48 protein-coding genes and 1 pseudogene (1 of these 49 running past the window's edge) are annotated in these 56,250 nt (G+C 72.3%); 14 read left to right on the plus strand and 35 right to left on the minus strand.

The window, feature by feature from the left end; genetic code table 11:
• Window positions 1–170: 170 nt before the first annotated feature.
• Window positions 171–2,888, minus strand: coding sequence for an aconitate hydratase AcnA (acnA, locus tag ACPT94_RS23965; RefSeq protein ID WP_360337975.1), 2,718 nt, complete (start codon window positions 2,886–2,888; stop codon window positions 171–173).
• Window positions 2,889–3,351: 463 nt separating this feature from the next.
• On the opposite strand from acnA, the gene ACPT94_RS23970 reads away from it, so the two are divergent.
• Complete coding sequence (locus tag ACPT94_RS23970; RefSeq protein ID WP_360337978.1) at window positions 3,352–3,552, plus strand: DUF4236 domain-containing protein; 201 nt, start codon at window positions 3,352–3,354, stop codon at window positions 3,550–3,552.
• Window positions 3,553–3,616: 64 nt separating this feature from the next.
• Window positions 3,617–5,146 carry a helix-turn-helix domain-containing protein gene (locus ACPT94_RS23975; protein ID WP_360337981.1) on the plus strand — a complete coding sequence of 510 codons (1,530 nt, stop codon included), beginning with the start codon at window positions 3,617–3,619 and terminating at the stop codon, window positions 5,144–5,146.
• A 221-nt stretch (window positions 5,147–5,367) separates the two neighbouring features.
• Here the strand turns inward: ACPT94_RS23975 and ACPT94_RS23980 are convergent, their stop codons facing one another.
• Window positions 5,368–6,633: a TIGR02679 family protein gene (locus ACPT94_RS23980; protein WP_425246789.1), complete on the minus strand. Its 1,266-nt coding sequence runs from the start codon at window positions 6,631–6,633 to the stop codon at window positions 5,368–5,370.
• 83 nt (window positions 6,634–6,716) lie between these two features.
• On the minus strand, window positions 6,717–6,911 hold the full coding sequence (locus tag ACPT94_RS23985; protein ID WP_360338216.1) for a hypothetical protein: 195 nt from the start codon (window positions 6,909–6,911) through the stop codon (window positions 6,717–6,719).
• A gap of 20 nt (window positions 6,912–6,931) precedes the next feature.
• Here ACPT94_RS23985 and ACPT94_RS23990 point away from each other — a divergent pair.
• Window positions 6,932–7,180, plus strand: a pseudogene (locus ACPT94_RS23990) (hypothetical protein); the annotation flags it as partial.
• A gap of 573 nt (window positions 7,181–7,753) precedes the next feature.
• Here ACPT94_RS23990 and ACPT94_RS23995 read toward each other — a convergent pair.
• Window positions 7,754–9,013, minus strand: a complete 1,260-nt coding sequence (locus ACPT94_RS23995; protein WP_425246790.1) for an NmrA family NAD(P)-binding protein — start codon at window positions 9,011–9,013, stop codon at window positions 7,754–7,756.
• Between the two features lie 153 nt (window positions 9,014–9,166).
• Here ACPT94_RS23995 and ACPT94_RS24000 point away from each other — a divergent pair, with 153 nt between their 5' ends.
• A complete protein-coding gene (locus ACPT94_RS24000) occupies window positions 9,167–9,748 on the plus strand; it encodes a DJ-1/PfpI family protein (protein ID WP_425246791.1) in 582 nt (193 codons plus the stop codon).
• Between the two features lie 363 nt (window positions 9,749–10,111).
• Here ACPT94_RS24000 and ACPT94_RS24005 read toward each other — a convergent pair whose 3' ends face one another.
• The 6 genes from ACPT94_RS24005 to ACPT94_RS24030 form a co-directional block, all read right to left on the minus strand.
• Window positions 10,112–10,936, minus strand: coding sequence for an ABC transporter ATP-binding protein (locus ACPT94_RS24005; RefSeq protein WP_425246792.1), 825 nt, complete (start codon window positions 10,934–10,936; stop codon window positions 10,112–10,114).
• Between the two features lie 4 nt (window positions 10,937–10,940).
• Entirely contained in the window at window positions 10,941–11,906 is a 966-nt protein-coding gene (locus tag ACPT94_RS24010) for a FecCD family ABC transporter permease (RefSeq protein ID WP_360337996.1), read from the minus strand.
• Between the two features lie 56 nt (window positions 11,907–11,962).
• A complete protein-coding gene (locus ACPT94_RS24015; RefSeq protein ID WP_360337999.1) occupies window positions 11,963–13,003 on the minus strand; it encodes an ABC transporter substrate-binding protein in 1,041 nt (346 codons plus the stop codon).
• A 257-nt stretch (window positions 13,004–13,260) separates the two neighbouring features.
• Window positions 13,261–13,866 carry a sigma-70 family RNA polymerase sigma factor gene (locus ACPT94_RS24020; protein ID WP_360338002.1) on the minus strand — a complete coding sequence of 202 codons (606 nt, stop codon included), beginning with the start codon at window positions 13,864–13,866 and terminating at the stop codon, window positions 13,261–13,263.
• Between the two features lie 226 nt (window positions 13,867–14,092).
• Window positions 14,093–14,797: a hypothetical protein gene (locus ACPT94_RS24025; protein WP_425246793.1), complete on the minus strand. Its 705-nt coding sequence runs from the start codon at window positions 14,795–14,797 to the stop codon at window positions 14,093–14,095.
• Between the two features lie 363 nt (window positions 14,798–15,160).
• Window positions 15,161–15,637 carry a DUF6299 family protein gene (locus tag ACPT94_RS24030; protein WP_425246794.1) on the minus strand — a complete coding sequence of 159 codons (477 nt, stop codon included), beginning with the start codon at window positions 15,635–15,637 and terminating at the stop codon, window positions 15,161–15,163.
• 229 nt (window positions 15,638–15,866) lie between these two features.
• Between ACPT94_RS24030 and ACPT94_RS24035 the strand changes: the two genes are divergently transcribed.
• The 3 genes from ACPT94_RS24035 (at window position 15,867) to ACPT94_RS24045 (ending at window position 17,702) form a co-directional block, all read left to right on the plus strand.
• Window positions 15,867–16,055 (plus strand): DUF5999 family protein, encoded by a 189-nt coding sequence (locus ACPT94_RS24035; protein ID WP_360338011.1) that lies wholly within the window; start codon window positions 15,867–15,869, stop codon window positions 16,053–16,055.
• Window positions 16,056–16,194: 139 nt separating this feature from the next.
• Window positions 16,195–16,467 (plus strand): acyl carrier protein, encoded by a 273-nt coding sequence (locus tag ACPT94_RS24040; RefSeq protein ID WP_360338014.1) that lies wholly within the window; start codon window positions 16,195–16,197, stop codon window positions 16,465–16,467.
• Window positions 16,464–17,702, plus strand: a complete 1,239-nt coding sequence (locus ACPT94_RS24045; protein ID WP_425246795.1) for a beta-ketoacyl-[acyl-carrier-protein] synthase family protein — start codon at window positions 16,464–16,466, stop codon at window positions 17,700–17,702. The genes ACPT94_RS24040 and ACPT94_RS24045 overlap by 4 nt, the downstream gene beginning before the upstream one ends.
• Window positions 17,703–17,714: 12 nt before the next feature.
• Here the strand turns inward: ACPT94_RS24045 and ACPT94_RS24050 are convergent, their stop codons facing one another.
• From ACPT94_RS24050 to ACPT94_RS24080, 7 genes are all read right to left on the minus strand, one after another.
• Complete coding sequence (locus ACPT94_RS24050; protein WP_425246796.1) at window positions 17,715–18,680, minus strand: NAD-dependent epimerase/dehydratase family protein; 966 nt, start codon at window positions 18,678–18,680, stop codon at window positions 17,715–17,717.
• A gap of 52 nt (window positions 18,681–18,732) precedes the next feature.
• Window positions 18,733–19,851 carry a GNAT family N-acetyltransferase gene (locus ACPT94_RS24055; RefSeq protein ID WP_360338023.1) on the minus strand — a complete coding sequence of 373 codons (1,119 nt, stop codon included), beginning with the start codon at window positions 19,849–19,851 and terminating at the stop codon, window positions 18,733–18,735.
• 42 nt (window positions 19,852–19,893) lie between these two features.
• Window positions 19,894–21,177 (minus strand): aminotransferase class I/II-fold pyridoxal phosphate-dependent enzyme, encoded by a 1,284-nt coding sequence (locus ACPT94_RS24060; protein ID WP_360338026.1) that lies wholly within the window; start codon window positions 21,175–21,177, stop codon window positions 19,894–19,896.
• Window positions 21,178–21,250: 73 nt separating this feature from the next.
• Window positions 21,251–22,501, minus strand: a complete 1,251-nt coding sequence (locus ACPT94_RS24065) for a wax ester/triacylglycerol synthase domain-containing protein (protein ID WP_425246797.1) — start codon at window positions 22,499–22,501, stop codon at window positions 21,251–21,253.
• Window positions 22,502–22,545: 44 nt separating this feature from the next.
• Window positions 22,546–23,811, minus strand: a complete 1,266-nt coding sequence (locus ACPT94_RS24070; RefSeq protein ID WP_360338032.1) for a glycosyltransferase — start codon at window positions 23,809–23,811, stop codon at window positions 22,546–22,548.
• A 445-nt stretch (window positions 23,812–24,256) separates the two neighbouring features.
• Complete coding sequence (locus ACPT94_RS24075) at window positions 24,257–24,655, minus strand: RidA family protein (protein WP_360338035.1); 399 nt, start codon at window positions 24,653–24,655, stop codon at window positions 24,257–24,259.
• Window positions 24,652–25,779, minus strand: a complete 1,128-nt coding sequence (locus ACPT94_RS24080) for an acyl-CoA dehydrogenase family protein (RefSeq protein ID WP_425246798.1) — start codon at window positions 25,777–25,779, stop codon at window positions 24,652–24,654. Before ACPT94_RS24080 ends, ACPT94_RS24075 begins: the two co-directional genes overlap by 4 nt.
• 183 nt (window positions 25,780–25,962) lie before the next feature.
• Between ACPT94_RS24080 and ACPT94_RS24085 the strand changes: the two genes are divergently transcribed.
• Both ACPT94_RS24085 and ACPT94_RS24090 read left to right on the plus strand, forming a co-directional pair.
• Window positions 25,963–27,567 carry an AMP-binding protein gene (locus ACPT94_RS24085; RefSeq protein WP_425246799.1) on the plus strand — a complete coding sequence of 535 codons (1,605 nt, stop codon included), beginning with the start codon at window positions 25,963–25,965 and terminating at the stop codon, window positions 27,565–27,567.
• Window positions 27,568–27,582: 15 nt separating this feature from the next.
• Window positions 27,583–28,410 (plus strand): PaaX family transcriptional regulator, encoded by an 828-nt coding sequence (locus ACPT94_RS24090; protein WP_425246800.1) that lies wholly within the window; start codon window positions 27,583–27,585, stop codon window positions 28,408–28,410.
• 4 nt (window positions 28,411–28,414) lie between these two features.
• On the opposite strand, the gene ACPT94_RS24095 is transcribed toward ACPT94_RS24090, so the two are convergent.
• Both ACPT94_RS24095 and ACPT94_RS24100 read right to left on the minus strand, forming a co-directional pair.
• On the minus strand, window positions 28,415–30,697 hold the full coding sequence (locus ACPT94_RS24095; protein ID WP_489686589.1) for a bifunctional salicylyl-CoA 5-hydroxylase/oxidoreductase: 2,283 nt from the start codon (window positions 30,695–30,697) through the stop codon (window positions 28,415–28,417).
• A 131-nt stretch (window positions 30,698–30,828) separates the two neighbouring features.
• The gene (locus ACPT94_RS24100) at window positions 30,829–31,656 is read right to left on the minus strand and encodes an enoyl-CoA hydratase family protein (RefSeq protein ID WP_360338050.1); all 828 of its coding nucleotides are present in this window, start codon (window positions 31,654–31,656) and stop codon (window positions 30,829–30,831) included.
• A gap of 321 nt (window positions 31,657–31,977) precedes the next feature.
• Between ACPT94_RS24100 and ACPT94_RS24105 the strand changes: the two genes are divergently transcribed.
• On the plus strand, window positions 31,978–32,439 hold the full coding sequence (locus tag ACPT94_RS24105; RefSeq protein ID WP_360338053.1) for an ATP-binding protein: 462 nt from the start codon (window positions 31,978–31,980) through the stop codon (window positions 32,437–32,439).
• A gap of 19 nt (window positions 32,440–32,458) precedes the next feature.
• Here the strand turns inward: ACPT94_RS24105 and argF are convergent, their stop codons facing one another.
• Both argF and ACPT94_RS24115 read right to left on the minus strand, forming a co-directional pair.
• A complete protein-coding gene (gene argF, locus ACPT94_RS24110; RefSeq protein ID WP_360338056.1) occupies window positions 32,459–33,466 on the minus strand; it encodes an ornithine carbamoyltransferase in 1,008 nt (335 codons plus the stop codon).
• Window positions 33,467–33,579: 113 nt separating this feature from the next.
• Window positions 33,580–34,803, minus strand: coding sequence for an arginine deiminase (locus ACPT94_RS24115; RefSeq protein ID WP_360338059.1), 1,224 nt, complete (start codon window positions 34,801–34,803; stop codon window positions 33,580–33,582).
• Between the two features lie 138 nt (window positions 34,804–34,941).
• Here ACPT94_RS24115 and ACPT94_RS24120 point away from each other — a divergent pair, with 138 nt between their 5' ends.
• Together ACPT94_RS24120 and ACPT94_RS24125 are read left to right on the plus strand one after the other, a co-directional pair.
• The gene (locus tag ACPT94_RS24120; RefSeq protein ID WP_360338207.1) at window positions 34,942–36,111 is read left to right on the plus strand and encodes an SPFH domain-containing protein; all 1,170 of its coding nucleotides are present in this window, start codon (window positions 34,942–34,944) and stop codon (window positions 36,109–36,111) included.
• Window positions 36,108–37,007, plus strand: a complete 900-nt coding sequence (locus ACPT94_RS24125) for an NAD(+)/NADH kinase (RefSeq protein ID WP_360338062.1) — start codon at window positions 36,108–36,110, stop codon at window positions 37,005–37,007. The genes ACPT94_RS24120 and ACPT94_RS24125 overlap by 4 nt, the downstream gene beginning before the upstream one ends.
• A gap of 222 nt (window positions 37,008–37,229) precedes the next feature.
• Here the strand turns inward: ACPT94_RS24125 and ACPT94_RS24130 are convergent, their stop codons facing one another.
• The 9 genes from ACPT94_RS24130 to ACPT94_RS24170 all read right to left on the minus strand — a co-directional run bounded on the left by ACPT94_RS24130 (window position 37,230) and on the right by ACPT94_RS24170 (window position 47,318).
• The gene (locus ACPT94_RS24130; RefSeq protein ID WP_425246802.1) at window positions 37,230–39,791 is read right to left on the minus strand and encodes a polynucleotide kinase-phosphatase; all 2,562 of its coding nucleotides are present in this window, start codon (window positions 39,789–39,791) and stop codon (window positions 37,230–37,232) included.
• Window positions 39,788–41,272, minus strand: a complete 1,485-nt coding sequence (locus tag ACPT94_RS24135) for a 3' terminal RNA ribose 2'-O-methyltransferase Hen1 (protein ID WP_425246803.1) — start codon at window positions 41,270–41,272, stop codon at window positions 39,788–39,790. Before ACPT94_RS24135 ends, ACPT94_RS24130 begins: the two co-directional genes overlap by 4 nt.
• A gap of 132 nt (window positions 41,273–41,404) precedes the next feature.
• Window positions 41,405–42,118, minus strand: a complete 714-nt coding sequence (locus tag ACPT94_RS24140) for a DUF4232 domain-containing protein (protein WP_425246804.1) — start codon at window positions 42,116–42,118, stop codon at window positions 41,405–41,407.
• 363 nt (window positions 42,119–42,481) lie between these two features.
• Window positions 42,482–43,405 (minus strand): LLM class F420-dependent oxidoreductase, encoded by a 924-nt coding sequence (locus ACPT94_RS24145; RefSeq protein WP_425246806.1) that lies wholly within the window; start codon window positions 43,403–43,405, stop codon window positions 42,482–42,484.
• Window positions 43,406–43,763: 358 nt separating this feature from the next.
• Window positions 43,764–44,225, minus strand: coding sequence for a DUF6099 family protein (locus ACPT94_RS24150; RefSeq protein ID WP_360338210.1), 462 nt, complete (start codon window positions 44,223–44,225; stop codon window positions 43,764–43,766).
• Window positions 44,226–44,431: 206 nt separating this feature from the next.
• A complete protein-coding gene (locus ACPT94_RS24155; protein WP_189939203.1) occupies window positions 44,432–44,758 on the minus strand; it encodes a nucleotide pyrophosphohydrolase in 327 nt (108 codons plus the stop codon).
• A complete protein-coding gene (locus tag ACPT94_RS24160) occupies window positions 44,755–45,951 on the minus strand; it encodes an AAA family ATPase (RefSeq protein WP_360338078.1) in 1,197 nt (398 codons plus the stop codon). The genes ACPT94_RS24155 and ACPT94_RS24160 overlap by 4 nt, the downstream gene beginning before the upstream one ends.
• 175 nt (window positions 45,952–46,126) lie before the next feature.
• Window positions 46,127–46,516 carry a cell division protein SepF gene (locus ACPT94_RS24165; RefSeq protein WP_360338081.1) on the minus strand — a complete coding sequence of 130 codons (390 nt, stop codon included), beginning with the start codon at window positions 46,514–46,516 and terminating at the stop codon, window positions 46,127–46,129.
• Between the two features lie 286 nt (window positions 46,517–46,802).
• On the minus strand, window positions 46,803–47,318 hold the full coding sequence (locus ACPT94_RS24170; RefSeq protein WP_360338084.1) for a YceI family protein: 516 nt from the start codon (window positions 47,316–47,318) through the stop codon (window positions 46,803–46,805).
• A 108-nt stretch (window positions 47,319–47,426) separates the two neighbouring features.
• On the opposite strand from ACPT94_RS24170, the gene ACPT94_RS24175 reads away from it, so the two are divergent.
• On the plus strand, window positions 47,427–47,972 hold the full coding sequence (locus ACPT94_RS24175) for a MarR family winged helix-turn-helix transcriptional regulator (protein ID WP_360338087.1): 546 nt from the start codon (window positions 47,427–47,429) through the stop codon (window positions 47,970–47,972).
• A 37-nt stretch (window positions 47,973–48,009) separates the two neighbouring features.
• Here ACPT94_RS24175 and ACPT94_RS24180 read toward each other — a convergent pair whose 3' ends face one another.
• Entirely contained in the window at window positions 48,010–49,494 is a 1,485-nt protein-coding gene (locus tag ACPT94_RS24180; protein ID WP_425246807.1) for an aldehyde dehydrogenase family protein, read from the minus strand.
• Between the two features lie 149 nt (window positions 49,495–49,643).
• Here ACPT94_RS24180 and ACPT94_RS24185 point away from each other — a divergent pair, with 149 nt between their 5' ends.
• Entirely contained in the window at window positions 49,644–50,405 is a 762-nt protein-coding gene (locus tag ACPT94_RS24185) for an SDR family NAD(P)-dependent oxidoreductase (RefSeq protein WP_360338093.1), read from the plus strand.
• A 16-nt stretch (window positions 50,406–50,421) separates the two neighbouring features.
• Here ACPT94_RS24185 and ACPT94_RS24190 read toward each other — a convergent pair whose 3' ends face one another.
• The 4 genes in view from ACPT94_RS24190 to ACPT94_RS24205 are tightly spaced (each overlapping or abutting the next) and all read right to left on the minus strand, a layout consistent with a single transcriptional unit that may run on beyond the window.
• Entirely contained in the window at window positions 50,422–51,861 is a 1,440-nt protein-coding gene (locus tag ACPT94_RS24190; protein WP_360338096.1) for a carotenoid oxygenase family protein, read from the minus strand.
• On the minus strand, window positions 51,858–53,099 hold the full coding sequence (locus ACPT94_RS24195; RefSeq protein ID WP_360338099.1) for a cytochrome P450: 1,242 nt from the start codon (window positions 53,097–53,099) through the stop codon (window positions 51,858–51,860). The genes ACPT94_RS24190 and ACPT94_RS24195 overlap by 4 nt, the downstream gene beginning before the upstream one ends.
• Entirely contained in the window at window positions 53,096–55,579 is a 2,484-nt protein-coding gene (locus ACPT94_RS24200; protein ID WP_425246808.1) for an SDR family NAD(P)-dependent oxidoreductase, read from the minus strand. The genes ACPT94_RS24195 and ACPT94_RS24200 overlap by 4 nt, the downstream gene beginning before the upstream one ends.
• A protein-coding gene (locus tag ACPT94_RS24205; protein WP_425246809.1) for a cytochrome P450 crosses the window boundary here: on the minus strand, window positions 55,576–56,250 show its final stretch. Its footprint extends 771 nt past the window's final position; only the last 675 of its 1,446 coding nucleotides appear in the window; its start codon lies beyond the right edge, outside the window — the gene reads right to left on this strand; it ends in the stop codon at window positions 55,576–55,578. Before ACPT94_RS24205 ends, ACPT94_RS24200 begins: the two co-directional genes overlap by 4 nt.

Raw genomic sequence — 56,250 nt, forward strand, 5'->3', positions numbered from 1 at the left:
GGGCGCGGGCGGGGGGGGGGGGGGGGGGGGGGGGCCGGCCGGGGGCGGCGGCCCCCCCCCCCCCCGCGCGTCTGCGCACGCCTGCGCACGGCCGCGCACGGCGAAGGGCCGCACCCCCGTCGCCGGGGATGCGGCCCTCGACTGCCCTGCGGGACCGCGTACCTGACCGCTTACTTGCGGATCAGGCTGCGCAGCACGTACTGCATGATGCCGCCGTTGCGGTAGTAGTCGGCCTCACCGGGGGTGTCGATGCGGACGACCGCGTCGAACTCGACGCCGGTGTCGGTGGTGACCTTCACCGTGCGCGGGGTGGTGCCGTTGTTGAGCTCCTCGACGCCGGTGATGGAGAAGGTCTCCTCGCCGGTCAGACCGAGGGACTCGGCGGTGGCGCCCTCCGGGAACTGCAGCGGCAGGACGCCCATGCCGATGAGGTTCGAGCGGTGGATGCGCTCGTACGACTCGGCGATGACGGCCTTGACGCCGAGGAGCGCGGTGCCCTTGGCCGCCCAGTCGCGGGACGAGCCGGAGCCGTACTCCTTGCCGGCCAGGACGACCAGCGGGATGCCCTGCTCGATGTAGTTGCGGGAGGCGTCGTAGATGAACGACACCGGGCCGCCGTCCTGCGTGAAGTCGCGGGTGTAGCCGCCCTCGGTGCCCGGCGCGATCTGGTTGCGCAGGCGGATGTTGGCGAACGTACCGCGGATCATGACCTCGTGGTTGCCGCGGCGGGAACCGTACGAGTTGAAGTCGCGGCGCTCGACGCCGTGCTCGGTGAGGTACTTGCCGGCCGGGGTGTCGGCCTTGATCGCGCCGGCCGGGGAGATGTGGTCGGTGGTGACCGAGTCGCCCAGCTTGGCGAGCACGCGGGCACCTGTGATGTCGGTGACCGGGGACGGCTCGTGGGCCATGCCCTCGAAGTACGGGGGCTTGCGGACGTACGTCGACTCCGGGTCCCACTCGAAGGTGTTGCCGGTCGGGATCGGCAGCGCCTGCCACTGGGCGTCGCCCGCGAAGACGTCGGAGTAGGACTTGTTGAACATGTCCTCGCCGATGGCGTTCGCCACGACGTCGTTGACCTCGGCCTCGGAGGGCCAGATGTCCTTCAGGTAGACCGGGTTGCCGTCCTGGTCGGTGCCCAGGGCGTCCTTGGTGATGTCCACCTTCATGGAGCCCGCGATGGCGTACGCGACGACCAGCGGCGGGGAGGCCAGGTAGTTCATCTTGACGTCGGGGTTGATCCGGCCCTCGAAGTTCCGGTTGCCGGAGAGGACCGAGGTGACCGCGAGGTCGTGGTCGTTGACGGCCTTGGAGACCTCCTCCGGCAGCGGGCCGGAGTTGCCGATGCAGGTGGTGCAGCCGTAGCCGACGAGGTTGAAGCCGACCTTGTCGAGGTACGGGGTCAGGCCCGCCTTGTCGAAGTAGTCGGTGACGACCTTCGAGCCCGGGGCGAGGGTGGTCTTGACCCACGGCTTGCGGGTCAGGCCCTTCTCCACGGCCTTCTTCGCGACGAGCGCGGCGGCGACCATGACGTACGGGTTGGAGGTGTTGGTGCAGGAGGTGATGGCCGCGACCGTCACCGCACCGTGGTCCAGCTCGTAGGTGGTGCCGTCGGGGGCGGTCACCGGGACCGGGTTCGACGGGGCGCCGTTGGGGGCGACGGCCGGGGCGTCGGAGGCCGGGAAGGACTCCTGGCCGGCCTCGTCCACGGAGTCGACGTAGTTGCGTACGTCCGTCTTGAACTGCTCGGCGGCGTTGGCGAGGACGATACGGTCCTGCGGGCGCTTCGGGCCGGCGATGGACGGGACGACCGTCGACAGGTCCAGCTCGAGCTTCTCGGAGAAGTCCGGCTCGGCCTTCGGGTCCAGCCAGAGGCCCTGCTCCTTGGCGTACGCCTCGACGAGCGCGAGCTGCTGCTCGGAGCGGCCGGTGAGCTTGAGGTAGTTGATCGTTTCGGCGTCGATCGGGAAGATCGCGGCGGTCGAGCCGAACTCCGGCGACATGTTGCCGATGGTGGCGCGGTTGGCCAGGGAGGTGGCGGCCACGCCCTCGCCGTAGAACTCGACGAACTTGCCGACGACACCGTGCTTGCGGAGCATCTCGGTGATGGTGAGCACGAGGTCGGTGGCGGTGGTGCCCGGCTTGAGCTCACCGGTCAGCTTGAAGCCGACGACGCGCGGGATGAGCATGGAGACCGGCTGGCCGAGCATCGCGGCCTCGGCCTCGATGCCGCCGACGCCCCAGCCCAGCACACCGAGGCCGTTGACCATGGTGGTGTGGGAGTCGGTGCCGACGAGGGTGTCGGGGTAGGCCTGCCCGTTGCGCACCATGACGGTCCGCGCGAGGTGCTCGATGTTCACCTGGTGGACGATGCCGGTGCCGGGCGGGACGACCTTGAACTCGTCGAAGGCGGTCTGGCCCCAGCGCAGGAACTGGTAGCGCTCCTTGTTGCGGCCGTACTCCAGCTCGACGTTCTGCGCGAAGGCGTCGTTGGTGCCGAACTTGTCGGCGATGACGGAGTGGTCGATGACCAGCTCGGCCGGGGCCAGCGGGTTGATCTTCGCCGGGTCGCCGCCGAGCTCCTTGACGGCCTCACGCATGGTGGCGAGGTCGACGACGCAGGGAACACCGGTGAAGTCCTGCATGATCACGCGGGCCGGCGTGAACTGGATCTCCTGGGAGGGCTGGGCCTGCGAGTCCCAGTTGCCGAGGGCGCGGATGTGGTCGGCGGTGATGTTCGCGCCGTCCTCCGTGCGGAGCAGGTTCTCCAGCAGGACCTTGAGGCTGTACGGCAGCCGGGCCGAGCCCTCCACCTTGTCCAGCCGGAAGATCTCGTACGACTCGTCGCCCACCTGCAGCGTGCTGCGGGCGTCGAAGCTGTTCGCCGACACGACAGTCTCCTTCATTGATGTGCGCGTACCACCGCATCCTGCCGCCACGCGAGCTTGGCCGATCCGCTAAGGTAAGGCTAAGTTAGGTAACCCTTACTGCCAGACCGATGATGCGTGCAGCTGCGGTGCGCCTCGGCAGATATCTCGATGTCGAGATAACTCTAGTACATGGGGGCTGGTTGGTCATGCCCCGGCCGCGGCAGGAGGGAGAAGTCACCCACGCTGGGGCCGCTCACACCGGCCGAGGCCGCGCGGCGCACCGCGCGGGCCGCGCGACCGCCGAGTGGGCCCGCGCCCGCGCGGGACGGCCGACGGTGGGTCACCACGCCTGGGGACGGGTGCCCTTGACTCCGGGGTCACGGCGAGCCCGCCGCCGCGCGCCGGCCATGGGGTGACCCAGGCGGGGTAGACGAGAGCGGACGGGACGTTCCCGGAGCACCAGCCGACCGAAGAAGGAGGCCCGATGCCCCTCACCTTCCGCAAGAGCTTCCGGATCCTGCCCGGAGTACGCCTGAACATCAACCGGCGCTCCTGGTCCATCACCACCGGCGGCGGCAGCCATGGGCCGCGGCACACCCACAGCAGCACCGGACGTCGTACGACATCGGTGGATTTGCCCGGACCTTTCGGATGGCGTCGTACGCGGAGTACCAGGCGCCGTTGACGGGCCATCACCCGAATGGACCCCCCAAGAGGTGCCATCTCATATCTGAGATAACCTCAGCCCCATGGCAGACGACTACCTCGTACGCATCGGCAGGCTCATCCGTGACGCCCGGCAGCACCGGGGCTGGACACAGGCGCAGCTGGCCGAGGCGCTCGGAACCAGCCAGAGTGCCGTCAACCGCATCGAGCGCGGCAACCAGAACATCAGCCTTGAGATGATCGCTCGAATCGGTGAAGCCCTGGACAGTGAGATCGTCTCGCTCGGCTACGCGGGGCCGATGCATCTGCGCGTCGTGGGCGGCCGGCGGCTGTCCGGCGCCATCGACGTGAAGACGAGCAAGAACGCGTGCGTGGCCCTGCTGTGCGCCTCGCTCCTCAACCAGGGGCGCACGGTGCTGCGCCGGGTCGCCCGCATCGAGGAGGTCTACCGTCTCCTGGAGGTGCTGAACTCGATCGGCGTACGCACGCGCTGGATCAACGGCGGCGTCGACCTGGAGATCGTGCCGCCGGCCGAGCTGGACATGGCGGCGATCGACGCCGAGGCCGCCGTCCGCACGCGGTCGATCATCATGTTCTTCGGGCCGCTGCTGCACCGCATGAACCACTTCAAGCTGCCGTACGCCGGCGGCTGCGACCTCGGGACGCGGACCATCGAGCCGCACATGATCGCGCTGCGCCGGTTCGGGCTGGACATCGCCGCGACGGAGGGGCAGTACCACGCCCAGGTCGACCGGACGGTCAGCCCGAGCCGCCCGATCGTGCTGACCGAGCGCGGGGACACCGTGACCGAGAACGCGCTGCTGGCCGCCGCCCGGCACGACGGCGTCACGGTCATCCGCAACGCCTCCTCCAACTACATGGTCCAGGACCTGTGCTTCTTCCTGGAGGCGCTCGGCGTCAAGGTCGACGGCATCGGCACCACCACCCTCACCGTGCACGGCGTGCCGCACATCGACGTCGACGTCGACTACTCCCCCTCCGAGGACCCGGTCGAGGCGATGAGTCTGCTGGCCGCCGCCGTCGTCACGGAGTCGCAGCTGACGGTGCGCCGGGTGCCGATCGAGTTCCTGGAGATCGAGCTGGCCGTGCTGGAGGAGATGGGCCTCGACCACGACCGCACCCCGGAGTACTTCGCCGACAACGGCCGGACCCGCCTGATCGACCTGACCGTGCGCCCCTCCAAGCTGGAGGCGCCGATCGACAAGATCCACCCGATGCCGTTCCCCGGCCTGAACATCGACAACGTGCCCTTCTTCGCGGCCATCGCGGCCGCCGCGCAGGGCAAGACCCTCATCCACGACTGGGTCTACGACAACCGCGCCATCTACCTCACCGACCTCAACCGCCTGGGCGGCCGCCTCCAGCTCCTCGACCCGCACCGCGTGCTGGTGGAGGGCCCGACCCGCTGGCGCGCCGCCGAGATGATGTGCCCGCCGGCCCTGCGGCCCGCGGTCGTCGTCCTGCTGGCGATGATGGCGGCGGAGGGCACGTCCGTACTGCGCAACGTGTACGTCATCAACCGGGGGTACGAGGACCTGGCCGAGCGGCTGAACTCGATCGGGGCGCAGATCGAGATCTTCCGGGACATCTGAAGGTTCTCATAGAAGCCACCACCGCGCCCCCTGACCTGCACGAGTGCAAGACGGGAGGGGGCGTACAGGCGCCCCTGGGACTTTTCTAGGACTCTGTCCGGGTGTGAAGGCTTTCGAGCGACACACACTCCACGCGACGCGTCGTCGGAAAGATGTCGCATGACGAGGGAGTGAGTTGGTACTCGTCGGACTCTGCGCCCGCCGCGCTCTCGAGATACGCCTCAGCGGGACCCCGTTCCAAGGTCGGTGAGCAAGTCGTCCAGCACCGTTTCCTCCTCGACCCGGACACCGCACTCGGCGAGAGCGGCGGCCAGGGCAGGGTCCCAGGGAGTTGCGGCGGGCGCGCCCGTCAACTCCGGGGCTTCGGCCACTGCGTTCACTGCTGCTCGGTAATCCGCCGCCGTGTAGCGCCACGGCCGCCAGGGGACGCTTCGCGCCAGGGCAGCGGCGATACGCACACCGCCCCAGTCGAAATCGCCGTGGTAGAGAAGGCGGGCTCCCCGCATGGACAGGTCGCGCAGCAAGGTGAGCGCGGCGGCCGACGGTTGCCCCTGGAGGCACACCATGGGCGGGCACTGCGGGCCGAGAGTGTCGGCGGCGGCGGACAGCACGGCCGGGTTCTCGCAGATGTGCACGGTTCCCGTCGTCGGAACGGAGGCAACCGGGGGGCGACCGGTGAGGGAGCGGAGTATCAGCACCGCCGGCTCCCCCGCGTCGGCCATCCAGTCGAGGGCCGGCGTACCGCGCAGGTTGAGGGTGAGGACGGTCGATGACAGGTCGTCCTTGAGCAGGCCCGCCGAGGCCCACGCCTCCCGCCGCCACTGCGCACCGGAGCCGTCGGGGAAGCCGGTGAGGCAACGGATGCCCGACAGGACGAGAGTGGCGAGCGGCGTCCCCTCGTCCAGGGCGTGGGCGCCCGAGAGGTTTTGTGCCGCGAACGTCGCCCGCGTTGTCGGGGGTGACGCGGGCAGCGCACGCAACACGCGCACGGCGGCCTCCACCAGGGGGCCCGCGGCCTCCGGTGTACGGGCGAGGCGCCGTACGAGACCGTCACCGCGGATCCGCTCGGCCCAGCGGGCCAGCTCGCCGTCGAGGATGCCGAGCGGAGCGTACGCCTCCTCCCAGGCCCGTTCCTCCCTGTTCCGTGTCTCGGCGTGCAGTACGACCGGGCCGGTGAGGGCGACGACGGCCGCCGCCAGTCCGTCGGGGCTGACCCCGGAGCGACGCAGGATCTCGTCCACGGTGGCGAGGCGAATGCTGAGGGAGCCGCTGGATCGTGGTACCCGTCCCAGCAGGCGTTCGGCGGCGCGCCGTCGGGACTCATCGGGGTCGGACAAGGTGACGGAGCCGGTGAGCGGCCGGCCGCTTGCCATGCGCTGCCGCACACGGTCCACGAACCAGGCGAGGCCGGGGTCGCCGAGCAGACGTCCGAGGCGCTCGGTATCGACGTCGGTCCGGGCTTCTGCCGACGGCGGCACGGCCGGCACCCCATCCACGGTGGCGGTCGGCGGTGTCGCGCGTCCGGCCGCCGTCCGGCCGCCGTCGCGGTCAGGCGGGGTCGCCGAAGGGGTCACGTCCACAGGGCCCCCTGTCCGCCGGAGCCGTCGACGACGGCCGTCCGCCCCGGCTCACCGGAAGGACTCACCGGTCCGTCGGCCCCCTCGCCGAAGTCGCCGACACCGGCAGCCGCCGCGAACGCGTCCGCCCGGGCATCGGGCTCCGTGCCGCGCCGCCGTTCGCTGCCGTTCCATTCCCACCGCGTCACCAGTACGGCGTCGATGTCGTGGCGTGAACGGGCCGTTCACGGTCGACACGCGTAAAGACGGCAAGAAGTTCGTGTATGTCGAGGCGCAGTCAACCAGCAGCCTTCAGACCGACCCAGAGCAGACGGCGCTCGCCGCCGCCCGCTATGGGATCCGTCGCACTCCGCGGCATCCCCCATCGATGTCATGGCTGTTCCCCCTCGTTCGTGCACAGCCCTGCGCCTGCCAGAAGGCTCCTGGCAGTGCCATCCAACCGAATCAGGGGGCATGATTTCTGGTGAATTCCACATCGAGTGGCACATAGGTACCCGGCCGCTCTCGCTGCTCCACTCGCATTCAAGCGCGCTGCTTCATCGCCTTCGCCGAGGTCACCCTGGAACGGCCCGACGTACTGGCCGACCTGCTGAACGCGGTCGCGTGAGCGTCCCGAGGTCGCCGTAGTCACCCCCCGAGGCTGTCCAAGCCGCCGGAGCTGAAGGCGATCGCACCGATGGTCACGTGGTCCGATCCGGACGACGGGCTGTGGACGCGCGGCGGTGCGATCGAGCTCGGCATCGCCGCGCCCTGGACCCTCATGATGGGTGCCGACGCGCTGGTGCGCAGGCGCAGCACCGACCCCGCCACGCTCGACGGCAGCCTCGGCAGGCTTCTGAAGAGCACCGGCCTGACGGCCGGCGTTCTTGTGCCGTGCCGGGTGCCGAGCGGTTACCCGCTCGTGGTGCCCGAAGCCGACAGGCGCCGCATCGATGCGGCGCCTGCTGGTCAGGGGTCAGAGGTGGGCGTTGTCCGTGAAGGTCCCGCAGGGAGCATGAGCGATACGGAGCACACCGTGGGGACGGTTCGGCTACAACTTTCCCGTCCTGAAGTCCGCGCTGCTCTTGAGGACCGCGGAGTCCATGGTCCAGTTCTCCGGCTGGACCCTCTCCCAGAGGCTTCCCTTGCCGAGTTCCCTGCCCAACTGATCCTCCCGGCGGAACCACTCCTCGGCGCTTCTGATCCTGTCGGGGTGAATTTCGTCGAGCAGGGCGTAGTCCCTGGTGATGATCCCGTGCTTCCACACGTTCCAGAAACCGGTGAAGTTGTCACGGAAACTCATGGTGCTCTTGTCGTCGGGGTCGGCGTTGTATCCGGCAGGGTGATCGGCGATCCCCGTCAGGTCCGGACTGTTCCAGTACGCGTCCAGATCGGTGTCGATGTACTGCGCCGGGTGCCCGGTGACCTTCTCGAATGCCGCGGCCATGTCGGCATAGGTCATGTGCTCGATGGCGACTTCGAGGTCCATGCCGTTGGCCCGTTCCGGGTGGTCGAAGAGCCAGCGGACGTAGAAACCGCAATCGTCCAGCGCCACGTGCGGGACGGCCCCTTCGCCGAGTGGGACTCGCCACGTGACGACACCGTCCTCGACGGTGGGCGTCATGGGCGTGAGCGGTGAGATCACCATCTCGATATAGGGACCCGAGGTGAAGACCGCCGCTCCCATCCGGTCCCTGTTCTTTTCGTTCTGGAACAGCACCCATTCGGCCATGCGGCCCTTGCCGTCATAGTGGCCGGTGCGAAACCTGGAGTCGTAGCCTGATTTCTTGAGGGCGTAGTCGAGGTTTCCGTAGACGAAGAACTTGATACCTTCTTCGATCGCTATCTCATAAGCGCGGATGGCCCAGTAGGTCTCCGTTTTCTCGCCGGTGTTGAACCCGTCGATGTTGACGAACACCCCGTCGCAGCCGCGAAATCCTTCGCGCAGTACGTCCTCATCGGCGAACGTCCCTTCCAGGATGGAGACGTTGCCGAGCGCGACGAGCGCCTGAGCTCGGGGGGAGGCGGCATCCCGGGTGAGGACCTTGACGGAGTACTTCTTGTCGGCGACAAGAGCGCGGACAACGGGCATCCCCTGAGCCCCTGTGCCGCCGATGACGAAGATGGAGGAGGTGGCATGAGTTGGCATGGCTTTGACTCCAGGTGAAAACCGATCGGTTTCCAATACGGTACACCGATCGGTTTCCAGGCGGCAACCGCCCAGACACGCGAAACCGTCCGACTCAATGGCCGTCGGTTGCTCGGGGGGGGCGCGCGGCATCGTGAACGGGACGGGTCCGAAGACCTCCATGCGCTTCCGTACGGCCGGACGGGAACTTTTCGACCGGGGTGGCGGACTCATAGAGCGAGTCGCCGGCCCTCACTGGCCGCCCTCTGTTCGCTCAAGACCATGTGCGGCGCCGCAGCATCCGTGGGCGCCGCCTCAGCCAAGGAGACACAGCTGATGTCGCTACGTGTTCAGATCCTCATGTACGACGGGGTGGAGGAGCAGGATGCCATCGGGCCGCGTGACGTGTTCGGGCACGCTGTACAGGCGGGCGGTCAGGTGGAGACGACGCTGGTGCGACCGTCGGCTCCTGGCGAGGTGACCTGCTTCTTCGGCACCAGGATCGTGGTGCCGGCCGCCTGGGAGCCCACCGATGCCGATGTGCTGATCGTGCCGGGCGGCGGCGATCACCTGATCAAGGACCCAGAGGTCCTGCGGAACCTTGTACGAGCCCAGCAGGCAGGAGTCACCGTCGCCGGTGTCTGCACCGGGGTCCTGGTGCTGTCCGCGGCGGGCCTGACCAACGGCCGTCCGTGCACGACGCACCACCTGGCCAAGGCCGATCTGGCCGCTCAGGGAGGCAGAGTGATGGACGCGCGCGTCGTCGACGACGGGAATCTGGTGACCGCGGGCGGTGTCACCAGCGGAATCGATCTGGCGCTCTGGCTGATCACCCGCGAGTGCGGAGCATCCGTCGCCCTCGGCGTCGAGTCCATCATGGAGTACGAGCAGCGCGGCGCCGTCTGGCGAAGCTCCTGATCACCGGCGCACAGACCGCCTCCGCAGAACTCGGCGTAGCGCAGGAGGGGGTGGACGCACCGACGGTTCGGGCTCACCGCCCGGGGTCCTGGTGAAGCCGGCGTCGTCGTCCTGGCGGTCTCCGGTCGCCGGGACCGGGCGGCGTAGGTGACCCTTCTCCGGCACGCCGGGGCCGTCTCCTCCCTGTGGAGGTGCCCCGCCGCCACAGGGCGACGTCCATGGACGCGGGCGGGTCGTCCTCGTCGCCGACCACGCGCTGGACCAGGGACCGCGCGCTGCGCCGAACCGGCCCGGTCCTCCATCCGGCGCGGAGCCCCGGAACCCTCTGCGGGTTCCGGGGCTTGGCCCAGGCGCACCCTCGGATCAGCGGTCGGCCGTCTCGGCGGGTCGGCTGTCGTCGTCCAGGGCGTCTTCGTCCGCGAGCGGTTGGGCCGCGTACGTGATCCGGATGATGCCGTCGGCGTGCCGTTCGGTGCGGGCGTGGACGCCGAAGACGTCGGCGAGGATCCGTGGGGTCAGTACCTCCAGGACCGGTCCCGCCGCCACCACGGTTCCCTCGTGCAGGACGACCAGGTGGTCGCAGAGGCGGGCGGCGAGATCGAGGTCGTGCAGGACGGCGAGGGTGGTGACGCCGGTGGCGCGGATGAGGTCGAGGAGCTCGAACCGGGCCCGGATGTCCAGGTGGTTGGTGAGCTCGTCCAGGACCAGCAGCTGCGGGTTCTGGGCCAACGCCCGGGCCAGCAGGACGCGTTGGCGTTCACCGCCGGACAGGGAGGCGTAGTCCCGGTCCGCGAAGGGTCGTACGCCGCAGCGGTCGACGGCGTCGGCCACGGCCCGGTGGTCCTCGGCTCCGTCACGGCCCAGCAGGCCGTGGTGGGGAGCGCGGCCGAGGGCGACGATCTCGGTGACGGTCAGCCCGGTGGTGTTGCCCCCCGCGTCCTGGAGGACGGCGGCGGTACGGCGGGCCGCGGCGCGGGGGGACAGCGCCCACACGTCGTCCTCGCCGACCCTGACGGCGCCGTCCGCCGGGCGCAGCGACCGGTAGACCGCGCGCAACAGGGTGGACTTGCCGCTGCCGTTCGGGCCGACGAGGCCGACGATGTCGCCCTTGCGGGCTTCGAGGCTCACGTCACGGAGGATCGCGGTCCGGTCCAGGGTGATGTGGATCTGGTCGACGGTCAGGTTCATGCGGTCAGTCCATCCCCTTGTTGCGGCGCAGCAGCCACAGGAAGAACGGGGCGCCGAGGAGCGCGGTGAGGATGCCCAGCGGCAGTTCGTTGGGGCGGTCGAGGGTGCGGGAGAGCAGGTCGACGAGGACCAGGTAGACGGCACCCAGCAGAGCGGTCAGGGGCAGCAGACGGCGGTGGTCGGCGCCGGTGGTCAGACGCACCAGGTGCGGGATCATCAGGCCGACGAAGCCGATGCTGCCGGCGACGGCGATGACGGTCCCGGTCAGCAGCGCGCTGAGCACCAGCAGCACAGCCCTCAGCCGGTTGACGTCGACACCGAGCGCGGTGGCGGACTCGTCGCCGGCCAGCAGCACGTTGAGGCGCCGGCCGAACAGGGACAACAGGGTGGTCGTGACGAGGACGACCACGGTGACCGTGGGGAGCTGGTCCCACCGGGCGCCCGCGACGCTGCCCAGCATCCAGAACATCACCGTCCGCAACTCGGTGGGCGTCGCCTGGAGTTGCACGTAGCTGGTGGCCGAGAGGAAGACATAGCCGACGGCGACGCCCGCCAGTACCAGCCGGGTCGGGGCCAGCCGTCCGCGCCGCTGCCCGAGCGCGAAGACGAGCGCCCCGGCGACGACCGCCCCGAGGAAGGCCGCCGCCGACACCCCGAGCCCGGCGAGTGCCGCGCCCCCGCCCAGGGTGATGACGAGGACCGCGCCGAGCGTGGCGCCGTAGGAGAAGCCGAGGACGATGGGGTCGGCGAGCGGGTTGGTCACCACCGTCTGGAGCACCGCCCCGGACACCGCCAGGCCCGCGCCGACCAGGGCCGCCAGGACCACCCGCGGGGTGCGGAAGTTCCAGACGATCTGGTCGAGCGCGGGGTCGGAGGGCGCCGCCCCCGCGCCGGTGACGTGATGCACGACGATCCCCCACACGTCCCCGACCGGGACGCTGACGGCACCGATGCTGATCGCCACGATCATGGTGGCGACCAGCGCGACCGGCAGGAGCGTGAACGCCAGCGGAATCCTGAGCCGGCTCAGAGGGCGTCCGGGTGCAGCAGCTCGGCGATCTTCTGCACGGCCAGGTCGTTGCTCGGGCCGAGGTACATCGAGTCGGACAGCGTCACGTACGCGTTCTTCCTGGCGGCCGGCCACTGGGGGAACTCCTTCAGCAGTTTCCTGGCGTAAGCCGCCGGGTTCGGGTCGTTGTAACTGATGACGACGACGGCGTCGACGTCGGTGGCGGCCACCTTCTCCTTGCTCAGGTCGGCGAAGGTGGCCTTGGTGGTGTTCGAGAAGGCGTTGGTGCCGCCGGCCTTGGCGAGGATGTCGTTGACGATGCCGTTGGCGAGGACCGAGCTGAAGTCGTCGCTGCCCATGGACATGTGGGAGAAGAGCACCATGACCTTCGGCTTCTTCTTCCCCGTGACCTTCTCGGAGACCGCCGCGATGTTGTTCTCGGAGGCGGCGATCAGCTTCTCGGCCCTGTCGCTGACGTTGAAGATCTTTCCCATGTCGCGCAGCAGCTGGTAGCTGTCGGCGACGGTCATTCCGGAGGGGTCGTCGTCACAGCCCTGCGGGGAGACGTAGCTGTTGGCGCCGACCTGTGCCAGCTGGTCGCGGGTGGCGAAGCCGTTCTTCTCGTCGAAGCCGTACGTGGTGACGGACAGGACGAGATCGGGGCGCAGGCCGAGCATCGCCTCGCGCGGGACGTCGTAGGCGTCGTTGACCTTGACGTCCCCGGTGGGCAGCTTCTTGATGGCGGCGGCCCGGCCGGGCACCTCCGACATGCCGTAGCCCTGCTGGTTGGCGACGATCTTGTCCTGGAGGCCGAGGGCGAGGAGGGTGGAGACCTCGGCGACGGAGGCGCCGTTCATCACGACGACCCGGCTGGGGGCCTTCTCGAAGGTCTCCTTCTGTCCGCAGTTGTCCAGGGTCACCGGGTAGCCGGTCTTCGAGGCCGCGGCCCCGGTCGTACTGTCGCTCGCCTTGTCGTCGGACGAGGAGGCACCGCATGCCGCCGTGAGCAGACAGAGGGCTGCGGCCAGGGCGGTGGCGACCGGCCGGTTCATCGACATGCGGGCTCCTTGGGTACGGACGTGCGGGCTGCGCTCACCGGGCTGAGGGGCTTGTGCGCTCACCCGGCTGAGGGGCTTGTGTTGCAGAAGTCGGGGCGAAGTGGCCCTGAGTTCCCGGCAGTTGCCGGCTGCTTTCCGGGCTTCGCCGGACGGACCGGACGGCCGTACTCCTCAGCCCGGACGTGGACGGCGCCCCGCCGCACCCGGGGCACGGCAGCAGCCGGTGCTCCCCGGTCGGGAAGCACCGGCCCTTCGCGTCAGGCCGCTCGGGCGGCCGGCGCCTCGGCCTCCAGGAGCTGCTTCTCCAGAGCCGCCCGGGCACGGGACACCCGGGAGCGGACGGTGCCGACAGCACAGCCGGTGAAGCCGGCCGTCTCCTCGTAGGACAGGCCGACCACCTGGGTCAGGACGAACGCCGTACGGCGTTCGTCGGGCAGCGCGTCCAGCAGGTCGAGCAGGGCCACGCCGTCGTCGAAGCCCGGCAGGCCGCACGGCTGTGTGCCTTCGACGGCCGCCTGCCAGTCGGGGGTGTCGGCGATCCGTGGCCGGGCGGCGGCACGGCGGAGGCTGTCGGCCACCGCGCGGCGGGCGATGGACAGCAGCCAGGTGCGGGCCGAGGCGCGGCCCTCGAAGCGGTGCAGGCTGCCGAAGGCCCGCGCGAAGGTGTCCTGGGTCAGGTCGTGGGCGGTCTGGGGGTCGCCGCTGAGGTGGGCGACGTAGCGCAGTACGTCGCCTTGCAGCGCGCGGACGAAGTGCTCGGCCGCGTGGGGGTCGCCGCTACGGGCGGCCAGCGCCCAGGCTGTCGCCGCCGCGTCCGACGAGACGCGTGCCGTGCGGGGAGCGGGCAGGAAGGTACCAGTCACGTGATGTCCTTCTCGGGTCGTCCGGGGCCGGCCCGTGAGAGGGGCGGCGCACCGGGCCTTGGGGTGCGGCCGTACGCGGTGGGTACGGCGATGCCCGGGGCCCGTCAGGAGCGTGTCGGCTCGCGGTGGCACGCGGATGTGCCGAGGCGAGGGGACGACAAGAAGGAGCCGCGCGTGAACGCGGCAGGACGAGAGGCGACGTGAGGCCCCGGTGGATCCGGCTGTCTCAGGCGACAGCGGCACCCGTGGGCGGGGCCCGAGAGGTGAGGGAACAGCACAGGAGAAGGCGCGCGGGAGCCGGGACATCGCCGGCTCGGCGCCTGCCCGCGAGGGGGCGGGGCAGTGGCGCGGGCCCGGCCAGCAGCATCAGCAGCGGCGCCACCAGCTTGGTGGCCGCCGCCCGCAGGACACGGAAGAACGCGCGCTCACCGTGGGCGAGCCACAGCCCGCACAGGGCCGCGGCCAGGAGGTGGGCGGCGAACATGGCGTACGAGGCCGTACCGCTCATGTCGGCCATGCTGTGCGCGTGCTGGACACCGGCCATGTCGTGGGCCATGGACCCCATGGCCGTCGCGTCGCTGTGCATCGGGCCCATGCCGCTCATGCCCATGCCGCTCATGTCCATGGAGCCCGGAGTGTGGGCCGCGACGCCGGGTCCCGACACGACTGTGGGCGTGAGGGACTGCGCCAGGGAGAACGTTCCGTGGAGCACCGCCTGCGCCGCGGTCACGACCGTGACGATCAGCGCGCGTCCCCGCTCGTGGCCGGCCAGCAGCCAGCCGGCCGTACCGGCCCCGGCCGCACCGGCGACCATGGCCCACCAGGGCACGGGAGTACCCGACATGGTCACGTGGCCGAGGGCGGCGAGCGGCACGCAGACGGCGGCGAACACACCGGCCCGCAGCGCACGGCACCACCCTCGGACAGTCATAGCGCGCCCATCTTCGCACCCGGCGTCTGATCGTCGTCAGATGGTACGTGCGGGCCCCCAGCCCACGACTCAGCGTCAGGACGGTGACCCACCTCACCCTCGACGGGCGGGAACCCGGCGGCCCGGCGGCACGACTACGGGAGGGGGGTCCGCGCACTCCTCGGCCCCAGCGTGCCGGGTCACGGGGCCGCCTGGCTCCTTCCGGGGCACCTGGGTGCCCGGGTGAGCAGCGCACCGGGACCAGGCGGGGCGAGCCGTCGGTGGACGGGGCCGCGGTCGCCCCGGCCGCCGCCGGCACCCGGTCCCGCGACGCGACACGGGGCGACCTGCCGCCCCGTCACCGCGGCCCGCCCGGGCGGAGTTTCAGTCCGCGACGAGCGTGATCTCCTGCTCCTGGGCCGCGCGGATGGCGGGCAGGGGCAGGATGCCCTGCGTCCGGAGTTCCACCAGCGTGGCCTTGACGCGGGCCGCGCCGGGCTGCAGCGCGCCGGCGGCGACGTGGCCCGTGTTCACCCAGGGGTGCTCGGCGCCGTCGCACACCGCTCGGGTGCCGCTGACACTGCGCCACAGGGTCGGGGGGTTCTGGGAGACGGTCGAGCTGACGAAGACGGGGCTGGTGCCGCCGAGGCAGCGGTAGGCGCCGGAGAGGGTGACGGTGCCGTCGGCGGCGACACGGCCGGTGGGGTCGACGGTGACGGTCTCGGCCGGTTCGGAGGTGGGGGTCGCGTCCGGGGCGGGGGTGGTGGTCTCGTTCGGATCGGGGGCGGCCGCGGTCGCCGCGGGGGTGGCCAGCAGGAACAGGGCGGCACCGGCGGCGGTCAGGGCAGGGCGCAACGGCATGGGAGGACCTCCTCTTCTGGGGTTTCCACTGGTACCGGGCGGCCATGCCCGCGCCGCTGACCGTCACCCCTTCGATGGCGAGTTGGCACCGGGCGTCGGCGAACGGTCGTGGAGTTGTCCTGGTGCTGTCACGGTCCACTGCCTCCTCTGGTGGCGGCGTCCGGATGGGCGCATGGTCGGTGCACGGGGCCCACCGAAGAGGCCGGCCCCACCGACGTGGAGGTGCGCCATGTGTGACCACCAGTCCCCCCGCTCCGCCGCCGGCACCGCGCACGTCGTCGCCGCCCACCCCGACCAGGGCTGGAGCCTGCTGTGCGACGGCACGATCGTCTTCGACGACTCCGGCGAACTGCTGCCCGACGGCCGGGTCGTGGCCCCCCACCGGGTGCCCGCCGAGCGGCTGACGATCGCCGCCTGATCACGTGCGCGCCACAAGCGCGCGGCGTCACCCGAGAGCCGTCGCGACAGCCAGTACGACCTCCCAAGCACCGCGCATACAATAAGTAATCATTACACTGCGCTCAGTAACGTCACGGCGTCGGAGGGCTCACTCGGTGATGGAGCGTGAGGAAGTTGTGCGGCGGCTGCGGGAGCTGTGCTCGACAGTGCTGTCCGTACCGGAGGAGGCGGTGACGCCACAGGCTCGGCTGGTGGCGGATCTGGGGGCCGACAGCCTGGACTTCGCGGAGCTGGAGGTGGCCGTGCAGGACGCTTTCGGGGTCGCCGTGGACAGGGGCGGTCGGTGGGGACGGGTGTCGACGGTCGCGGACGTGGCGGATCTGCTGCTGGCCCGGCAGATGCCGGACGGCGCCGCGGAGGTCCCGGCATGACGGCCGGCCGGGTGGTGATCACCGGCATGGGGGTGCGGAACCCGGCCGGGGACACGCCGGGTGCCCTGTGGGAGGCGTTGGCGCGGTCGCGGCCGGCGGCGGGTCCCGTGCGGTCCTTCGACGTGCCCGGGTTTCCGGTCGATGTGGCCTGCGAGATCGAGGGGTTCGACGCGGGCGGATACCTGACGCGGAAACAGACGGCTCGGGCCGACCGGTCGATGCAGTTGGCGTTCTGCGCGGCGGCCGACGCGATCGCGGACGCCGGTGGCCTCGCGGCGGAGACCGGGCGGCGCGCGGTGGTGACGGGATCGGCGTACGGCGGGCTGGTGACGCAGGAGGAGGCGCTGCTGCGGCAGGTGAACGGGGTGGGACGGCCGCGCCCGTCGAACCAGCCGATGGTGATGTCGAACGCCGGAGCGGCGCTGATCAGCATGGCGTACGAGATCGGCGGACCGAGTCTGACGCTGTCCACCGCGTGCGCCTCCGGGGCCCACGCGGTGGGCGAAGCCGCGCAGTTGGTGCGATCCGGAGCCGCGGACGTGGTGGTCGCCGGGGGGCACGACACTCCGCTGACCCCCACCACCATGCTGGCCATGTACCGGCTCGGCGCACTCGCCACCGGGTTCGCCGACCCCGCGCGGTCCTCCCGGCCGTTCGACGTGGAGCGCAGGGGGTTCGTGATGGCCGAGGGCGCCGCCTTCGTGGTGCTGGAGCGGCTGGAGTCGGCGCGGGCCCGTGGGGCTCGGATCTACGCGGAACTGGCCGGCTACGGGCGTAACTCGGACGCGCACCATCTGACCGCGCCCCACCCGGAGGGTGCGGGGGCGCGGGCGTGCATGACGGCGGCGCTGGCCGACGCGGGCGTGACGGCCCGGGAGGTGGTGCACGTGAACGCCCATGGCACCGGCACCGAGTTGAACGACCTGGTCGAAGCACGGGCGATCGCGTCCCTCTTCGGGGCCTGCGAGGTCCCGGTGACGGCGCCCAAGTCCGTGACCGGTCATGCGATCGGCGCGGCCGGGGCGGTGGAGGCGGTGATCGCGGCGCTGTCCGTCGCCGAGGGACTGGCGCCGCCCACCGCCAACCTGACCGAGCTGGACCCCCGCTGTGAGCTGGACGTGGTCACCGGCGCGCCGCGCAAGCTGCCCGCCGGGCCGGTCCTCAGCAACAGCTTCGCCTTCGGCGGGCACAACGCCTGTCTGGTGCTGGCCCCGGTGGAAGGGTTCGTCCCGTGACGAGCCACCGGCTCACGCCAGTGCCGCGCGGAACTCCTCGCCGAGCCGGGTGCGTCGGGGAACGAAGCCCAGCTCCGCGCGGGCCCGGTCGCTGGCGCAGGTCCACGCGGCCTGGTTGAGGTCACGGGCCTTGTCCCGGCCCAGGACCGGCCGGTTCCCGCACGACCGGCCGACGGTCTCCAGGAGCGTGGCCGCGGTCGTCAGCACCGGCCGGGGCAGGGGCAGGAGCAGGGGGGTGCGGCGGCCGAGGGTCCGGGCGAGGTACCGGTGGATCTCCGGGAGGCTGCGGGGCGTGCCGTCGCACACGTGGTAGACACCGGCGACGCTGTCGTCCGGGTCCAGACGGCTGCCCGCGGCCGACGCCAGGACGAGCGCGGCGCACAGGTCGTCGACATGGATCAGGCAGTACTCGGCGCGGCCCGCCGGGCGGATGCCGATGCCTGCCCGGACCATGGTGGCCAGGGTGGGCAGGAAGTCGGGGTCGCCCGGGCCGTAGACCACCGGTGGGCGGACGACGACGGTGGGCACGCGGTCGGCGTGGGCGCGTGCGACGTTCTCGGCGCCGAGCTTGCTGCGGCCGTAGTCCGACACGGGGGCGGGCGGGTCGGACTCGGTCCGGGGCCGGGCCGGGGTGGACGGGCCCGCGGCGGCCAGTGAGGAACACAGCACGACGGTGGGCGGGGTGTCGAGCGCGGCGGCGGCGCCGAACAGGGCGCGGGCGCCGGCGACGTTCGCCCGGTGGAAGTCGCGGGCGGTGGGGGCCCTGGTGGCGGCGGCCAGGTGGACGACGGTGTCGCACTCCCGCAGGGCGGCGGCCCGCGCACGGGTGGGGTGGACCCCGGCGGCCGACAGCCGCCGTACGGCGTCCGGGGCGGTCTCGGGCCGGACGAGGGCGGTCACGGTGTGACCCAGCCCGAGCAGATGGCGGGCGAGGTGGCCACCGACGAAGCCGGTGGCGCCGGTGAGGAGGACACGCATGGGACGCCGCCTCACAGTCCGAGTTCGCGAAGGACACGCATGGGACGCCGCCTCACAGTCCGAGTTCGTAGAGGCGGTGGGTGACGCTGCGTGTGCCGCCCATGGCGGCGATGCCGCGGTTGGCCGACGTGTTGTCCTCCAGCGTCCAGGCGGCATGGAGCGTACGCATGCCCAGTGCCCGGGCACGTTCCAGGCTGGCGACCCGCAGGAGCACGTCGATGCCCTGGCCCCGGTACTTTTCCAGGACGCCGATCAGCAGGGCCCGGCCCGTGTGCGTACGGCGCAGCGCGCGTGCCATGCGCAGCGCGCCGAGCGGAAGTCCGTGGCGCCACAGCCGGCCGCGTGCGGCGCGCAGGGCCGGGGCAGCGTCCAGCACGAGCATGCTGAACGCGACCGGCTCCCCGTCGATTTCGGCCACCAGGGCGACGCTCCGGCCCAGCAGCGGCCTCAGCTCCCCGAGGGCGTGGCCGAACTCGGCCCGGCTCCAGGGCACGAACCCCCAACTGCCGTGCCAGGCCTCGTTGTAGATCCGCCGCAGAGCCGTCGCCTCGTCGTCCAGCCGGCCGAGGTCGAGGGGGCGCAGGACGCAGCGGTGTCGCTGGGCGACCCGGTCGCGCAGCCGGGTGATGCGGTCCGGGACGGGGGCGGTCAGGTCGATCGTCCAGCTCCACAGGTCCTTGACGGGCTTGAGGCCGGACTCCTCGAACAGGTCCCGGTAGTGGGCCGGGTTGTACGGCATCATCATCACCGCGGGGGTGCCGAAGCCGTCGACGAGCAGGCCGCACTCCTGGTTGGTGGACAGGTTCAGCGGTCCCAGCATCCGGTCGCGACCGCGCCGGCGCAGCCAGTCGGAGGCGGCCGTGAACAGGGCGGCGGACACCTCGAAATCGAGGATGCTCTCGAAGAGGCCGAAGCCGCCCTCGCCCTGGCGTGGATCGTCCAGGGCCGCGATGCGGCCCACGACCTCACGGCCGCGGCGGACCAGGAACGGCTGGACCTCGGCGGACTCCCGGAAGGGATGACCGCGGGCCGGATCCAGGAGGGCGCGTTGGCCGGCGTCCAGCGGCGGGGTCCAGTGCGGATCGCCCGCGTAGAGCCGGTGGGGCAGCCGGATGAAGTCGTGCAGCTCCGAGCGGCGTCGGACCTGGGTGACGGTCGGAGAGAGAGGCATGAGGACCACCACTTGTCGAGCGGGCGTCGCGGCGTGCGGAGGTCAGCGGACCTCTGCGGCGGCAGGCTGGTGCGGTGCGGGCACGTGGGGGGCCGGGGTCGGGCGGGCGACGCGTACCGGCTCCCAGGTGGCGGGCGGGGTCGGGGGGATGACGCCCTCGGCCCGGCCGGCCGTGGCGAAGGCGTCGAGCACCCGCTCCAGTTGGTCGTCGGTGTGGAGCGGCGAGAAGGAGACTCGGAGCATCTCCTGTCCCTCGGGCCGGCCGGGGGCGACGATCGGGTTGACGTAGACGCCCGCGTCGAGCAGCCGGTGCCACAGGGCCAGGCAGCGGTCGTGGTCCCCGACGGCGACCGGGATGATGGGGCTGACCGAACTCCCGGTGTCGTAGCCCAGCGCGCGCAGCTCGTTGTGCATGCGTTCGGCCACGTCCAGGGCGCGATCCCGGCGCTCCGGCTCGGTCCGTACGATCTCCAGGGCGGCCAGCACCGTCGCCACGACGGGCGGGGCCATGGCGGCGGTGAACACCGTCGCCCGGGAGCGGCACCGGACGTAGTCGATCACGTCGGCCGGGCCGGCCAGGACCCCGCCGGCCGATCCGAGGCTCTTGGAGAAGGTCGCCGTCACCAGGTCGACCCGGTCCTCCAGGCCGAAGTGCTCGGGTGTGCCCCGGCCTGTCGCGCCCAGCAGGCCGAGGTCATGGGCGCAGTCGACGACCACGCGGGCGTGGTGACGGGCGGCGAGAGCGGTGATGCCGGGCAGGTCGCACAGGTCGCCCTCCATGGAGAACAGCCCGTCGGTGATGACGACCCGCCCGGCGTCGGGGCCGGCCTCGGCGAAGAACCGCTCGGCCCGCGCCACGTCGTCCCGGCGGAAACGGTGGTAGTCGGCGCCGGCCAGCTTGACGGCGTCGACCAGCGAGGCGTGGTTCTGCCGGTCGCCCAGGACCACGTCCCCCTTGTCCAGCAGACCGGCGAGCATCAGGTTGGTCTGCAGGCCGGACGGCGCGATGACGGCGGCCTCCCGGCCGAGGAACGCGGCGCAGGCGCTCTCGAGCCGCTCGTGGACCTCCCGTGTGCCGCACATGGGGCGGGAGCCGGAGCAGCCGGTGCCGTACTCGTGTACGGCCCGGACGGCGGCCTCCGCGAGCCTGGGATCACCGGCCAGGCCGAGGTAGTCGTTCGAGCCGGCCATCACCACGGTCCGGCCGTCGACGGTCGCCTCACCCGCACGGGCGGCCGGCAGCACGGGACGGAAGTAGGGAGAGGTTCCGGGTGGCCCGTACAGCCGGGCGGAGTCGAAGTCACGGCATTTGTCGAAGACGTCCACGGGGTGAACTCCTTAGGCCGGCGTGGCGAGGCGAGGGCGGGTCGGGGCGTTGGGCGAGCGGGGCCGTGCGGCGTCACGGCGTGCTCAGTGCGGCGTGCCGCCCCGGTCGCGGGCCGGGGCCGGCGTCCGCGAGTTCGGCGAGGGCGTCGAGCCACAGGGACGGCAACCGTTCGGCGTGCGGCAGGGACGAGTCGTGGATGGCGGTGAAGCGCGCGTTGCCGTTGATGCGGTGCAGGGTCGTGAAGCAGCGGGTGTTGCAGGTGAGCACGATCAGCGCGGCGGTGGCTGCGACGCGGGTGCCGAAACAGGTCCACACACCGGGGAAGGGCAGGTACGTCGCGGTCGCCAGGGAACGCTCGGAGCCCGCGGTCAGCGCCGCGCGCAGCAGGGCGGTGGGCACGGGCAGGGAGGTGGGCGAAGGGAAGCTGTTGCGGTAGCGGATGTCCTCCAGCCGGCGGTTGGCCTCGGTCACCCGGCGGGCCGCCTCCAGCGGGTCCGGTGTGGAGACCGGAAGGTCGATATTGGCGGCCACCACGTAGTTGCCGCCGATGTACTCGTCTCCGGCCCGCCGAACCGACATGGAGATGCAGACCGGCAGGTCCGGGGGCGCCGCGGCGGGGCCGGCGGAGTCGGTGAGCCGGCGCCAGGCCCGGAAGGCACCCGCGAGGGCGGTGAGGTAGACGTCGTTGACGGTGCCGCCGAACCGCCGGGCGGCTCCGCGCAGTTGGGACATGTCGACATCGGCGTAGGACCAGGTGCTGGGGCCGCCGGTCGGCGCGGACAACTCGGGCCAGTCCTTGTTGGGCCGGCGCGTCGTCTCCTGGAGGAGGCGCGCGATCCCGGCGACGGTCGGACGGCCGGGGCGGTGTCTCGGGAAGGGGGCGACGGGGCCGTCGCACAGGAGCGCGGCGGCGAGGTTGACGTGGCCCACGCCGTCCGTCAGTCCGTGGTGGAACCGCAGGCACAGCCGGTGGCGGTCGGCGGCGGGCGCCGTCTGCAGCCACAGGTCCCACAGCGGTGCCCGCGGGGAGGGCAACGGCCGGTCGATGAGGGTGCGGGTGGCGTCGTCGAGGCCTCCGGGTGCGGCCTCCATGTGCCGGACGTGCAGTTCCAGGTCCGGTTCGGCGTGTCCCCAGCGGGTGCTGCGGGGGCCGGCCGTACGGCACAGGACGGGGAGGCCGGGCAGCCGGGAGCGGACCCGGTCACGTACGGCGTCCAGGGTGGGCGCGGGGCCTTTCAGGTCGAAGACGGCTGTGGTGACCACCGGCTGCCTGGTGTACGACAGGAGGGCGCGGTCGAGGGGTGCGATGCGGTCGGCTGTCATGGGGGTGCTCCGTTCGCGGGTGTGGTGGTCACCGGGGCCTAGGCTCACGGACGGCTCGGCACACCGCGTTCCGCGAGCTCCGTCAGGAGTTCCGCGGCGCGAGCAGCGCCGTCCTCGGCTGCGATGTGGGCGGCGATCCGTCGTGCGCGGTGGCGGTGGGCGGGGTTGTGGACCGCGCGGCCGATGGCTTCGGCCAGGCGGTCGGTGGTGAGCTCGGCGAAGGGGACCGTGCCGCCGCTGACACCCAGCCGGCGGAGCCGTTCGGACCAGAAGGGCTGGTCGTTGAAGATCGGGACCGCCACCGCGGGCACTCCGGCGCGCAGCGCGGCGGCGGTGGTGCCCGCGCCGGCGTGGTGCACCACGGCGGCGGTACGGGGGAAGAGCCACTGGTGAGGTACTTCGCCGACGGTGAGGACGTCGTCGTGCTGCACCCGCAGCCCGGCCCAGCCGGCCTGCACCACGCCGCGCACCTTGGCCCGGCGCAGTGCGGCCAGGCACATGCGGGAGACCTCCTCGGCGCGGGCCGGCGGCATGGGCATGCTGCCCAGGCCGAGGTAGACCGGTGGCTGACCGGCCTGCAGGAAGTCGGTCAGCTCCGGGCCGGGGCGCCAGTCCCGCGGTGTGTGCGGCCACCAGTAGCCGGTGAGGTGGACGTGGGCCGGCACGGTGGCGGGGCGGGGGACGACGGCGGAACTGAACCCGTACCACAGCGGCCAGCTCCGCAGGCCGGCACGCCGGCGGGACAAGCTCTGCTGGGGCAGGCCCAGCCGGGCGCAGAGGCGACGCGTGTGCGGCGCCGCGAGGGTCAGCGTCAGATCGGGGAGCCGGCGCGAGAGGGCGAGGTTGCCGGTCCGGCCGAGCGAGCGGCGTCCGAGGCACATCGGCGCCCACTCGTCGGTCGGGTAGTGCGGCTGCAGGGCCAGGCCGACGCTGGGCAGACCCAACGCGTCGGCGACGATCTTCCCCACGAGGCCGTGTGCGCCGCTCGCCAGCACGATGTCGGTCCCCTGCCGCATGGCCGCGAGCATGCCCTCGCCGGCCGGGAGCGCGTCGGGCAGCAGTGTGCTCCCCACCGCGAGGCCGCCGCGGATGCCGTCCGCCCTGCGGGGCCGCCAGCGCATCGCGTGGAGGAGGTCGCCCGGTTCGCCGGGCAGGAGGCGGAAGCCGAGTCCGCAGGCGCGGATCATCGTGGCGTACCGCGCGTGGGTGGCGACGGACACCTCGTGTCCGTCCTGCCGTAGTCGTACCCCCAGGCCGGTGAGCGGCGCGACGTCGCCCATGGTTCCGGTCGTCGCGATCAGTACCCGCATGGCGGGACCTCCTTGTCCTCGGAGTCGGCGCGCCCGGGCGAAGCCCGGGACGTCCGGTGCGGCGTGCTGACCGGTGCTGTGACGACACCGCGGTCGCGGGCGCCGGGCGCCGGGGAGGACCGATGGCAGGAGTTGTTCGCCGGGGACCGCCGCCCGCCCATCCGCCGATTTCGCCCGGCTCACAGGCCAGCCACGCGCTGTAGCGAAGAATCGCACACAGTCACTTCCGCCGGTGGGAGCACGCGGGCGCGCCCCCCTTTCCGCCCGGCCGGGCCCGCCACCGCCCCTGACCTGCGCGGCAGCCGGCCGCGGTGGCCCGGGAGCGGGCCCCTGCCCCGGCGGCGGGGCTGTTGACTGCGGTCGCACAATTCACCGGCTCGGCCCAATCACGGCCGGGACCGCGACCCTTGCGGCACGGCGCTCGGGCCCGGGGCGCGTCGGGAGGCTACGGCAGCACCGCGAAGCCGTCGAGCTCCACCGTCGCCTGGTCGTCCCAGAGGCGCACGACCTCCACGACCGCCATCGCCGGGTAGTCACGCCCCGCCAACTCACGCCAGATGCGGCCGAGTTCGGGAGCATGGGCGCGGTACTCGGCGACGTCCGTGGCGTAGACGGTGACGCGGGCGAGGTCGGAAGGGGTGCCGCCGGCCGCCCGCAGCGCGGTCAGCAGATTCGTGAGCGCCCGCTCGAACTGTTCCGGGAGGCCGTCGCCCAGGACCTTGCCGCCGGCGTCGAGAGCGGTCTGGCCGGCGAGGAACACCAGCCGTGACCCGGTCACGGCGACCGCGTGGGAGAAGCCGGCGGGCGGGGAGAGTTCGGGCGGGTTGATGCGCTCGACGGTCACGTGGCCTCCTGGTTCGCGTACAACTCCTTGGCGATGATGCCGCGTTGGACCTCGCTCGCCCCCTCGTAGATGCGGGGCGCCCGTACCTCGCGGTAGAGGTGTTCCAGCAGGTGACCGCGGCGCAGCGCCCGTGCGCCGTGCAGTTGGACGGCGGCGTCGACGACGTACTGCGCGGTCTCGGTGGCGAGCAGCTTGGCCATGGCGGCGCGGCGCGGGACGTCGGGGGCGCCGGTGTCGTACGCCGTCGCCGCCGCGTAGACCATCAGGCGGGCCGCCTCCGTGCGCAGGGCCATCTCGGCGACCTGGTGGGCGACGGTCTGGAGGTCCCTCAGCCTGCCGCCGAAGGCCTCCCGTCGGGCGGTGTGGGCGAGGGTGGCGTCCAGCGCGGCCTGGGCCATGCCGACCGCGAAGGCGCCGACGCTGGGGCGGAAGAGGTTGAGGGTGGACATGGCCACCCGGAAGCCGTGGTCCGGCTCGCCGAGCACGTCGTCCCGCGTGACCGGGACGGCGTCGAAGTCGAGGGCGCCGACGGGGTGCGGGGAGAGCAGGTCGAGGGCGGACCCGGTGAGGCCGGGGCGGTCGACGGGGAGCAGGAAGGCGGTGACGCCGCGGGCGCCGGCGCCGGGCGTGGTGCGGGCGAACACGGTGTAGACGTCGGCCTCGGGGGCGTTGGAGATCCAGCACTTCTCGCCGGTCAGGCGCCAGCCGTGCGGCCCGTCGCGCTCGGCCGCCAGGGACAGGGCCGCCGCGTCCGAGCCCGCGCCCGGCTCGCTGAGCGCGAAGGCGGCCACCGCGTCGCCGTCGGCGACGCGGGGCAGCCAGCGTTCCCGCTGGGCGGGGGTGCCGTACGCGTGGACGGGGTGGGCTCCGAGGCCTTGCAGGGCGAGCGCGGTCTCCGCCTCGGTGCAGGCGTACGCGAGGGACTCGCGCATCAGGCAGAGGTCGACGGCGCCGGAGGTGAACAGGCGGGCGAGCAGTCCGAGCCGGCCGAGTTCGGCGACGAGCGGGCGGTTGACGCGACCCGGTTCGCCGCGGTCCGCGAGCGGGCGCAGCCGGTCGGCGGCCAGCGCGCGCAGCTCGGCGCACCAGGCGGTCTGCTCCGGTTCGAGTGAGAATGCGGGCATCGCCGGGCCCCTCTCTCCGCCGGCCTGCGCCGGGCGCCTCCCTTTGGCCTTCCCGGGCCTGACCCGACCGTATCGCGAACTGTTGACTGCCGTCACCAACGCGATACGCTCGGCGGGCGAGCCCACCACGACGCCCGTCACGGCGCCCGGAAGGCGCCCACCAAGGCAAGGGGGCGACCCGCCATGAACGTCTCGGCCCATGTCGACACCTTCGCGCGCGACCACCTCCCGCCGCCCGGCCAGTGGCCCGAGCTCTCCCTGGACCTGCCGGAGCTGCGCTACCCCGAACGGCTGAACTGCGCCGCCGAACTCCTCACCGGCCCCGCCCCGGACCGGCCCGTCTTCCACACCCCGACCGGCCCGGCCTGGACGTACGGCGAGCTGCGCGCCCGCGTCGACCGGCTGGCGCATCTGCTCACCGGCGACCTCGGAGTGGTCCCCGGCAACCGGGTGCTGCTGCGCGGGCCGACCACGCCCTGGCTCGCGGCCTGCTGGCTGGCGGTGCTCAAGGCGGGCGCGATCGCGGTCACCGTGCTGGCCCAGCAGCGCCCGCACGAGCTGCGCACGATGGCCGAGATCGCCCGGGTGCGGCACGCCCTGTGCGACATCCGGGCCGTCGACGACCTCGCCAAGGCGGACATCCCGGGGCTGCGGATCACCACGTACGGCGGTGACGCGCCCGACGACCTGCTGCGCCGGCCGGCGCCGGACACGCCGTACCGGGCGGTGGACACCGCGGCCGACGACGTGGCGCTGATCGCCTTCACCTCCGGCACCACCGGACGGCCGAAGGGGTGCCTGCACTTCCACCGGGACGTGCTCGCCACAGCCGACACCTTCTCCAGGCATGTGCTGCGGCCCCATGAGAGCGATGTCTTCGCCGGCAGTCCCCCGCTCGGCTTCACCTTCGGGCTGGGCGGGCTGCTGGTCTTCCCGCTGCGGGCCGGCGCGAGCGCGCTGCTGCTCGAACAGGCGGGCCCCCAGCAGCTGCTGCCCGCGATCGCCGGGCACCGGGTGTCCGTGCTGTTCACCGCGCCGACCGCCTACCGCGCGATGCTCGACCAGCTCGACGGGCACGACCTGTCCTCGCTGCGCCGCTGTGTGTCGGCCGGCGAGAATTTGCCTGCGGCCACCTGGCGGGCCTGGCACGAGCGGACCGGGCTGCGTCTGATCAACGGCATCGGGGCCACCGAGCTGCTGCACATCTTCATCTCCGCGGCCGACGAGCGGATCCGGCCCGGCACGACGGGCGTCCCCGTCCCCGGCTGGCACGCGCGCGTGCAGGACGAACACGGCGCGCCCGTCCCCGACGGCCGGCCGGGACTGCTCGCCGTACGCGGACCGGTCGGCTGCCGCTATCTCGCCGATCCCCGTCAGGGGGAGTACGTCCGCGACGGATGGAACATCACCGGCGACACCTACGTCCGCGAGTCCGACGGCTACTTCCGGTACGTCGCCCGCGCCGACGACATGATCGTCTCGGCCGGGTACAACATCGCGGGCCCCGAGGTGGAGGAGGCGCTGCTGCGGCACCCGGACGTCGTCGAGGCGGCGGTCGTCGGCCGGCCCGACGAGGCACGCGGACAGGTCGTCGTGGCGTTCGCCGTGCTGCGGGCGGGGGCAAGGCGCGACACGGAGGCGCTGCGGGCCTTCGTCAAGGAGGAGCTGGCGCCGTACAAGTGCCCGCGCGAGATCGTCCTCCTGGACGCGCTGCCGCGCACCGCGACCGGCAAACTGCAGCGGTTCAGGCTGCGCGCCCCTGGTTACACCAATGGTGACCAGCAGTGATGCCGACGACTTAAGATGATCATCGTGTCCGACCAGCCCGCACCTCGGTCTCTCATCGTCACGCTCTACGGCGCGTACGGCCGCTTCGCGCCGGGACCCGTGCCCGTCGCCGAGTTGATCCGGCTGCTCGCCGCGGTCGGCGTCGACGCGCCCTCCGTCCGCTCCTCGGTGTCCCGGCTGAAGCGACGCGGACTGCTGCTGCCGGCCCGTACGGACCAGGGTGCCGCCGGGTACGAACTGTCCGAAGAGGCACGGCAGCTGATGGAGGACGGCGACCGGCGGATCTACGCCACCGCGCCCCCCGCGGACGAGAGCTGGGTGCTGGCGGTGTTCTCGGTGCCCGAGTCGGAACGGCAGAAGCGGCACGTACTGCGTTCCCGGCTGTCCGGCCTGGGCTTCGGCACGGCCGCCCCCGGCGTGTGGATCGCGCCCGCCCGGCTCTACGAGGAGACCCGCAACACCCTGCGACGGCTGCGCCTCGACCCGTACGTCGACTTCTTCCGCGGTGAGCACCTCGGCTTCGCGCCGACCGTCGAGGCCGTCGCCCGCTGGTGGGACCTGGCCGCCGTCGCCAAGCAGCACGAGACGTTCCTCGACCGCCACGCGCGCGTGCTGCACGCCTGGGAGCGGCGCACGGACACCCCGCCCGAGGAGGCGTACCGCGACTACCTCCTCGCCCTGGACTCCTGGCGCCACCTGCCCTACGCCGACCCCGGCCTGCCCGCCCGTCTGCTCCCCGAGGACTGGCCGGGCGCCCGCTCGGCGGCCGTGTTCCGGGGGCTGCACGAGCGGCTGCGGGACGCGGGGGCGGAGTTCGCCGGGCTGCGGGACTCCGCCGTGTGACGTATCAACTCCCCAGGGTGAGCCGGGGCTTGGGCGCGTCCGTCCGCCCGGTCCGCGGCGGCCGGCTGCCCGCCCGGTACGGCTCCGGCCAGACGACGCCCGGTCCGTCGTAGCCCTGTTCGGCGGCGGCGTGCAGGGTCCAGTGCGGGTCGTACAGGTGCGGGCGGCCCAGCGCGCACAGGTCGGCGCGCCCGGCCAGGATCAGCGAGTTGACGTCGTCCCAGGAGGAGATCGCGCCGACCGCGATCACCGGGACACCCACCTCGTGCCGGATGCGGTCCGCGAACGGCGTCTGGTACGACCGCCCGAACTCCGGTGCCTCGTCGGCGACGACCTGCCCGGTGGAGACGTCGATGGCGTCGGCGCCGTGCGCGGCGAAGGCGCGGGCGATCTCGACGGCGTCGTCGGCCGTGGTCCCGCCCTCGGCCCAGTCGGTGGCGGAGATCCGTACCGTCATCGGCCGCTCCTCCGGCCACACCCGCCGTACGGCGTCGAAGACCTCCAGCGGGAACCGCAGCCGCTTCTCGAGCGAGCCGCCGTAGGCGTCCGTACGGCGGTTGGTGAGCGGGGAGAGGAAGCCGGAGAGCAGGTAGCCGTGGGCGCAGTGCAGTTCGAGCAGGTCGAACCCGGCCCGGGCCGCCCGCCCGGCTGCCGCCGTGAACTGCTCGCGCAGATCGGTCAGTTGCGCCCGGCTCAGCTCCCGGGGCGTCTGGCTTCCCGGCTTGTACGGCAGCGGGGAGGCGGCCACGAGCGGCCAGTTGCCGTCGGGCAGGGGCTCGTCCATGCCCTCCCACATCAGCCGGGTCGAGCCCTTGCGCCCGCTGTGGCCGAGCTGGACGCCGATCGCGGTGCCCGGCGCCCGCGTGTGCGCGAACTCGGTGATCCGCCGCCACGCCTCGCCCTGTCTGGCGGTGTAGAGGCCGGTGCAGCCGGGCGTGATGCGCCCCTCGGGGGACACGCACACCATCTCGGTCATCACCAGTCCCGCCCCGCCGAGGGCGCGCGCGCCGAGGTGGACGAGGTGGAAGTCGCCGGGGAGGCCGTCGGTCGCCGAGTACATGTCCATCGGGGAGACGACGACCCGGTTGCGCAGGGTCAGGCCGCGCAGCCGGAACGGGGTGAACATCGGGGGCGTACCGGGCGGGCAGCCGAACTCGCGCTCCACGGCCTCGGTGAAGTGCGCGTCGCGCAGGCGGAGGTTGCCGTGGGTGACGCGACGGCTGCGGGTGAGCAGGTCGAAAGCGAACCGGCGGGGCGGCCGGCCGACGTACAGGGCGAGGTTCTCGAACCACTCCAGGCTGGCGCGGGCGGCACGCTGGGTGGAGGCCACGACCGGCCTGCGCTCCTCCTCGTACGCCGCCAACGCCCCTTCCAGGGACGGCCGTTCCTCCAGGCAGGCGGCCAGGGCGAGGGCGTCCTCGACAGCGAGCTTGGTGCCGGAGCCGATGGAGAAGTGGGCGGTGTGGGCGGCGTCGCCGAGGAGGACGACGTTGCCGTGCGACCAGCGCTCGTTGACGACCGTGCGGAAGGTGGTCCACGTGGAGTTGTTGGACCTGAGCGGCCGGCCGCCGAGCGCGTCCGTGAAGATCTTGGCGCAGCGCTCGATCGACTCCTGCTCGTCCAGTTCCCCGAAACCGGCCGCGCGCCACACCTCCTCGCGCATCTCGACGATCACGGTGGAGGCGTCGGCCGCATAGGGGTAGCCGTGCAGTTGCATCACGCCGTGCTCGGTCTCGGCGGTCTCGAAGCGGAAGGAGTCGAAGGCGAAGTCGGCTGCCAGCCAGATGTAGCGGCAGCGGTGGCTGACCACATGGGGGCGGAACGCATGGGCGTACGTCTCGCGGGTGGTGCTGTGCACACCGTCCGCGGCGACGACGAGGTCGTACTCCTCCGCGAGGCGCTCCACGGGCGGCGCCTGGGTGTGGAAGCGCAGGTCGACGCCGAGGGAGCGGCAGCGTTCGTGCAGGATCTGCAGGAGCCTCTTCCTGCCGAGGGCGGCGAAGCGGTGGCCTCCGGCGGTGTGGCGAGTGTTGCGGTGGACGATGTCGATGTCGTCCCAGCGGACGAAGTCCCGCTCCAGGGCCTCGTACACCACCGGGTCCGCGTTCTCGATGCCGCCGAGGGTCTCGTCGGAGAGGACGACGCCGAAGCCGAAGGTGTCGTCGGGGGCGTCGCGTTCCCAGAGGGTTACCTCGCGGTCGGCGTCGAGGCGTTTCAGCAGGGCCGCGGTGTAGAGGCCGCCGGGGCCGCCGCCGATGATCGCTACGCGGAGGGGGTGGCTGGTCATGGAATGCGACTGCGGGTCGTCATGGGCTGGTCGCGCCCCGCGGCGGAGCCGCATGTCGGCACAGTCCCGCGCCCCTTGAGTCGGCGTCCTCGCGTCGGCCGCACACCGCCGTTGGCCCTGGTACACCACCCTTACCGCCCCCGCCACTTCGGTGCCCGCTTCTCCGTGAACGCCGCGTGGAACTCCGCGTAGTCCTCGCCGTTCATCAGCAGGGCCTGGGTCGCCGCGTCCAGTTCCACCGCTGCCGCCAGGGGCATGTCCAGTTCGGCCGTGAGCAGGGCCTTCGTCTGGGCGTGCGCCAGGGCCGGGCCGTCGGCCAGGCGGCGGGCGAGTCGGTGTGCGGCCTCGTTCGCCGCGCCGTCCTCGGCCAGTTCGCTGATCAGGCCGATGCGCTCGGCCTCGGGCGCGCGGACCGGTTCGCCGAGCATGAGCAGCCGGGTGGCGTGACCGAGGCCGACGACCCGGGGCAGCAGATAGGCAGCGCCCATGTCACCGCCGGAGAGGCCGACGCGGGTGAAGAGGAAGGCGAAGCGGGCGGTGGGGTCGGCGACGCGGAAGTCCGCCGCCAGCGCGAGCACCGCGCCCGCCCCGGCCGCCACCCCGTGCACGGCTGCGATCACCGGGAACGGGCACTCCCGTACGGCCCGGACGACCTGGCCGGTCATCCGGTTGAAGTCGAGGAGCTGGGCGGTGTCCAGGGCGAGGGTGGCGCCGATGATCTCCTCGACGTCGCCGCCGGAGCAGAAGCCGCGTCCTTCGCCGGCCAGCACCAGGGCGCGCACCGAGCGCTCCCGGGACAGTTCGGCGAGCAGGTCGCGCAGGTCGGCGTAGGCGCCGAAGGTGAGCGCGTTGAGTTTCTCGGGGCGGGCGAGGGTGACGGTGGCGATGCCGTCGGTGCGGGTGACGCGGAGGTGGTGCCAGTCGGAGGTGCGGGCGGCGGAGCCGGTGAAGGGACTCATGAGGGCGGCCTCCTCGACGAGCGGTCACTCACGAAGTTATCACCGATATCTGACCGTCGTCATGAGTGCGCGATAGGGCGGCCGGGTATGCCACGAAGGTGTCACCGCGTGACCGGTCCCCGTCACAGGCGTCACCGGTCGTCAATAACGCGGTAACAACGGGATCGGGGGTGCGCGCGGGACCGTTCAGCCGGGTAAGCCGCCCGGTGACGGGGCTGAAGGTCCCGTACGGCACCCGCCATGTGCCTGCGCCGGCGGCCGCCGTACCATTCCTCAAGCTGAAAGCAGGACAGCCTGATGTCGAGCACAGGAACCTGCGCCATGAACGGACTCGCCTTGCACGAACGCCCCTCCGCCTCAGCCGCCTCCTGGCGCATCGCACTGCCGCACTCCGCCGCGGCCGTGCCGGTGGCCCGCGCACTGGTCCGTACGGCGCTGGCCGAGCTGGAGCACGGGGCGGACAGCGACACGGTGGAGCTGCTCACCGCCGAGCTGGTGGCGAACGCCGTGGAGCACACCGCCGGGGACGAGCCGATCGAGCTGGTGGTGCAACTGCAGCCGACCGGCTGTCAGATCGAGGTGCACGACCCCGACCCGGTGCCGCCCGGGGACCTGACCCGTCCGTCCGGCGGGGAGCCCGACCCCTGGCAGGAGCACGGGCGCGGTCTGCTGCTGATCCGCGCCCTGAGCTCGGCCTGCGGTCACCGCCCCACGGAGTCCGGCAAGGCGGTGTGGTTCAGGCTGGCCGCGGTGCCGCCGCAGCGGCGTCCGCATCCGGCGTGAGGAGAGCCGGCGCAGGGAGTCAGGCCAGGGTCGCCACGAGGACGGCCTTGATGGTGTGCAGGCGGTTCTCCGCCTCATCGAAGACGACCGAGTGGGCCGACTCGAAGACCTCGTCGGTGACCTCCAGGGACTCCAGGCCGTGGGTCTCGAAGATCTCGCGGCCGACCTTGGTGCCGAGGTCGTGGAAGGCCGGCAGGCAGTGCAGGAACTTGACGTCCGGGTTGCCGGTGGCACGCAGGACGTCCATGGTCACGGCGTACGGGGAGAGCGCCGCGATCCGCTCGTCCCAGACCTCCTTGGGCTCGCCCATGGAGACCCACACGTCGGTGGCGACGAAGTCGGCGCCGAGGACGCCCTCGGCCATCGACTCGGTGAGGGTGACGCGGGCCCCGCTGGTCTCGGCGAGCTCATGGGCCCGGTCGATGATCTCCTGCGCGGGCCAGTAGGTCTTCGGGGCGACGACGCGGACGTCCATGCCGAGCAGGGCGCCGGTGATCAGATACGAGTTGCCCATGTTGAAGCGGGCGTCGCCGAGGTAGGCGAAGGCGATCTCCGTCAGGGGCTTGCCGCTGTGCTCGGTCATCGTCAGCACGTCGGCGAGCATCTGGGTGGGGTGCCAGTCGTCGGTGAGGCCGTTGTAGACGGGCACGCCCGCGTGCGCGGCCAGTTCCTCGACCTTCGCCTGGCTGTCGCCGCGGTACTCGATCCCGTCGTACATCCGGCCCAGCACCCGCGCGGTGTCCTTCACGGACTCCTTGTGGCCGATCTGTGAGCCCGAGGGGTCGAGGTACGTCGTCGAGGCGCCCTGGTCGGCGGCGGCGACCTCGAACGCGCAGCGGGTGCGGGTCGAGGTCTTCTCGAAGATCAGCGCGATGTTCCTGCCGGTCAGGTACCGCGTCTCGGTCCCGGCCTTCTTGGCGGCCTTCAGCTCGGCGGCCAGCTCGATCAGACCGCGGAACTCCTCCTGGGTGAAGTCCAGTTCCTTGAGGAAGTGGCGGCCGGCGAGGGCGGTCGGGACTGTCGCCATGGGGGCGCTCCATTGATGCGGTGAAGAGGTACAGTGACAGGACCCTTGGAAGTCTATACGATGTTCAGCATTTCTATACAGCCACCCGTACGCCGGTCCGCACACCCGTGCGCCTATACGGCCTCCCGCACGACCGGACAGCTCATACAGCGCGGCCCGCCCCTGCCCCGGCCCAGCTCGCTGCCCGGGATCTCTATCACCTCGATGCCCTGTTTGCGCAGATGGGTGTTGGTGGTGGCGTTGCGCTCGTAGGCGATGACGACGCCGGGTTCGACGGCGAGGACGTTGCAGCCGTCGTCCCACTGCTCACGCTCGGCCGCGTGCACGTCCTGGGTGGCGGTCAGCACCCGGATCTCGCTGAGGCCGAGGGCCGCGGCGATCGCGCGGTGCATGTGCTCCGGCGGATGGTCGGTGACCTTCAGCTCCTTCTCGCCGACGCCGGGCTCGATGGTGTACGAGCGGAGCATGCCGAGGCCCGCGTACTGGGTGAAGGTGTCGCCGTCGACCATCGTCATGACGGTGTCGAGGTGCATGAGGGCGCGCCGCTTCGGCATGTCGAGGGCCACGATCGTCTCGGCCGAGCCGGCGGCGAAGAGCTTGTGGGCGAGCATCTCGACGGCCTGGGGGGTGGTGCGCTCGCTCATCCCGATGAGCACCGCGCCGTTGCCGATGACCAGGACGTCCCCGCCCTCGATGGTGGAGGGATAGTCGGCCTGCCCCTCGGACCAGACGTGGAACGTTTCCGCGCGGAAGAGCGGGTGATAGCGGTAGATCGCCTCGAAGTGGACGGTCTCGCGCTGCCGGGCCGGCCAGCGCATCGCGTTGATGGAGACGCCGTCGTAGATCCAGGCGGAGGTGTCGCGGGTGAAGAGGTGGTTGGGCAGCGGACGCAGGAGGAAGTCGTCGAGCTCCATGACATGGAAGCGCACGGAGGTCGGCTCCGGGTGCACCTCCAGGAACTCCCTCTTGGTCATGCCGCCGACGAGGGCCTCCGCGAGTTCCGGCGCCGGCAGGTTCTCGAAGGCGGCACGGAGGTGGTCGGTGGCGAGCACCCCGTACTCCTTCTCGTCGAAGACCCGGTCCAGGACGAGTGATCTGGCCGCCGGGATCTCCAGGGCGTCGGTGAGCAGGTCGCCGAAGAGATGGACGGCGACGCCTCTGTCGCGCAGGACGTCCGCGAAGCCGTCGTGCTCGGCGCGCGCCCGGCGCACCCACAGCACGTCGTCGAAGAGGAGGGCGTCCTTGTTGCTGGGGGTGAGCCTTTTGAGCTCGAGATCCGGCCGGTGCAGGATGACGCGGCGCAGCCGCCCGGCCTCGGAGTCGACATGGAATCCCATGCCTCCATCCTGACCATCGGGGACCGCCTTCACCCGCTCCTGGGCCGATTCCGCGCGGCCCAGTTTTCGTCCTCTTGACGACAATCCCGTCCGCCGATTATCGTCTTGATGACGAAAATCGCGAACGAGGGGGATTCCGTGGCCGACATCACCCGGCGCCTCGGCTGGCGCCATCTCCGGGGCGCTCCGACGACACACGTCCGCCACCACCGCTCCGGCAAGCTGGTGCACGACGGGCCCGGGCTCAGCTTCTGGTTCCGCTCGCTGACCGCCGCGCTCTCCGAAGTACCGGTCGACGACCGGGAGTTGGCGATGACCTTCCATGCCCGTACGGCGGACTTCCAGGACGTGGCCGTGCAGGCGACGGTCACCTACCGCGTCAGCGACCCGGCCGTCGCCGCCGCCCGCCTCGACTTCTCGATCGACCCGGACACCGGCGCCTGGCGGGGCGCGCCGCTGGAGCAGCTCGGCACACTGCTCACGGAGACGGCCCAGCAGCACGCGCTGGACGTGCTCGCCCGCACACCGCTGGCGTCGGCGCTGGTGGACGGTGTGACGTCGGTGCGCGAACGGGTCGCGGCGGGCCTCGCCGCGGAGCCCCGCCTCCCCGCCACCGGCATCGAGATCGTGGCCGTCCGCGTGGTGGCGCTGCGTCCCGAACCGGAGGTGGAGCGGGCCCTGCGCACGCCGGCCCGCGAGCAGATCCAGCAGGAGGCGGACCGGGCGACGTACGAGCGGCGGGCGGTGGCCGTCGAACGGGAACGGGCCATCGCCGAGAACGAACTCGCCAGCAGGATCGAACTCGCCCGGCGCGAGGAGCAGTTGGTCGAGCAGCGCGGTACGAACACCCGGCGCGAGGCCGAGGAGAACGCGGCCGCCGACAAGGTACGGGCCGAGGCGGAGGCGACGCGCACGGTGCGGCTCGCGGAGGCGGAGGCGGCCCGTTCGGTCGAGCTCGCCGAGGCGGAGGCGGCCCGGCAGATCCGGCTGGCCGACGCCGAGGCGCACCGCACCCAGCGGCTGTCCGAGGCGGAGGCCGCCCGCACGGTGGCCCTCGCGGACGCGGAGGCGTCCCGTGCCGTACGGCTCGCCCGCGCGGAGGCCGAGGCGGCGCGCGAGGTGGGCGAGGCGCGGGCGCAGGCCCAGGCGGCCTGGCTGCGCGTGCACGCCGACGTCGACGTGACGACCCTGCACGCCCTCACCGGGACACGGCTCGCGGAGAACCTGCCGCACATCGACAGCGTGACCATCTCGCCCGACGTGCTGACCGGGCTGCTCGCCCGGCTCGGCGCCGGGGACCGGGAATGAGCCTCGCCCCGCGGGCCGTACTCGTCCACCGCACCACGGAGTACGAGGAGCTGGTGGCCCGGCACGGCACCCACGGCCAGGCCGCCTTCTTCCTCGCCTCCCGCGGCCGGGACATCGAGGAGGTCGCCGAGCGGCACCGCCGAACCAGGCGGGCGCTGGCGGAGGTGACGGCGGCGATCCCCCTGACCTGGCGTCAGACGCGGGTCGAGCGGGCCGACCTGGACCGCTTCCTGTTCGCGCCCGAGGACGTGGTCGTCGTGGTCGGGCAGGACGGTCTGGTGGCCAACGTCGCCAAGTACCTCGCGGGGCAGCCGGTGGTGGGCATCGACACGGACCCCGGCCGCAATCCGGGGGTGCTGGTCCGCCATCGACCGCGGGACGCGGGTGTGCTGCTCCCGTCCGCGCTCGCGGCCGGCACGGAGACGGCCGAACTGACCATGGTCGAGGCCGTCGCCGACGACACGCAGCGGCTGCTGGCCCTCAACGAGATCTACCTCGGCGCCGCCGGTCACCAGACCGCCCGATACCGCCTGGGCCTCGAGGACGACGGGGGTGTCGTCGAGGCCCAGGCCTCCTCCGGGGTGCTCGTGGGGACGGGCACGGGGGCGACCGGCTGGATCCGCTCGGTGTGGCAGGAGCGGGGCGGTGGTCTCCGCCTGCCCGGGCCGACGGAACGGCGGCTCGTGTGGTTCGTACGGGAGGCATGGCCGTCCCCGGTGACGGGGACCTCGCTGGTCGCGGGCGACCTGGCGGCCGGGGGGCGGCTGACGCTCACGGTCGAGTCGGAGCGGCTCATCGCCTTCGGGGACGGGGTCGAGAGCGACGCGGTGGAGCTGACGTGGGGGCAGAGGGTGATGGTGGGGGTGTGCGGGGAGCGGCTGCGGTTGGTGTGCTGACGGGGGAGAATCGCCCCCGCCGCCCCTACCCGTCCCATCCCAGGGGCTCCGCCCCTTCACCCCCACTGGGGGCTCACGCCCCCAGACCCCCACGGGGCTCCGCCCCCGCCCCCGCCAGGTGCTCCGCCCCTGGACTTCAGCCTCGCCCACGCAGCGCCCGACCCCGGCAGGTGAGAGAGCGCCCTCATCCCCGGGGCTCCGCCCTCGCCGTGGACAACCCCGTCACAGGCGGGGGTCCACCGGCTCCGACTCCAGGGCCAGTACGCCGAACACCGCCTCGTGCACGCGCCACAGGGGCTCGCCCTCGGCGAGGCGGTCCAGGGCCTCCAGGCCGAGGACGTACTCGCGGATCGCGAGGGAGCGCTTGTGGTTCAGGAAGCGTCCGCGGAGGCGGGCGAGGTTGTCGGGGCGTGTGTACTCCGGGCCGTAGATGATCCGCAGGTACTCGCGGCCCCGGCACTTGATGCCGGGCTGGACCAGACGGCCCTCTGTGCTGCGCACCACCGCGCCGAGCGGCTTGACGACCATGCCCTCACCGCCGCGGCCGGTCATCTCCAGCCACCAGTCGACGCCGGCCCGCACCGACTCGGGGTCGGCCGTGTCGACGTACAGGCGCCGGGTCGTCTGGAGCAGGCCGGTGGAGTCGTGCTCCACCAGACGGTCGAGGAGGGACAGCTGCTCGTCGTGGGGCAGGGCCGCGAGGCTGCGGCCCTGGACGGCCAGGATCTGGAACGGGGCCAGGCGCACACCCTCCAGTCCCTCCGTCGTCCAGCAGTAGCGCCGGTACGCCTCCGTGAACGCGGCCGCGTCCGAGGCCCGCCCACGCTGGCGGGACAGCAGCTCCGAGACGTCGACGCCCCGTGCCGCCGCGCCCTCCAGCGCGGCCAGCGCGCCCGGGAAGACCGCGCCGGACGCGGCGCCGACAGCCGCGTACTGCGAGCGCAGCAGCCCGGACGCCTTCAGCGACCACGGCATCAACTCGGCGTCGAGCAGGAGCCAGTCCGTGTCGAGCTCGGCCCACAGACCGGCCTCGTCCACCGCCGCCCGCACGCGCCCGAGGATCTCCTCCGTCACCGACTCGTCGTCGAAGAAGGGGCGCCCCGTGCGGGTGTACAGCGACCCTGCCGGGCCTCCCTCGACACCGAACCGCTTGCGCGCCGCCTCGGCGTCCCGGCACACCAGGGCCACCGCCCGCGAGCCCATGTGCTTCTCCTCGCACACGACCCGCTCGACACCGTCCTGCGCGTACTGCGCGAAGGCCTCCGCCGGGTGCTCCAAGTACCCCTCGACGTGGCTGGTCGCCGTCGGCGCCATGGTCGGCGGGAGGTACGGCAGCAGCCGCGGGTCGACGGCGAAGCGGCTCATGACCTCCAGGGCCGCGGCCGCGTTCTCCTCGCGGATCGAGATCCGGCCCTGCCCCTCGTACCGGGTCTCCACGATCCGCCGGCCGTGCACGTCCGCCAGGTCCAGCGGACGCCCGTCGTGCCCGCCGGGCGCCTCGGAGCGCAGCGGCTTCGTCGGCTCGTACCAGACCCGCTCGGCCGGTACGTCGACCAGCTCCCGCTCGGGCCAGCGCAGCGCGGTCAGCTTGCCGCCGAAGACGGCGCCGGTGTCCAGGCAGATGGTGTTGTTGAGCCAGGTGGCCTCCGGGACGGGGGTGTGGCCGTAGACCACGGCCGCCCGGCCCCGGTAGTCCTCCGCCCACGGGTAGCGCACCGGCAGCCCGAACTCGTCGGTCTCGCCGGTGGTGTCGCCGTACAGCGCGTGCGAGCGGACGCGGCCGGAGGTGCGGCCGTGGTACTTCTCCGGCAGACCGGCGTGACAGACGACGAGGCGTCCGCCGTCGAGGACGTAGTGGCTGACCAGGCCGTCCAGGAACTCCCGCACCTCGGCCACGAACTCCTCGCTCTCGCCCGCCATCTGCTCGATGGTCTCGGCGAGGCCGTGGGTGTGCTGGACCTTGCGGCCGCGCAGGTGACGGCCGTACTTGTTCTCGTGGTTGCCGGGGACGCACAGCGCGTTGCCCGACTTCACCATCGACATCACGCGGCGCAGCACGCCCGGGCTGTCGGGGCCGCGGTCGACGAGGTCGCCGACGAACACGGCCTGGCGGCCGTCCGGGTGGACGCCGTCGACGTAGCCCAGCTTGCCGAGCAGCGCCTCCAGTTCCGAGGCGCAGCCGTGGATGTCGCCGACGATGTCGAAGGGGCCGGTGAGGTGGGTCAGGTCGTTGAAGCGCTTCTCGGTGACGACGGTGGCGTGCTCGACGTCCTCGACCCCGCGCAGGACGTGGACCTTGCGGAAGCCCTCGCGCTCCAGGTGCCTGAGGGACCTGCGCAGTTCGCGGGTGTGGCGCTGGATGACCCGGCGCGGCATGTCGGCGCGGTCGGTGCGGCCCGCGTTGCGCTCGGCGCACACCTGCTCCGGGACGTCCAGCACGATCGCTATGGGCAGCACGTCGTACTGTTTGGCCAGGTCGATCAGCTGGCGGCGGGCGTCCTGCTGCACGCTGGTCGCGTCGACGACCGTGCGCCGGCCGGCCGCGAGCCGCTTGCCCGCGATGTAGTGCAGGACGTCGAAGGCGTCCCGGGTGGCGCTCTGGTCGTTCTCGTCGTCGGAGACCAGGCCGCGGCAGAAGTCGGAGGAGATGACCTCGGTCGGCTTGAAGTGCCGGCGGGCGAAGGTGGACTTGCCCGAGCCGGACGCGCCGATCAGCACGACGAGGGAGAGGTCGGTGACGGGCAGGACACGGCCCTGCTTCGGGGACACCTGGGTCTCGGTCACGCTGCCTTCGCCTCCTTCTCGTTCGGGTTCCTGCTGTCGGCGGTGCTCATCACGAAGACGGCCATCTGGGTGGGCGGTCCGACCTCGGGGTCGTCGGGCCCGACGGGCCTGAACGCGACGTCGTAGCCGTGGCGTTCGGCGACCGCGGCCGCCCAGGTGCGGAACTCCTCGCGGGTCCACTCGAAGCGGTGGTCGCCGTGCCGGACATGGCCGGCCGGGAGGCTCTCCCAGCGGACGTTGTACTCGACGTTCGGGGTGGTCACCAGGACCGTTCGCGGCCGCGCCGAGCCGAACACCGCGTACTCCAGGGCGGGCAGCCGGGGCAGGTCGAGGTGCTCGATCACCTCACTGAGCACGGCCGCGTCGTAGCCCTTGAGCCGGGTGTCGGTGTAGGCGAGCGAGCCCTGCAGGAGCGTGACGCGGGAGGCCTGACGCTCGCCCATGCGGTCCAGCTTCAGCCGGCGGGACGCGATGGTGAGCGCCCGCATCGACACGTCGACGCCGACGATCTCGGTGAACCGCACGTCCTTCAGCAGCGCCTGCACCAACTGGCCCTGCCCGCAGCCGAGGTCGAGCACCCGGGCGGCCCCGGACTCCTGGAGGGCCGCGACGATCGCGTCCCTGCGCTGTACGGCGAGCGGGGTCGGCTTCTCCTCCGTCTCCGCCTCCGCCTCGACCGCGTTGTCGATCTCCTCGACCTCGCTGTCGTCGGTCTCGGCCAGCCGCACCAGCTCCAGCCGCTCCATCGCCTGCCGGGTCAGCGACCAGCGGCGCGACAGGTAACGGCTGGTGATCAGCTTCTGCTCGGGGTGCTCGGGCAGCCAGCCCTCACCGGCCCGCAGCAGCTTGTCGACCTCGTCGGGGGCGACCCAGTAGTGCTTGGCGTCGTCGAGCACGGGCAGCAGGACGTACAGGTGCCGCAGGGCCTCGGCGAGGGTCAGCGTCTCCGACTCCAGCACCAGGTGCACGTACCGTGAGTCCCCCCACTCCGGGAACTCGGCGTCCAGCGCCACCGGTTCGGCGGTCACCGTCCAGCCGAGCGGCTCGAAGAGACGCCGTACGAGGTCGGGGCCGCCGCGGGCGGGCAGCGCGGGGACCTCCACGCGCAGCGGCAGCGGCTGGGCGGCGCGCTCGGGGCGGGCGTTGCACACGCCCCGCATCGCGCTGGAGAAGACGTTGCTCAGCGCGACCGCGAGCAGTGAGGAGGCCGCGTACGGGCGGTCGTTGACGTACTGCGCGAGCGCCGCGTCGGGAGCGCCTCCGCGGCCCTTGGCCTTGCCGCGCCGGACCAGCGCCACGGCATCCACCTCCAGCAGCAGCGCCGCCGTGCAGCGCTCGGCATCGGCCTCGGGGTAGAGGACGTGCGCCTTGCCGTAGGAGGTGGAGAACGCCTGCGCCTTGTCGGGATGCTTGTGCAGCAGGTAGCCCAGGTCGGTGGCGGGGCGTTCGGGAGTGCCGGTGGTGGTGATGGTCAGGAACACGGTGGGTTGCCTCGAAAGGGTTCGGAAGGTGCGAAAGCGCTGGTGGTGCGCCTCCGCGTGCCTCCAACGTACAGAGAACGGTCCGCGGGCACCCGGGATTTTCCCACCTGCGGCTTGAGCCGCCGGGCGGGCCTAGCCTTCTGCCCTCTTCCACGGTCTGACGCCGAGCTTTCCGGTCGTTCCGAGGTCGAGGCGGGGCGTCACGGTCACCGGGTCGGCGCCGGCCTTCGCGCGGATCCGGACGTACGGGACGTCGACGGCCGTGCCGAAGCCGGTGGTGTTGCGCCACACCAGGCCGGCGGTCGCGGACTCGCCGGGCTTCAGGGTGACCGGCCGGGGCGCCTCGTCGGGGCCCGCGGCGGTGGTGATGTCGCCGCTGCCCTGGAGGATCCGGATGCCCTCGACCGGCTCGCGGTCCTCGTCCAGCAGTTCGAGCAGCGGGTAACCGTTGACGGAGTAGTCCCGCTTCCCGCAGTTCTCCAGGTGCAGTCCCACGACGCGCAGTCCCATGGCGGCATCGCCCTCGTCGGCCGTGACGCGGATCCCGGAGGCGGGGCACTTTCCCGCCTCGGCCGGTGCCTCGTCCGCGGGGACCTTGGTGACCTCGGAGACCTTGACCTGCGTCACCGGCGACGCTCCCGGGGCCGGCACGCCCAGGCGGACGGTGCCCCGCACCGTCCTGCCGGGTCCGACGGCGCGCACGGTCTCCCGCTTGTTGCTCATGACCTCCCCGGCACTCGTCGTGAAGTCGAAGAGGACCGTGTACGTCATCGCCTCCGTGCCGTGGTTGACGACCTCGTAGGCGGCGAAGACGCCGGAGTCGGCGGGGAGGCTGTCGGCGGTCACCGAGAAGCTGCGTGAGGGGGAGGGCGAGGGGGACGGGATGGTGACCGCGGTGACCCGGACGCCGTCGATCCCCGGGTCGGTGACTGGGTGCGGGGCGGCGGGCCGGCCGCGCCAGGTCCGCTGTCCTGCGTACCGGCACGTTCCGACCCACAGGCAGCGAGTAACAGACAGGCGGTGAGGGCCGTGATCAAGGGGGCGGGTCTGCGCATCCGGCCACCTCATCAGGGCACCGGGCCCACCGACTGTGGCGGAGGCCATAGTTCCGGTCACAGGCGTGTCACAGGTGAGACGGCAGCGGTCCGGGGCGGTCCCCAGCACGTCCCGGTGCCGGACATCGTTGTCCGGCACCGGGACCGCCAGGGGTTACGGCAGCTGCGACTGCACCTGGGTCGAGATCAGCTCCAGGTGGTCCAGGTCGTGCAGGTCGAGGACCTGGAGGTACATACGGCGCGAGCCGATCTCGGCGTAACGGCCGATCTTGTCGACGACCTCGGAAGGGGTGCCCGCCAGGCCGTTGCGCTTCAGTTCGTCGACCTCGCGGCCGATCGCGGCGGCGCGGCGGGCGACCTCCTGGTCGTCCTTGCCGACGCAGACGACGAGCACGTTGGAGTACGTGATCGCGTCGGCCCCGCGGCCGGCCTCCTCGGCGGCGGCCCGCACCCGGCCGAACTGCCGCTCGCTGTCCTCGACCGAGCCGAACGGCATGTTGAACTCGTCGGCGAACCGCCCGGCCAGCCGCGGCGTGCGGCTCGCGCCGTGACCGCCGACCAGCACGGGGATCTTCTCCTGCGCGGGCTTGGGCAGCGCGGGCGAGTCCTTGAGCTCGTAGTACTCGCCCTGGAAGTCGAAGGTCTTGCCGGCGTCCGTGCCCCACAGGCCGGTGACGATCGCCAGCTGCTCCTCCAACCGGCCGAACTTCTCCTTCGGGAAGGGGATGCCGTACGCGGTGTGCTCCTCCTCGAACCAGCCCGCGCCGAGGCCGAGTTCGACACGGCCGCCGGACATCTGGTCCACCTGCGCGACCTGGATGGCGAGGACGCCGGGCAGCCGGAAGGTGGCGGCGGTCATCAGCGTGCCGAGGCGTATGCGCCTGGTCTCGCGGGCGAGGCCGGCGAGGGTGATCCAGGCGTCGGTGGGGCCGGGGAGGCCGTCCACGTCGCCCATCTTGAGGTAGTGGTCGGAGCGGAAGAAGGCGTCGAATCCGAGGTCCTCGGTGGCCTTCGCCACGGTGAGGAGGGTGTCGTAGGTCGCGCCCTGCTGGGGCTCGGTGAAGATGCGAAGATCCATGTCCTCCATCCTGCAGGAGGGCTCCGCCGGTTCGGGAGTGAGGTGGGTTCAGTCCCGGTGACCTGGGGGCTGCCGCCCCCAGACCCCCGCTTCGGCCCTCGACGGGCCTCGTCCTCGAACTCCCCCCGAGGGGGTGCCCCCAGACGGGCTGGATACGGGCGGCTCCGCCCAGAGGGCGCCGCACGGGCTGGATGCGCCCAGCCCCGACCAGACGCCGGACGGGCCGGATGGACCGTGCCCCGCCCAGAAGGCGCCGGACGGGCTGGAGATCTCCCGCCCGCGCTCACCCGGCGCCGGACGGACCGGGTTCACCTGGGCCTCGCCGGAAGGCACCCCGGGCTGACCGACGGTCGATGCCTCACCGCTCCCGCAACGCCCCCTCCCGTGCCGCCAGCTTCCGGAGCATCTCCAGGACGCGGTCTCTGGACTCGTCCGCCGCGTCGATGGCTTCCATGCACTGCCAGTACGTGCCCTCGTCGTCCGCCGCGCTGGCGATGCCGACGAGGGCGATGCCGACCTCGCCGAGCAGGTCGCCGAGGCAGAGCAGGGTCTCGCGGGCGTCGTCCAGTTCGGTGAGCTGGGCGGCGCGCAGGTCGCCGGGGTCGAGGTCGGGGGCGTCGAGCACACCGCAGCCTCTGCCCGCCAGCTCGGTCAACCCCAGTGCCTCACCGCGCAGTTCGGGCGGACCCGAGACCGCGAGCCGGCTTCCGATCGCCTGGGCCAGGGACTGCGCCTGCCACACCTCCGTCAGTGTCCGAGGCCCGTCGTCGCTGCTTGCGAGAGCACGCCTGCTCGTCAGGATGAGCCGCACCGCGTCCATGGGCCGCCCCCGTCCGTCCCGACGTGCTCCTCGCACGTCCGTCGCTCGAACTCCCTTGTCCACTACCCAGCGTGAGGGGCGATGGGGCGAAAAGCCAGAGGAAGACGGAAATCTGTGGACAACAAATCGGTTTCGGACGGCTGGACAACTCCGGAGAGTGATATCGGAGCGGTGGGTTCCCGTCGCACCGACGGACGGCCCGGCGCTCACGGCGCAGGGAACCTCCGCTCGTTGCGGTCGATCTTCGCGTCCAGCGCCGCCAGCGGGTCGATCCCGAGCACCTCGCACAGTTGCAGCAGATACGCGAGCACGTCGGCGACCTCGTCCGTCACGCGGTGGGCCGTGTCGGGGTCGTCCATCACGCGGGCCGACTCCTCCGGGGTCAGCCACTGGAAGATCTCGACCAGTTCGGAGGCCTCGACGCTGAGCGCGGAGACGAGGTTCTTGGGGGTGTGGTACGGCTGCCAGTTCCGCGCGGCCGCGAACTCGGCCAGTCTGCGCTGCAGCTTCGCCACGTCGAGGTGTTCTGTCACGCGTCCAGGTGTACCACCGTGACCCCGGCGGTCCCGGAGGCCCAGGAGGCGTCGCTCACCGCCCCGACACAGCGGATGTGCCCATGCTCGCCCATCCGGACCGCGAGCCGCAGCAACTCGCCGCGCTGCCGTACGTCCAGCGCGCGGTCGAAGCCGTCGGCGAGGACGGTGAGGGCACGCATCGCGTCGGGCACCTCGCCGGGTGGGTCGACATCGAGGACGCCGGGGCCGGTCAGCAGCACCAGGGTGAGCGCGAGGTAGCGCAGTTCGCCGTCGCCGAGGCGGGCCAGTTCGGTGCGGGGGCCGGCGCCCCGGTCGAGGAGGGCGCGGACGGTGCCGTCGCCGAGGGGTTCGGCGAGCACGTCGGTCACGGGTCCGGCGCAGCCGGCCCGCACGGCGGCGACGAGCTGCGCGTGCCGCCGGGCGCACTCCGCGCGGGTGCGCCAGAGCACGTCGGCGAGGTTGTCGCAGCCGCCGAGCAGCCGGCCGGAGCCACCGGGCACGGGGGCACGCATCCGCTCGGGCCGGGGGTCGCAGGCGAAGACGGAGCACAGGGCCACCAGCATCTGTTCGGCGGCGGCGAGCACCTGCCGCTGTCCGTCGGTCCGGCCGGCCACGCGCAGCGGGAGCAGCGCGGTGCCCAGGCGGTCGTCGGGGAGCGGGGCGCGGGTGACCGGCGCGGAACCGGCGGTGTGCCAGGCGGCCTGCACCGTGCGCCGGCCCGGATCGCGCAGCGCCGTCTCCAGCAGCACGAGCCCGTTCGCGCTCAGCCGCTCCCCCACGATGCGCAGCTCGGGTTCGGCCTGGACGGCGACGTCGAGCCGGACCGGCCCCGCGGGCCCGTCGGCCGTGCAGCCGATGCGGAAGCCCCGGCGGCGCTGGGCGTCGGGCCGTGCCCGCTCCGGCACGCACGCGACCGGATCCGGGAACACCTCGGCGAGCCCGGCCCCGCCCCCGAGCCGCGCCAGCGCCTCGTACGCCCGCAACGCGGTGGTCTTGCCGCTGCCGCTGGCTCCGGCGAGCAGGGTGACCGGCCCCAGCGGAAAGCCGGCCCGCCGGTGCCCGGCGAAGGCGGACAGCCGCAACTCGGTGAGACAGGGGCGGTTCGGGCGCGGTCGGAGGGCTGGACCAGGTGGTTCCTCGACGGACACGGCGTGGGACAAGGGCGCGGGGGAAGGGGGCGGCACGGCCATGTGCGGACCGTAGGACTCCGCCGCGGAGGCGAACCGTTCCGTCCTCGGGAGCTTCCTACGAACGGGCGACGGGGGGTGTGGACGGGGGCGTCGGCCGGGACGCCCCTGGACATCCTGGACACGGACGTCCCTGTCACACGGCCCCTGTCACATGGCCCGTGTCACCTGTCCCCTGTCACACCCCCGGCGCCTCCGCTTCCTCCATGAGCCCGCTCACCTCGGTGCCGGGCGGCGTCAGCAGGAACACGTTCCGGTCGACCCGGTGCATGCCGCTGGCCAGGCCGAAGACGACGCCTGTGGAGAAGTCCAGGACGCGCTTGGCGACCTCGGTCTCCGCGCCGGTGAGGTCGAGAAGGACCGGGATGCCCGCCATCAGGGTCTCGGCGACCTCACGGGCGTCGGCGAAGACGTTGACCCGCAGGACGACGAACCGGCGGCGGGTCTCCGTCTCCGCGTCCGGCAGCGCGCGATGGTCCACCGCCGACGGCCAGGCGTCACGGCCCCGCAACGGCACGACCTGGGCGAGCCCTTCCCACTGTTCATCGGTGACGTCGTAGCGGTTCACCGGCTCCCCCCGAACTGACTCGCACTTGATGCCTGCACCAGCCAATTCTTACGCCATGTCACCCGTTCGGCCCAACAGCGACACGGTCCGCGACCGTCCCGGGTGTCACACGAGTGCTTCTCACCCGGCTCGGAGGGGAGCCTCCTCACCTCCGTCGGCACCCCGCCCACCAGGCCGGATCACGGTCCGGTCGGTCGGGGCGGCCCGGTCCGTCCGGTGGGTCCGCGGGCGTCGTCGGGCACGGACGGGGGGAGCGCGCCGTGCCGACAGTCGGGCCGCGGGGCGGTCAGCTCGCGGAGCGGACGAAGCGGAGCGTCGTGGTGATCGTGGCGAGGCCGCGGATCATCCCCAGCTGGTTCCAGTTCATGCCGAACTGGGCGCGGTCCACGGAGAACTCGGCGTCGAGCGTGAGGGCGTCGGCGTCGGCGCCCACGAGGCGCGCGGTGAAGGACAGGGGCCTGCTGATGCCGCGCACGGTCAGCTGGCCGACCACGTGTACGGCGTCGCCGTCGCGGAGCTCGGCGCCGCGGGCCACGAAGGTGATCTCGGGGTGGCGGTCGACGTCGAAGAAGTCGGCGCCGCGCAGGTGCGCGTCCCGCTTGGCGTTGCCGGTGTCCACGGAGGAGACGTCCAGGGTCAGCGTGCCGACGGCGGACCCGTCGGGCCGCACCTCACCCTGACCGCCGACCGCGGCGAGGGTGCCCTTGACGGTGACCAGGCCCCACATCGTCCGGTGCTTCAGGCCGACGGTGGAGGCCTGCGTGTCGAGCTGCCAGAGCCCGGTTTCCACGGCGACAGTCATGATCTTTCTCCTGCGTGAGTGTCCAAATTTGGATGACCTCACGCTAGCGGGTCATCCAAAACTGAACAACCCCCTGATTCAAATTTGGACGACAGGTACACTCGACCCATGGCCGATCCCAAGGAGCACGCCCCCGACCTGCCCGAATGCCCGTCCGCGCAGAGCACCGGCCTGCTGCCGGACGAACTGCGGGCCTGGATGCTGCTGCTGGCGGCTACCGGGGCGGTGGAGCAGCGGCTGCGGTCGGTCGTGAAGGAACGGCTCGATGTGTCGCACGACGAGTTCCTGGTGCTGTGCCTGCTGGCGGAACAGCCGCGGGAAGGGCTGCGGATGACCCGCATCGCGGAGCTCCTCGGCCGCCCCAAGACCCGCCTCACCTACCAGATCGCCTGCCTCCAGCACGCCGGCCTCGTCACCCGCAAGTCGGTGTGCGGGGACAAGCGAGGCATCGAGGTCGCCCTGACGGACAAGGCCCGCCGCCTGCTGCGGGAGGCGTCCGAGGCACTGGCGACAACGGTCACCGAGGCACTGGCCCACGTCATGGGCCCGGCCCAGCGGGACGCCGTGTGCGGGCTGCTGCCGGATCTGTCCGGGGACGCGGAGAGGGAACCGGGCTCGGAGGCGGCGCCGGAAGCGGTAGGTACGTCGGACTGACGGACGAGGGGCGGCCGCCTCCCGGCGGCCGCTCTCCTCAGGACAGGTCGGCGATGACCGTCTTCGTCTCGAGGTAGTTCTCCAGGACCGCGTGCCCCATCTCCCGGCCCCAGCCGGACTGCTTGTAGCCGCCGAACGGGAGGGCCGCGTCCAGGGTGTTCCAGGTGTTGACGAACACGGTGCCCGCCCGCATGGCGTCGGCCGTGCGGATCGCCTTGGCCATGTCGCGGGTGAAGACACCGGCGGCCAGGCCGTAGGGGTTGGTGCGCTCGATGTCCACGATGTCGTCGAGCCGGTCGAAGGGGAGGACCACCAGCACCGGCCCGAAGATCTCTTCGTCGACGATCTTCATACCGGGCTCCGTCCCCGTGAAGATCGTGGGTGAGGTGAAGTACCCCGTGTCCGGCAGGGGTTGCCGGCCGGTGTGCGGGACGGCGCCGGCCCGCACACCGGACTCGACGTATCCCCGGACCCGGTCGAGCTGCTCCCGGGAGACCAGGGGGCCGAGCTGGGTCGTGGGGTCGGTACCGACGCCGACGACCAGCTTGTCCATCTCGGCGACCAGGCCCTCGACCACCTGGTCCAGCACCGGCCGTTGCACATAGAGACGGGAGCCCGCCATGCAGGACTCCCCCTGGTTGAAGAAGATGGCGCCGGCCGAGGCGGCCACCGCGCGGTCGAGGTCGGCGTCGGCGTAGACGATGTTCGGGGACTTGCCGCCCAGCTCCAGGGTGAGCTTCTTCAGGTTGCCCGACGAGACCCGGACGATCTCCTTGCCGACCTCCGTGGAACCGGTGAAGGCGACCTTGTCGACGTCCGGGTGGGCCACGAGGGCCGCGCCGGCCTCCCCGTCGCCGGTCACGATGTTCACCACGCCGTCCGGGACCCCGGCCTCCTGGATCAACTCCCCCAGCCGCAGCGCGCTCAGCGGGGTCTGCTCCGCGGGCTTGAGGACGACGGTGCAGCCGGCGGCGAGCGCCGGGGCGAGTTTCCAGGCCGCCATCATCAGGGGGAAGTTCCACGGGATGATCTGCCCGACCACGCCGATGGGTTCGCGCGTGGTGTACGACAGGAAGCTGCCGGGCGGCGCGGCCGAGAAGGGGATGGTGTTGCCCTCGATCTTGGTGGTCCACCCGGACATGTAGTGGAACAGGTCGGCGGCCATGGGGATGTCGGCGAACGAGGCGTAGGTGACCGGCTTGCCGTTGTCCCGCGACTCGGTCAGGGCGAGTTCCTCGGCGTGCTCCAGCACGAGGTCGCCGATCCGGTGGAGGATCCGGCCCCGCTGCGAGGGAGACATACGGCGCCACGGCGATCCCGGGTCGACGGCGGCGCGGGCGGCGCGCACGGCCCGGTCCACATCCGCGGCCCCGCCCTTCGGCACGGTGGCCAGCACCTGCTCCGTCGCGGGGTCGAGGGTCTCGAGGACGGCGCCGTCGAGCGCGTCCACCCACGCGCCGCCGACGAGCATCCGGCGGAGCGCCGTGGTCGGTCCGGCCGCGCGAATTTCCGTTACTGACATTCGTTGACTCCATTCTCGGATCCAGGGAAATCATCTTCTTCGGGCACCGGGACCTTTGACAGAATCCGCGTCCCGGATATTCAATGCAGGTGTCCGCAGCGCATGAGAATGCTGCGGTATTTCATGCTTCCCGGAAACGAGGAGATCCCATGAGCAACGCGTCCGAAAAGCCCGTGGCACTGGTCACCGGAGCCGGCCGCGGCATAGGCAGGGCCACCGCCTCGCTGCTCGCGGAGCGCGGCTACGCGATCGTCGCCGTCGACCAGGACGAGACCGCGCACAGCACGGCCGAGTCGGTCGGCGGGACCGGTTTCCGCTGCGACGTCCGGGACGCGGCGGCGCTCCGGACCCTGGCGGAGGAGCTGGACCGGCTCGATCTGCTGGTCAACAACGCCGGAGTGTGGACTTTCAGCTCCCTCGCGGAAATCGACGTCGAACATTTCCGTCGGGTTCTCGATGTCAATGTGCTCGGAAACCTGCTCTGCACCCAGATTTTCGCCCCCGTCATAGCCCGCAGCGGCGGCGGAGCCATTGTGAACGTGACCTCCTTCCTGGCCGAGACCGCCCGTGCGAATTCCGGTGTCTATCCCGCGGCGAAGGCCGCCGTCATAGCCCTGACGAAACAGGCCGCCGCGGAGTACGCCGCCGCGGGAATCCGGGTCAACGCGGTGGGCCCCGGTCTGATCCGCACGGAGGGGGCGGCCGACCTCTTCGGGCCGGACCCCGCCGAGCGCGCCCGGCGCGGGGCCTACCTCCCGCTCGGCCGGCTCGGCGAGGCCGACGACATCGCCGGTGTCATCGCGTTCCTGGGCTCCCCCGAGGCCCGCTACGTCACCGGGCAGACGCTGTACGCGGACGGCGGCATCGGCGTCGGCACCATGCGGTTCCTCCACGAGGCCTGGACCCCCTGACCGGACCCCGGCCGGGTCAGCGGTGCAGGTCCGCGAAGAACTGTCCGTGGAAGTCGTTCGGAATGTGGTGCGGCACCTCGGCCCGGCCCAGTTCCTCGAAGGACGGCCCGTCGAGCACCAGCAGGAACGACCGTCCGCTGCGGGCGTCCAGCACCCCTGACAGGACCACGCCGTCGTCCTCCGCGGTCCCGCCCGGGCGCGGTACGAAGACGCCCTCCCCGGGGAAGCAGCCCTTCTCGTACCAGGCCTTGTGCGTACCGGCCACCACGTCGACCTTCAGCAGCCTGTTCATCGCGCGCAGGCTGCGCGGCGAGTGCCCGAGGCCGTAGGCGTAGCGGTAGGCCCGGCCGTTGTGCCGCCGGTAGTCGATGCGCGGCATCTCCACGCCGGCGTCCGCGAGGGGCTCCCAGCCCACCGAGCCGCCCGAGCGTCCCAACGGCAGCCGGTAGCGCCGCAGTTGGTAGCCGTACGCCTCCAGGTCGAGTTGGTCCTCCGTCGGTTCGAGGCCGAGCACGGTCTCGTACGGATGATGTGTGGCCGCGATGTCGACCAGCAGCTCCCCGCCCGTCTCGACGGCGTTGACGTGGTGGAAGGCGAAGAACGCCGCGCTCTCGAAGGTGCCGACGAGTCGGCCCTCGCGCTTGTCCACGACCAGGAAGCGGGCCGGCCGCTCCGGCTGCCAGCTGAAGGTGTCCAGGAAGGGGTGGCGGGCCTGCCGGAAGCGTTCGGTGTCGATGACGACCGGGAACTCCACGAGGACGATGTGGTTCTCGGTCGCGGCGAAGCTGTGCATGTAGCAGGGTTCGTCGACGTCGACCGTGGCCAGCGGGCGCTGGACCAGCTCGCCCTCGGCGACGTAGAAGAGCCGGTAGGCGGGGCGGTCCGCCATCGAGGTGGTGTAGTTGATGAGCACCCGCCGGTCGAAGTCGTAGTGGGGGTGCGGGGTGGACGTCTCGCCCGGGACCTGGTCCTCGGACGGGAGCGGGCCCAGGGTGTCCAGGGTGTACGGGTCGAACTCGTTGGCCAGGGGCTGTTCGGCGAAGGCGAAGTACCGTCCGGCCAGCCGGGCCACGTTGACGTTGGTGTTGTCGGTGATGTTCGGGGAGTAGGCCGCGAAGTGGCGCCCGAAGAGCCGCTCACAGGGGTCCATGCCGAACTGCTTGCCGTAGAGCTGGTCCTTGGTGGTGGCCAGTTCGTACGCCGTCGACCGCAGGAACTTGTTGGCGTACTTCACCCGGCCGTCCGCGAAGGAGAACGCGTGCAGCATGGCCAGGCCGTTGAACCAGTGCGTGAGCCGGTAGTCGCCGACCTCGAACTTCGCCGGGCCGTTGCGCAGCAGCGTGCCGCTCAGCCAGTCCGGGACGGTGCCCCGGACGGGCAGTCGGTCCAGCGTGACCTCCCGGTCCAGGGTGGTGAATCCCGGGAAGTCCGGCAGCGGGGGCCTGGCCTGGCTCATGACGTCTCCTTCGCGTCGAAGGTCATCGGCATCACATGGGGACCGCGGAACGTGGGGGTGAGCGTGCGCTGGACTCCGGCGGGGTCGACCCCCGGCCGGCGCACCCGCTCCAGGAAGGCCCGTACGGCGATCTCGTTGACGAGCTGTCCGAGCCGTCCGCCCAGGCAGTAGTGGGCGCCGTGGCCCAGCGCGAGGTTGGGCGTGCGGGGACGGTCGGGGTCGATCCGGTCTGGGTCGGCGAACACCGCGGGGTCGCGGTGGGCCGCGCCGATCCAGACGAACACCTCCTGGCCCGGCTCGACGGTCCGGCCGCCCAGTTCGACCGGCTCGGTCGCGCGCCGTCGGGTCAGCTGCACCGAGCTGTCGTACCGCATGAACTCGGGCGTGGCCGCGGGCACCAGCGAGGGATCGGCGGCGACGGCCGCGTACACGTCCGGCTGGTCCAGCAGGGCCAGCACGGTGTTGCCGATCTGGTGGGCGGTCGTCGTGCGCCCGGCCGTCAGCAGGAAGATCAGGTTCCCCAGCAGCTCCTCCTCGCTGTGGAACTCGCCGTCGTCCCAGGCGTCCAGCGCCGTCTGCATCAGGTCGTCGGCGCGCCGGGTGCGCCGCAGGTCCAGTTGCCGGCGGAAGTAGTCCATGTACTTCCCGATGCCGCCCAGGTGGTACTCCGGGTTCTCCTTGCCGAACGGCCCGTCGTCCACGAGCAGGCCCCAGCTGACGATGAACTTCCACAGCCGGTCCCGGTCCTCCTCGGGAACGCCGAGGAGCCCGCACACCGTCGCCGACGGCAGGGCCAGGGCGTAGTCCGCCATGAAGTCCATCTCGCCGCGGGGCAGTACGGCGTCCAGCAGACGGTGCGCGGCCCGCTCGAGGTCCGGGCGCATCGCGTCCACGGCCCGCGGCAGGAAGGGCCCGGACAGCGCCCTGCGGATGCGCTGGTGGTCCGGCGGGTCGCTGACGAACACCTGGGTGTGCAGGGCGCGCAGGGGGGACGTGGTGCGCTCGGTGCCGGCCGCCGGGTCCCACTGCGGGCGGCGGGCGGAGAACCGCGGGTCGCGCAGCGCGGTCAGGGCGGTGTCGTAGCCGGTGACCATCCAGGCGCCGGCGTCGCCCATCCGCGGGTCCCACAGCACCGGGTGCGTCTCCCGGGCGCGCCGGTAGAGCGGGTACGGGTCGTCGATGAACTCGGGCCGGTAGACGTCGGACAGCGACACGTCGGGGGCGGTCGGCTGCGTCATCGCAGATCTCCTCGGTAGGTGACACCGGAAAGGCGCAGGGCACGGCGGTCGCCGTCGGGGCGGGAGACCGTCCACCGGCCGGCCTGCGGACTGCCCCGGACGACGAGCGCCGTGTCCGCGGCCGGGCGGGGGATCCCGGCCCGTACGTCGATGTGCCGGATCGTGAGCACGGGCCCCGCGCAGTGCTCCGCCGTGCGGCGGAAGACGTTCTCCAGCGCCGTCAGCGGCAGCGCGTTGACGGGCCAGCTGGGCAGCACCCACAGATCGCCGGCCGGGGTCTCACGGACCTCGGCGGCGCAGGTGCCCCGCGGACCGTCGCGCCAGCGGGCCCTGCGCAGGACGAGGCCCGACCAGCTCAACGGGAGGCCGCCGCCCGGTTCACCGGGCCCGTCCGCATCCGGCCGGGGCCGGTACGGCTCATCCGGCGCCGACGCGGCGGGCGGCTCGGCGGCGTGCTCGTCCTCCGTGTCCTCGCGGGCGTACACCAGGCACAGGCGGGCGGCCTCGCGGTCGCCGTCGGCGGGGTGGTAGCGGACGTCGGCGGTCCAGTGGCCGTCCGTGTAGCCCGCGGTGACCGTTCGGCGCAGGGCGATACGGCCGTGGCGCAGGCGCAGTTCGGGCAGGGTGACGCGGACGTCCCGCACACCGCGCAGGGTCAGCGGGGCGTAGTCCTCCGGCTGCACCCAGGCCGCGCCCCGCACCGCGTTCTCCAGCAGCAGCGACACCGGCAGCGAGGCCGCTCCGCCGACCAGCACGTCGGTCAGGACGGGGGCGTGCGCGCGGTCCAGGGCGATCAGCGCGGTCTGTGCCGTGTGCGGCACCTGGGCGTACGGCTCGCCGAGGTGGAACACGGCGGACAGCAGCTCGCGGTGGCCCGGCAGATCCGCGCTCACCCGGTAGCCGCGGCTCTGGTGCGGCCCGAGGGCCCGGCCCAGCGGGCCGATGTAGGTGATCTCGCCGCGGGAGCCGGCGGTCAGTTCCCGCGTCCACAGGTCGAGGCCCTCGGTGACGTCGAGCGCCGCCATGTAGCGCAGCGTGGCCTCGAAGTTGGCGACCATGCCGAGCCGGTCCCAGGTGGGCCAGCACAGCGTCATGACGGGGAACGGGGCCCGCGGCCGCGCCCAGAGGCCGAGGCGGGCCAGTCCCTCGTTGGCGGCGGCGTAGTCGAGCTGGCCGACCATGCCGCCCAGCCGTCCGGTGAGGGAGCCCACGTTGCAGAAGAACTTGAGCGGCAGGTGGCGTACCGCGGAGAACAGGTGGACGAAGCCGTCGACCTTGGTGGCGACGGTGCGCAGGACGTCGTCGTCGGTCTTCCGGGGCAGCCGGGCGGGCGTGTCGACGCCCGCGTTGTGCACGACGGCGGTGAGCGCGTTGCCGTACCGGGCGACCAGGGCCGCAGTCCGGTCGCGGTCGGTGATGTCACAGACCGCGTAGGAGATGCGCAGGCCTTCCCGGCGGGCCTCGTCGAGATGGCGGACCAGCTCCCGGTCGCGCCGGGCGGCGTGGACGGCGGCGCGGACGGCGGCCAGGGGGCGGCCCTGCCGGCGCCGGGCCCACAGGCTCCGCTCGTACTCCTTGAACCGCTCCTCGTCGGGCGTCCGGCACGGGTCGTCCGGGCCGGGCAGCGGGGTGCGTCCGGTGACGACCACCCGGCAGCCGTGGCGGGCCGCCAGCGTCCGGGCGAGCCGCCAGCCGATGCCGCGTGCGCCGCCCGAGAGCAGCACCAGGTCGCTCGCGTCCAGGGACAGCGCCGGCGGTCCGGCCTCCTCGCGGACCGCCTGCAGGGTGCGGCGGCGTCCGGCGCGGTGGCCGATCTCGAACAGGCCCCAGCGGTAGAGCTCACGCGTGATCAGCCGGGGCAGCTCCGCCAGGTCGGCCAGGTCGGTGTCCACGACGCGGGTGTTGCAGTTGGCGATCTCCCGGTGCACGGTCTTGGCGAGTCCGGCCCAGATGCCGCCGAGCGGCTGCACGGCGGCCGGGGGGCCGTCGGCGGGGTCCGGGGCATCCGGGCCGTCCGGGGTGTCGTACCCCATGGCGCCGCCGAGGTAGGTGACGGCCACGTAGAACAGGCGGCGCGCGTCCGATTCCCCGCGCCAGTGCGGGTAGCAGGCGCGCAGGGCGGTCACCGAGCGCCGCAGGGCGCGGCGGTAGCCGTGGTGCTCCCCCGGTACGAAGGGCTCGGCGTACCCGAGGTCCAGCAGTCCGTCGGGCACCTCTCCCGGCACCGGCCAGATCCCGTCGCCGGTGGTGCGGGCCTCGGCGCCCGCGGCGCGCAGGGCCTCGGTGACGGCCTGGGCGAGCGGGGGCGTGCCGCCGAAGACCAGGATCCGGGCGTGACGGAGGGCCGGTGCCGGTTCCGGGGGCAGGTCGGGTTCGGTGACGGTGCGCCAGCGGACGCGGTGCACCGGGGCGACGGCCGGGCCCGCCGGGTGGGGCGTGGCGGGTTCGGCGTGGGCCGAGGGGCTGGTGCCGGCGCTCATGCCGGGGGCGCCTTCCGCTCGGCCGGGCTGAGGTGCAGGAGCACTCCGGGCTGCGGGCGCAGGGAGACCAGCGCCGCCGGCCGGACCTGGTCGCCGTCGGCCGGCCGGAGCCGGTAGCGCCGCACCACCATGGCGACGGCGAGCCGCAGTTCCAGCAGGGCGAGGTCCATGCCGATGCACTTGCGGGCACCGCCGCCGAAGGGAAAGTAGTCGTAGCGGTCCCGCTGCCGGGGCGTACTGCCGCCGCCTGCGGCGCCGTTCGCGGCCGGGACGGCGTGGGCGGGGCAGAACCGCTCCGGCGCGTACGCCTCGGGGTCGTCCCAGACGGCGGGGTTGTGGTGGGCGGCGTACACCGGGACGAGGACCGTGCTGCCGGCCGGGACGTGGTGGCCGCCGATGCGGTCGTCGGCCACCGTGTCCCGGGGGAACAGCCAGATCGGCGGATACAGGCGCAGCGACTCGTCGACGACCGCCCGCAGATACGGCATGCGGTCCACGTCCTCGGCGGTGGGCACCCGGTCGCCGAGGACCTCCGCCAGTTCGGCGTCGAGCCTGCCGCGGACGTCCTCGTGCCGGGCGATCGCGTACAGCGTCCAGGTGAGGGCGCAGCCGGTGGTCTCGTGGCCGGCGAGGAACAGCGTCTTCAGTTCGGCGCGGATCTGCCGCTGGGT

Origin of the sequence: Streptomyces aurantiaciflavus, from assembly GCF_049808595.1 — a bacterium.
Lineage (GTDB): Bacteria > Actinomycetota > Actinomycetes > Streptomycetales > Streptomycetaceae > Streptomyces.

What these genes read in the sequence shown, in the direction of transcription:
- ACPT94_RS24055 (WP_360338023.1), bottom strand. Translation starts at nt 19,851, where the DNA reads ATGCCTCTCTCTCCGACCGTCACCCAGGTCCGACGCCGCTCGGAGCTG.
- ACPT94_RS24080 (WP_425246798.1), bottom strand. Translation starts at nt 25,779, where the DNA reads ATGCCCGCATTCTCACTCGAACCGGAGCAGACCGCCTGGTGCGCCGAG.
- ACPT94_RS24195 (WP_360338099.1), bottom strand. Translation starts at nt 53,099, where the DNA reads ATGACGCAGCCGACCGCCCCCGACGTGTCGCTGTCCGACGTCTACCGG.
- ACPT94_RS24115 (WP_360338059.1), bottom strand. Translation starts at nt 34,803, where the DNA reads ATGGGATTCCATGTCGACTCCGAGGCCGGGCGGCTGCGCCGCGTCATC.
- ACPT94_RS24030 (WP_425246794.1), bottom strand. Translation starts at nt 15,637, where the DNA reads ATGCCGTTGCGCCCTGCCCTGACCGCCGCCGGTGCCGCCCTGTTCCTG.
- ACPT94_RS24105 (WP_360338053.1), top strand. Translation starts at nt 31,978, where the DNA reads ATGAACGGACTCGCCTTGCACGAACGCCCCTCCGCCTCAGCCGCCTCC.
- ACPT94_RS24065 (WP_425246797.1), bottom strand. Translation starts at nt 22,501, where the DNA reads ATGACAGCCGACCGCATCGCACCCCTCGACCGCGCCCTCCTGTCGTAC.
- ACPT94_RS24185 (WP_360338093.1), top strand. Translation starts at nt 49,644, where the DNA reads ATGAGCAACGCGTCCGAAAAGCCCGTGGCACTGGTCACCGGAGCCGGC.
- ACPT94_RS23975 (WP_360337981.1), top strand. Translation starts at nt 3,617, where the DNA reads ATGGCAGACGACTACCTCGTACGCATCGGCAGGCTCATCCGTGACGCC.
- ACPT94_RS24125 (WP_360338062.1), top strand. Translation starts at nt 36,108, where the DNA reads ATGAGCCTCGCCCCGCGGGCCGTACTCGTCCACCGCACCACGGAGTAC.
- ACPT94_RS24170 (WP_360338084.1), bottom strand. Translation starts at nt 47,318, where the DNA reads ATGACTGTCGCCGTGGAAACCGGGCTCTGGCAGCTCGACACGCAGGCC.
- ACPT94_RS24160 (WP_360338078.1), bottom strand. Translation starts at nt 45,951, where the DNA reads ATGGCCGTGCCGCCCCCTTCCCCCGCGCCCTTGTCCCACGCCGTGTCC.
- ACPT94_RS24015 (WP_360337999.1), bottom strand. Translation starts at nt 13,003, where the DNA reads ATGTCGATGAACCGGCCGGTCGCCACCGCCCTGGCCGCAGCCCTCTGT.
- ACPT94_RS24045 (WP_425246795.1), top strand. Translation starts at nt 16,464, where the DNA reads ATGACGGCCGGCCGGGTGGTGATCACCGGCATGGGGGTGCGGAACCCG.
- ACPT94_RS24100 (WP_360338050.1), bottom strand. Translation starts at nt 31,656, where the DNA reads ATGAGTCCCTTCACCGGCTCCGCCGCCCGCACCTCCGACTGGCACCAC.
- ACPT94_RS24035 (WP_360338011.1), top strand. Translation starts at nt 15,867, where the DNA reads ATGTGTGACCACCAGTCCCCCCGCTCCGCCGCCGGCACCGCGCACGTC.
- ACPT94_RS23995 (WP_425246790.1), bottom strand. Translation starts at nt 9,013, where the DNA reads ATGGAGGTCTTCGGACCCGTCCCGTTCACGATGCCGCGCGCCCCCCCC.
- ACPT94_RS24040 (WP_360338014.1), top strand. Translation starts at nt 16,195, where the DNA reads ATGGAGCGTGAGGAAGTTGTGCGGCGGCTGCGGGAGCTGTGCTCGACA.
- ACPT94_RS24090 (WP_425246800.1), top strand. Translation starts at nt 27,583, where the DNA reads ATGATCATCGTGTCCGACCAGCCCGCACCTCGGTCTCTCATCGTCACG.
- ACPT94_RS24150 (WP_360338210.1), bottom strand. Translation starts at nt 44,225, where the DNA reads ATGGACGCGGTGCGGCTCATCCTGACGAGCAGGCGTGCTCTCGCAAGC.
- ACPT94_RS24200 (WP_425246808.1), bottom strand. Translation starts at nt 55,579, where the DNA reads ATGAGCGCCGGCACCAGCCCCTCGGCCCACGCCGAACCCGCCACGCCC.
- ACPT94_RS24000 (WP_425246791.1), top strand. Translation starts at nt 9,167, where the DNA reads ATGTCGCTACGTGTTCAGATCCTCATGTACGACGGGGTGGAGGAGCAG.
- ACPT94_RS24145 (WP_425246806.1), bottom strand. Translation starts at nt 43,405, where the DNA reads ATGGATCTTCGCATCTTCACCGAGCCCCAGCAGGGCGCGACCTACGAC.
- ACPT94_RS24095 (WP_489686589.1), bottom strand. Translation starts at nt 30,697, where the DNA reads ATGACCAGCCACCCCCTCCGCGTAGCGATCATCGGCGGCGGCCCCGGC.
- ACPT94_RS24050 (WP_425246796.1), bottom strand. Translation starts at nt 18,680, where the DNA reads ATGCGTGTCCTCCTCACCGGCGCCACCGGCTTCGTCGGTGGCCACCTC.
- ACPT94_RS23970 (WP_360337978.1), top strand. Translation starts at nt 3,352, where the DNA reads ATGCCCCTCACCTTCCGCAAGAGCTTCCGGATCCTGCCCGGAGTACGC.
- ACPT94_RS24070 (WP_360338032.1), bottom strand. Translation starts at nt 23,811, where the DNA reads ATGCGGGTACTGATCGCGACGACCGGAACCATGGGCGACGTCGCGCCG.
- ACPT94_RS24010 (WP_360337996.1), bottom strand. Translation starts at nt 11,906, where the DNA reads ATGATCGTGGCGATCAGCATCGGTGCCGTCAGCGTCCCGGTCGGGGAC.
- ACPT94_RS24085 (WP_425246799.1), top strand. Translation starts at nt 25,963, where the DNA reads ATGAACGTCTCGGCCCATGTCGACACCTTCGCGCGCGACCACCTCCCG.
- ACPT94_RS24190 (WP_360338096.1), bottom strand. Translation starts at nt 51,861, where the DNA reads ATGAGCCAGGCCAGGCCCCCGCTGCCGGACTTCCCGGGATTCACCACC.
- ACPT94_RS24175 (WP_360338087.1), top strand. Translation starts at nt 47,427, where the DNA reads ATGGCCGATCCCAAGGAGCACGCCCCCGACCTGCCCGAATGCCCGTCC.
- ACPT94_RS24180 (WP_425246807.1), bottom strand. Translation starts at nt 49,494, where the DNA reads ATGTCAGTAACGGAAATTCGCGCGGCCGGACCGACCACGGCGCTCCGC.
- ACPT94_RS24025 (WP_425246793.1), bottom strand. Translation starts at nt 14,797, where the DNA reads ATGACTGTCCGAGGGTGGTGCCGTGCGCTGCGGGCCGGTGTGTTCGCC.
- ACPT94_RS24005 (WP_425246792.1), bottom strand. Translation starts at nt 10,936, where the DNA reads ATGAACCTGACCGTCGACCAGATCCACATCACCCTGGACCGGACCGCG.
- argF (WP_360338056.1), bottom strand. Translation starts at nt 33,466, where the DNA reads ATGGCGACAGTCCCGACCGCCCTCGCCGGCCGCCACTTCCTCAAGGAA.